Source organism: Sphingobacterium sp. HSC-15S19 (assembly GCF_050433745.1).
Classification (GTDB): domain Bacteria; phylum Bacteroidota; class Bacteroidia; order Sphingobacteriales; family Sphingobacteriaceae; genus Sphingobacterium; species Sphingobacterium siyangense.
On sequence record NZ_JBNPWQ010000040.1, the window covers coordinates 1 to 46,640 of the forward strand.

Below are 46,640 nucleotides of genomic sequence, written 5' to 3' on the forward strand. Positions count from 1 at the left end.
ACAAACTCAACTCTTTTTCTTTATTGCCTACCATACCTAAATTTAATCACCTAAAGATAAGAAAACTAAATTATTTAGCAAAAGGATAGGTCAATATAGTTTTTCGTTTTTGACATACTCGCCCATAATATTGAAATTGACACTATGTTTGAGTACTTTACGTATTGCTGCTTCGTAGTCTGTTTGTTTTTTCCATTCTACGTCAACGAAAAAATCATATTCATTGCGTTTTCCGATTACCGGCATTGACTGAATTTTGCTCAAATTGATATTCTGTTCGGCAAAGCATTGTAAAATAGTCGCCAGGGATCCTACTGTATTTCCTGTTTGGAATGATAATGATGCTTTATTGGCATTCTTATGTTCGACAACTTCATTAGATAATACGAGGAAACGCGTTGCGTTCTTTTTATTGGTTTCGATTCTCTTTTCTAATATTTCAAGACCATAGATTTCAGCAGCCAATGTCCCAGCAATTGCAGCAGTATCCGTTAATTTTCGCTCCGCAATCATTTTCGCAGTTGCAGCGGTATCAGATCCCTCGGTTATACGTACACCTTCAAGTTCAGAAAGAAATTCCTCACATTGGCGAATGGCAATTGGATGCGATTCGATGTGTTTAATATCCTTTAACTTAACGCCTGGCAGTACCATGAGATTCTGTTGAATGTTTAGGTAAACTTCCCCAGTGATATGGAACTTGTAATCTCTCAATAAATTATAATTCGGTAATAGACTTCCCGCAATTGAATTTTCGATCGCCATAACGATATAGTCGACTTTTCTTTGCTTCAGCAATTCACAAGTTTTTTTAAATGAATCACATTCTACAATTTCAACTTCTCTTCCGAAAAATTTAAATGCGGCCTCTTCATGAAATGAAGCCTTTGCTCCCTGTATTGCAATTTTTAAACTCATTGTTTTTTTGTTCGCTATGTTGTCTCCAAAAAAAAGAGTCCCGATCATTTGAACCGGGACTCTTCTTGTTTGTATTTTTTATGATTTATACACAATCTAATCCCGGCTCTTATTTTTAAAATAAAAGAAGTTAAAATAGAAATATGTATACGTTCTGTTCATCCTGTTGTTGTTTGACATTTCAAATGTACGAATGTTTTTGAAATATCAAAGAAAAAAAATAATTTTTTATTATAAATATTGAGTTAATTTAATGATTTTTTTATGTGTTTTTATGTGGTTTTTTTTGATTAATTTTTAGTGATTTATTTGTGATGTTTTTAAAGTGTTTATTTTGCTTTAATGTTGATATTGTATTGTTGTTTAGTTGCTTAAGTTTTTGTTTTGTTGTTTTTTTTTATAGTAAATTATGTTTTAGTGTTATTTTTTATATTGAAAATAATTGTGTTTTTATGTGATTTTTTACTGTTTTTTTTGCATTAAATTTATGTGTTTTTAATATTAATATTTCCGTTTTTTTTGACTGTTTTGTTGAAAAAGTATTTTACTACCTTTGGGCAAACGCTGGATTTTATGCTAAAACGAAGTAATTTTTATGTATGTGGATGTATGATCTGTTTTTTATTGACAGGTTTTACTTTTAAAGGAGAGGAAAAAGAAGCGAGGGTAAAGCGTGTTATCGATGGTGATACCTTTGTCATTGAAAATGGAACCTCAAAAGGGGAGAAAGTTAGGTTGATAGGGGTAGATGCCCCGGAAACGAGACGGACAGCACGCAAGGAAATCGGTTACTATGGTCAAGAAGCAAAGCAGTATTTAACGGCAATGCTGAATGGAAAAAGTGTAAAGTTAGTCTTTGACGTTGGAAAACGGGATCGGTATGGAAGACTTCTTGCCTATGTGTATATTGGAAAGAAATTCGTCAATCGGGATTTGGTTGAACAGGGGTATGCAGTATCCTATACACTAGCACCAAATGTACAATATGCAGATTTATTTGTAAAATTGGAACGTCAGGCTCGTCAGGAGAAACGTGGCCTTTGGAAATAAATGAATTTTGAATCATGATTTTTGTTTTATTAAGTGTCATCTGCAGCGTAACCGTTGCTGTTTTATTAAAATTGGCAAAACAAAATGGAGTCGAAACTAAACAAGTTATTGTTTGGAATTACCCCATGGCGGTTGCGCTGACCTATTTTGTATTGCAACCGGATCTAAAATCGCTCGTATGGGATGCTATGCCGGTTACGTTGTATACGAGTCTGGCGATACTACTTCCAGGGATGTTTGTTTTTATAGCTTTGTCCATTCGCTATAGTGGTTTGGTCAAGACAGAGATTGCACAACGCCTATCGTTGTTTATTCCCCTGCTTGCATCATTTTTCTTCTTTCATGAAAAAATGGAGGGACATAAGATGCTCGGAATAGCCCTTGGTTTATTAGCCATCTTATGTTCTATTGGCTGGCAAAAAAATCAGCACAATAGCTCGATGGCTGATAGTCGTTATAAAGCACTTTATCCATTATTGGTATTTATCGGTATGGGTATAATTGATATCCTCTTCAAACAGGTCGCCTTGCATGTTATTATACCTTATATCAGTTCCATGTTTATTATCTTTGTGATGGCGATGTTTATTGCAATGGTGCTATTGCTGTATTTCCTTTTTGTGGAAAAGCAACGTTTTTCAAGGCAAGCTGTGGGATATGGATTGGTTTTGGGAGTATTTAACTTCTGTAATATCCTATTCTATATGAAAGCGCATCGTGCCCTACCAGACAATCCATCAGTCGTATTTACTGGGATGAATATTGGTGTGATCTCATTGGGCGCTCTAATTGGCGTCTTATTTTTTAAAGAAAGGTTATCATTATTGAATTATTTAGGCATAGCGCTTTCTATTGTTTCAGTTTTAATCATAGCATATCTATGAGTTTATTTGAAGATACTTACCGGACTATTGATGCAAAATACGAGGGAATTTTTAGGGATAAGGGCAGTAAATTTATTGCTTATGCTTTTCCATTTAAATCCGAAGACCAATTAAAAGATCTGATCTTGGAAGTGAAAGCGATTCATCCGAAAGCTAGACACCATTGTTGGGCTTATCGTCTCACGCCAGATCGTGCTGTTTTTCGTGTGAATGATGATGGAGAACCGTCGGGGACAGCAGGACGCCCAATTTTGAACGTTCTCCTGTCGATGGATGTAACCAATGTTATCGTGATTGTCGTTCGCTATTTCGGTGGTACATTATTGGGTGTCCCAGGCTTGATTAATGCCTACAAATCAGCAACCCAAGATGCTTTGACCCAAGCAGAAATTATCAAGCGTACAGTGAATGACCATTATGGTATTACCTTCGATTACCTCCATATGAATGATATTATGCGGATCATAAAGGAAGAGGGCGTCGAAGTTGAAAAGCAGGAATTTGATAATCAGTGTTATTTGGAGTTTGAAGTCCGAAAAATGCAAGTCAATCGAGTTGTTGATCGGTTTTCCAAAATAGAAGGTTGTCAGTTAACTTATTTATATACGATATGATCAACGAATCGGAATTGATTTTAAACGCAGATGGCAGTATATATCATCTGAATTTGTTGCCGGAAGATCTGGCAAGTACAGTAATTACGGTCGGTGATCCAGACCGTGTAGCGAAAGTCTCGAAACACTTTGATCGTATTGAACTCAAAAAAGGGAAGCGTGAGTTTATTACGCATACTGGCTATCTGGGAAATAAACGGTTGACGGTAATCTCAACAGGTATAGGTACTGATAATATAGATATTGTGTTGAATGAACTGGATGCGCTGGCGAATATTGATTTTGCCAATAGAACCGTAAAGACTTCGCTGACTTCATTGGATATTATTCGCATTGGAACTTCTGGAGCGGTACAACAAGATGTTGAGATGGGAACTATTTTGGCCTCTGCATATGGAATAGGTCTTGATGCATTGATGAACTATTATCAGGGATCTTACGATGGCGAGGAGCAGGCGCTTCAGGTTGAGCTAGCCGAATATTTTTCCGCATTAAACTTAAAGCCCTACGTTGCAAAAGCTGGCGCAAGCCTTCTGGATCGAATAGCCTTTGATTTACCGAAGGGAGTAACCTTGACTGCGCCCGGATTTTATGCTCCGCAGGGAAGGACTGTCCGATCAACTAATACGATTCCCAATTTTATAAACTTGATCAGCTCCTTTCAATATAAAGATCAGCGTTTCACCAACCTGGAAATGGAAACAGCTGGTATTTATGCATTGGCTAACATGTTTGGACATCAGGCTTTATCCATCAATGCAATTTTGGCAAGTCGGGTAGATGGCCGGTTTTCTTCCGCACCTGAAGAAGTTGTGGATAAAGCTATACAGCTCGTTTTGGAGCGTATTTAACCGTTTGTCTGTGCAGGCAAGGGAGACTTTTTTTTTCTCAATTGATGCAGTAAAAGAGTTGAGAAAAACTAAATAAGGCTACAAATAGGAAAGGAGTTGTTTTTAGACAACTCCTTTTCTATTTGAATCAAATTTAAGCATGATAAACAGTAAAATGGTGAAACTCCATAAGGATGAACCACCGTAACTGATAAAAGGCAGCGGAATTCCGATAACCGGAACAATACCTATTGTCATACCGATATTGATAAATAAGTGAAAAAAGAGGATGGACGCTACACCGTATGCATATATCCTGGCGAAGGCTGAACGCTGTCGTTCGGCGATATGAATAATGCGTAGCAGTAAGGTGAGATAGATAAGTAATAAGGTAACCGATCCAACAAATCCCCACTCTTCTCCAACGGTACAGAAAATAAAGTCCGTACTCTGCTCAGGCACAAAATTGTATTTCGTTTGGGTTCCCTGTAAGTAACCTTTGCCTAGAAGCTGCCCCGATCCAATTGCAATCTTCGACTGATTCAAATTATATCCTTTACCTTTAGGGTCTTCCATTTTGCCTAGGATAATGTCAATACGGTCGCGTTGATGGGGTTGTAGGACATGTTCATAGACCAAGTCTACACAGAGAACAAATACAGCACAGGCTGCAAAAAGTATACTTAGATTAATAATGTATTTCCTTCTCTTGCGGTAGTTCCACATGACAAGGCCAATGAGTAATGCTAAAATCAAGATAAGTATCCATGGCTTGACCAATAAAGCAAGGACAAAAAGTAAAATGCAAAGACCGCCAAATATAAGTAGCTCATTATTTACGTAGCCCTCACGGTAAAAGACAAAAATCAACGAAAAGAACGCAAGGGCAGATCCCGTATCGGGTTGTAACATCACCAAAAATACAGGGAATAAGACAATACCGGCTCCCATTGCCAGTGTCTGCATAGTCGGAGCTTTATTACTTTGAGAACTTAAAAAGTTAGCCAAGAGCAGACAGGTTGAAAGTTTTGCAAACTCAGAAGGTTGCAAGCGGAAAAAGCCTAAGTCAATCCATGCCTGATTTCCGCCGACATTTCGTCCTACAACGAGCACGATGACAAGCAGGACAGCTGTTATACCATAAAATATCGGTGAGGCGGAACTGAAAAATTTCGCGTCTATGATCAGAATGGATACTCCTAGAATAATTGCAGAAACAAGATATAAAGATTGTTTTCCATAATTGGTTCCTAAGGTAAAGAAATTGGGTAGTTCAGGATTAAATACAGCCGCACGGATATTGAATAAGCCAATTAAGCATAGCGCAAGCCAAAGAGTGATGGTTAGCCAGTCTATCTTTCCAAAGAAACTAGTTTTTTGATTATTCATATCTTCTCTTTATCTCGCTATGGTGAACAATTGTTTCCTTTGGTTTTGTTAAGGCCGCCAGCTGACGTTTCGATTTTAAAGTGTCGGTTTTCGATTTGACTGAGTCCGTTTTCTTTACTTCTTTGGCCTTTGGATCGACAACCTTTTTTGGTGCAGGAAGAAAATTCGCTTTATAAATGCGGTCCTGAATATATTTTGGTGCAGTTATCGTGTCTTTGAGGTATTTCTCAACCATCATACTTGCGATAGGTCCTGCCCAGGTTCCACCGTAACCAGCATTTTCAACAAAGACAGCAATGGCAATTTTAGGGTTTTCTCGAGGCGCAAAAGCAAAGAAAACGGCATGGTTTTCTCCGTGTGGGTTTTGTGCTGTACCCGTTTTTCCGCACATTTCGATGCCTGGGATACGATTGGCCCATGCGGTACCTTCGGGCGTATTGACAGCATCACTCATCCCTTGGATAACAACCGGATAATACCGCTCATCCACGCCGGCACTGACTTTTTCGGTGAATTCCTTCTTGGCAATTTTCTGTGCGCCAATACCTTTAATCAGATGGGGTCTATAATAAAAACCTTTGTTGGCAACGATAGCCATAATATTGGCCATTTGCAAGGGGGTTATACCCATTTCCCCTTGTCCAATAGATAAGGAGATGTTGAAACTTGAACGCCATTTATCGTTTCCATAGCGTTTGGTATAAAAATCTGACGTAGGTAGTAAACCTGGTTTTTCACCCGGCAGATCAATGCCTAGTTTATGGCCAATTCCAAACTGTGTTACTGCATTGCGCCATAGATCGTAAGCCTTAGGTCCCGAAAGCCCACGTCCGTCGATCATCTTAGCATAGGTAAATCCATAGTAGGTGTTACATGATACAGCTACAGATCGCTGTAATGTAGTTGATCCATGATAGTGCGTACAGCCCATCCAGCCGCGTCCACCACCATAGCTATATCCATGCGGGCAGAAAAATACCGTATTGCGATCAATAACACCGGCCTGCTGCGCAGTCAGTGCTGAAACAACCTTAAATACAGAGCCTGGGGGGTAAGAGGCTTGAATAGGACGGTTAAAAAGCGGTTTGGTGTCGTCTTTCAATAATTTCATATAATTATTGCCAGACTGTCTTCCAACCATCATGTTTGGATTGTAACTCGGACTACTTACATACGCTAATATTTCACCTGTTGCAGGTTCAATAGCGACAATGGACCCCAATTTATTTTTCATGAGGTTTTCCCCTAGAATCTGGAGGTCCTTATCCAAAGAGGAAACCAGTCCTTCCCCTGCAACAGCAAGTGTATCGTATTTCCCCTCCATAAATACCCCTTTCGGGCGGTTCAGCGCATCAACCATTAAGTTGTTGACACCACGTTTTCCGCGAATAAGGTCTTCATAAGAACGTTCTACCCCACTGCGACCAATATAGTCACCACTACGATAAAACCCGTTGGAGCGTTCAATATCTTTATCATTTACCTCACTCACATAACCCAAAAATTGAGCAGCTATGCTGTCGGGATAACTTCGGATTGTTCTTTTTTGGACATAGAAACCACGAAATTGATATTGGTATTCCTGATATTGGGCCCATGTTCGTACAGAAAGCTGTTTTTCAAAAATGGATGCACGGTAAGGGGAGTGTACTCTTGCCTTTTCCATCCGTTTAATAAAGCCTTCCTTGTCAATGTCTATCAATTTGCAGAACAAAGCGGTGTCGATTTCTTTCACCTCACGTGGAGTAACCATAAGGTCATATACCGGTTCGTTTTGAACTAATACCTTTCCCTTTCGGTCCAATATAACCCCTCTGGCCGGGTACACAATGACCTTGCGCATGACATTGCTGTTTGCGGAATGTATATAGGAATCGTCTATGATCTGTAAATAGAATAAGCGAGCCACCAAGGTCAATGTGATGGCAATAAAGATTCCCGAAACGACGTACTTACGCGCAAAAAAACTGTTCATAGAAATGAATTTCTATCCATCGATCTACTACAACCGATCTTTCTTTTTGTAGAATAATATGCTAAATAATAGCATGATAATTACTGTAAATATACAACTTAAAACTATACTCAATAAGGTGTATTGGATGTGCTGGAAGGAAAAAGATTCCAAGAGATACAAAAATGTATGATGGATCAATGTTCCGAAAAAGATGTAGGAAAAGAACCAGCGAATATTCATGAAGCCCAACATCGGGGTAAAAAAAGATTCGCGTTCTTCAACTTCGAGCGTAATTTTCATGAAGAAAATACGGAAGGCTGCCAATGCAACACAGGCTGCGGTATTGACACCAAGGGTATCATAAAATGAATCTACGGTAAGTCCCGTAAGAAATGCGATCAAATACACCAGGAAATTAGGTGTTCCTGTCGGAAGTAAAAAAATAAATAAGATATAAGGAAATGCAGCGACCAGATTGTAATAACCGATATTTTGAAATAGGAAAACTTGCATGCCTATCAAAACGATAAATCGAATAATATTAAATATTAAAATCCTAGCCATTGTCCTTTGTCGATTCTTCTAGTGTCTTTAATTCTTTATTTAACAGGTCTTTTACAACGTAGACATGTTGCAAATTGGAGAAATTGGTGCTCAACAATAATCTAAGATCCAAAAAAGCATCTCCTGAAGAAATACCTGTCTGAATGACCGTTCCGACAAAAATTCCTTTTGGAAAATGTCCTGAATATCCGGAGGTATACACTTTATCTCCTTTGTTGACTTTGATGTGGTTTGGAATTTCCTTGACCATTGCCGCGCGGTAATCCATGCTATTGCCCCATACCAACGAGCCAAAGACCTCGGTGTGGCCCAGTGTAACGGATATACGCGTATCTGGATGCAATAGGGATTGAACGGTAGAGAAGTTAGGGGAAACATTCAATACAATACCAACTACCCCGTTGGGAGCGATAACACCCATACCTCGCTCTATACCATCTTTACTGCCTTTATCGAGTGTAATCGTATTTGCCTTTTGGTGAATGCTATTGTTGATGACATTCGCAATAATAAATTCGTAACGCCCAAACTCACTGCTATCGATTGCTGGGACAGGACCAATCTTGATGCTGTCAGTTGATCGATAGGCTTGTAAGTCCTTTCTTAATTGTGCATTTTCCTTTGCAAGTGCATCATTAGTCTCCCCGAGGTGCAGATAGCTTTTCCAGGAATTGACCTTTGCATACAGGCCTCCGATGATACTATTTGAAGAATTTAAAACAGAATTACGTTGGAAAGAATTGTTGGTGATCACCAAAAATAACGAGAATCCAAAAAATAGGATAAACCAGAAGAATGCATTGTATCGTCTCAGGAATAACCAAAGGTTTCTCATTTTTTAATGTGGGTATTTAATAAGCAAGCGATATAATAGTTTTGCATATTATATCGCTCTTTAATAAAATATTGTTATTAATTATCGAACGTTATGATTGCATCAAGAATTTAAATCGTCCAATATTTTTAAGTGCAATACCAGTTCCTCTTACGACAGCACGTAATGGATCTTCGGCAATATGTACTGGAAGTTTAGTTTTCGCTTGTATACGACGGTCCAAACCGCGCAATAATGCACCACCACCGGTAAGATAAATACCTGTTTGATAAATATCCGCTGATAATTCTGGTGGGGTAATTTCAAGTGCTTTTAAGATCGCCTCTTCAATTTTTGAAATGGACTTATCTAGACAATGCGCTATTTCGGTGTAAGAAACAGTAATTTGCTTAGGAACACCTGTCATCAAATCACGGCCTTGAACAGCGAAATCTGCCGGTGGTTCCTGCAATTCAGGTAGAGCAGCACCCACTTCAATTTTGATTTTTTCAGCCGTACGTTCACCGATCATGATGTTATGTTGTCTTCTGATGTATTGAACGATGTCAGAGTCGAAGTTATCACCAGCAACACGAATGGACTGGTCACATACAATACCCGATAAAGCGATGACAGCAATTTCAGTGGTACCACCACCGATATCGATAATCATATTACCCATTGGTTCTTCCACGTCAATTCCGATTCCTACAGCAGCAGCCATGGGTTCGTGAATTAAATAGACTTCTTTGGCACCCGCAATTTCTGCTGAATCACGCACAGCTCGTTTCTCTACTTCCGTAATACCGGAAGGAATACAAACAACCATACGTAGGGAAGGGAAAAACCAGCTCTTACCATTGTTTACCAATTTTACCATACCTCTGATCAGGTGTTCAGCTGCCGTAAAATCAGCGATTACTCCATCACGTAAAGGACGTACTGTCTTTATATTGTCGTGTGTTTTACCCTCCATTTGCATGGCCTGGCGACCAATGGCGATCACTTTGTTTGTGGTGCGGTCAAATGCAACAATAGAAGGTTCATCCACTACTACTTTGTCATTATGAATTATTAGGGTATTTGCAGTACCCAAGTCAATCGCAACTTCTTGCGTAAACCAATTAAATAAGCCCATCTGCTAATCCTTAAGCTATTTTAAAATAATATGCAAACCTACACAAAAAAAATTAATCTTTTTGAGGTTATACATCAAAAAAAACTACATTCTGAAAGTAAATTCTATCTGGAAAAAACTGTCTTTAAATTTAACGAATATAATCTGTAATTCTTACGTCCTAGGTGAAGTTATTTTTAATTGGATGCGGTGTTAAAAAAGAATTAAGCCGGTGTTTTTGAAATCATTGACCGCGAGAAGAAAGAATCCAATCGGGAAAAGGTGGTTTTGACAACTATCTGGAGAGGGCTGTTGTTTCGAAGGGTTCCTACACGCTGTTGTTATATGTTTTTAGCGAATGGATTAAACAGGTAAAATAGAGGTAAAAAACAGCGCCATTATCGTTTGGGATAATGGCGCTGTCGGGGTATTGAAATAGTTTATCTAAACTCCAATTGAAAGTTATTGGGCTGTTTCAGCCTGTTGTTCTTCCGGAGTCGGCTCATCATATTTGTGGAAGATCAAACGCACACCACTGTTTTTGGTGAAAAATTTGATCGACCAGTTTACGAATGTGATCAATTTATTTCTGAATCCATAGATGGACATCAAGTGGACAAACATCCAGGTCATCCAGCCAAAGAATCCATTGAAATGGATTTTTCCCATGTCAACGACAGCTTTATTACGACCTACCGTAGCCATGGACCCTTTGTCGAAATAGTTGAATTTCTCAGTTGGTTGATTGGACATTGTTTGAAGAATGTGTTTGGCAACATAAGCTCCCTGTTGCTGAGCCACCGGTGCAACACCTGGTAGGCCGCGAGGAAGGTCATCTGTGATAAATGCCGAAACATCACCAATGGCATAAACACCTGGCATATCGATAACACGACATTGATCATCTGTCTGTATACGGTTACCACGTTGGATAATCTCCTTTTTGAAACCATTCGGATACTGCCCAGCTACACCTGCTCCCCAGATAACAGTTTTTGTTTCGATACTTCTGCCATCGGCGAAAGTAATTGAATTGCCATCATATCCAGTTACCTGAACATTCAATAATACTTCTACACCCAAATCTTTGAGGTACTTTTCTGAATCTTTAGAAGATTTTTCAGATAAGTTGGCCAATACTTTTGGAAGTCCTTCAACCAGGTAAACCGACATCTCAGATTTTTTCAATTCTGGATAATCTTTCTCAAGAACATTGTTTTTGATCTCTGCGATTGCCCCCGAAAGTTCTACACCTGTTGGACCACCCCCAACAATAACAAAGTTCAAATTAGCTTTACGATCAGCAGGGTTTTCTATTCGTACTGCTTCTTCGAGGTTCTGTAAAACATAGCTTCGAATATTTAATGCTTCTTGTATATTTTTCATCGGCAAAGCATATTTCGTGATTTGCTGATTTCCGAAGAAGTTCGTGGTAGCACCTGTCGCAACAATTAAATAATCGTAGTCAAAATCACCAACATCTGTTCTTACAATCTTAGCCTCATTGTCTACGCTTTTTACGTCAGCAAGTCTAAAATGAAAGTTGTCTTGGCCTTTGAACATTTTGCGAACAGGGAAGGAGATGGAGTCCGCTGAAAGAGTGCCCGTGGCAACTTGGTACATCAATGGTTGAAAAGTATGAAAGTTATTTCTGTCCAGCAACAGAACTTCAACTTCCTTATTTTTAAGCTTTTTAGCAACTTCAATTCCTCCAAATCCAGCACCAATAATGATTACTCTTGGGAATTTTCTATTTGAACTATTGCTTGGCATATTTTTAATAGTTTGTTGTAAAAATTCGGTACAATCGAATTAAGCTGCAAATATCTTAAATTTTGGCTCAAAAAGCTAAAAAATATTTATTTATTATGCTGATATGTTGTGAATTTTATTGTAAAGAGGCTAATTCTTTCAATAATATGTTTTGTAGTTGTTTGATTTTTAGCTCTTTATAGTGTACATTGTACCCTTTGAAAAAAAAAGATGTATAGTGTCATCATTGTGTATTTTATACACAATGATGACACTATTGTAGCGCGCCTTTGATCTTGATTTTCATGCCGTTATTGGTATTCTGTAAATGCAGCTGACAGGCAAGTCGACTTTGATCATCGGCATCCGGAAGTGTGTCCAGCATGTCGAGCTCCTGATCACTCGCTTCGGGAAGTGTATGCAGGCCTTCGACAACTTCGACATGGCAGGTAGCGCACAGCGCCATACCACCACAAGTGGCCAGAATTTCATATTCGGATGCCTTTAAAATCTCCATGAGTGAAAGATTGATATCGGTAGGAACTTCCAGGATATTTTCGGTCCCATCCCGATCAATAACAGTGACTTGAATTAAATTATCGTCCATGGCTAGAAAGTATTTATACCGTTTACAGTGGTGTATTTGAATGTCAATTTTTGATCGGGATAGACAAATTTAAAGGCACTTTGACACATCAGGGCAGCCTCATGGTATCCACAGAGAATGAGTTTCAGTTTGCCTGGATAGGTGTTGATGTCTCCTATAGCATAGATCCGTTCGATATTGGTTGAGTAATCAAGCGTATTGACCTCTATCGCATTTTTATCGATATTTAATCCCCAATCTGCGATTGGACCAAGCTTCGGCGTAAGACCGTATAAAGGAATAAAATAGTCTGCATCTGTTGCTGTGACTTCTTTTTCTTTATTTGTTGTTTCAACATGAGACAAGTAGTCATTGCCATGAATATTGGTCAGATTGTGGGACAATAATAAGTTGATCTTACCTTGTTGGGCCAATTTGAAAACCTTTTCAGCCGAGTCCGGAGCGCCTCTGAAGGAGTCACTTCGGTGGATTAAAGTGACCTGTTGCGCAATATCTGCGAGATGGAAGGTCCAATCGAGCGCGGAATCACCGCCACCGGCAATGACGATTTTTTTATCCCGGTACTTGGTGGGGTCTTTTACCATATAATCTACGCCTTTTCCTTCAAAGAGGTGAAGATTTGGAATTTCGGGCTTGCGTGGTTCAAAGCAACCTAAGCCCCCAGCGATGACAATGACCTGTGTATGAACCACCGTATGATCATTGGTTTCTATAATAAAAGAACCGTCGTCCTGTTTTGTTATATGTTCCACGCGCTCGCCTAAGGTGAATGTGGGGTCAAAGGGTTTAATCTGTTCAAGCTGTTTATCGATCAACTCCTGCGCAGTGATACTTGGATAACCAGGAATGTCGTAGATAGGCTTATGGGGGTAAATCTCCGAAAGTTGACCGCCCACTTGGGGTAACACATCAATCAAATGGCAGCGCATTTTTAAAAGCCCAGCTTCAAAAACTGCGAATAGGCCAACAGGTCCTGCTCCGATGATACAGATATCCGTATTTATCATAGCTATTCTATATTTAAATTGTTATATATTGTATTCAAAATTCTTGTGAAAGCTTCGAAATCTTCGTCCGCTAGATTTTCCCAGGCCTTCATACGAATCTCCGTAACAATTGGCGTAAGCGATGCTACTTTCAATTTTCCTTCTTCTGTCAAATGGAGGTATAGACTCCGACGGTCTGTTTCGTCAGTGATCCGCTCAGCCAGATTCTTTTTAAGAAGGATATCTACGATCCGTGTCAGTGTGGGCTGGTCTTTTCCGCAGCGCTTGGCCAGTTCTTTTTGTGAAAGTTGATCTGTTTCGTATAAAGCCTTTAAAACGGTCCATTGGTCTACAGTAATATCAAATCCTTTCTCGGCAAAAGAAGATTGGGCGAACTGTTTTACTTTCTTGGCTGTTTGGTCCAAGATGAAGGAGTAGCGGTCAAATTTTTCGTTTAGCATACAAATATTTAGTACAACAAATATATTTAAAATATTTAGTGTGACAAGTAATTTGAATGCAATAAAAAAGGGCGTTCATTCGAACGCCCTTTTTTATTTTATCGATATCAGCTATTAAGGTCTTACGACTTCAGCTTTTTTAGCAGTATTACCTTCTGCCAAATGCTTTCCTTTACGTAAGTCATATACTGAAGGTGCAGCTAAGATAATAGATGAATATGTACCTACGATAACACCGATTAAGATCGCGAATGAGAATCCACGGATAACTTCACCACCAAAGATAAACAATACAGCAAGAACAAACACGATTGTCAATGAGGTAATAATTGTTCTACTTAATGTCGAGTTGATCGCATGGTTTACGACATCGCCAAGATCTTCATTATGTGCATTTGGTTTCGATACGAATTCACGTAAACGGTCAAATACAACCACTGTATCATTCACCGAGTAAGCAATTACGGTTAATATTGCTGCTACAAAGTGTTGGTCAATATCAAGTGAGAATGGTACGATACCATCCAAGATAGAGAATAATCCCAATAAAATGATCGCATCGTGAATTGTTGCAATAGCTGCTCCAACTGAATATTCCCATTTATGGAAACGGATCAAGATGTAAGCTGCAACAATGATGATAGAGAAAATTGCTGAGCTGGTTGCTCTAGATTTGATATCGGTAGCGATACTTGGTCCAACTTTTTGAGACGAAAGAATCTCATGTTTATTAGAAGCATCTACTTTCGATAGACCTTGGTTTAATTTGTCCAATACTTCTTTATCAGCAGTGTCCGAAGTTTCTTCAATATGGTAAGTTGTTGTAATACGCAATTGATTGGCTGCACCGAATACTTTTACCTCTGTTGTTTTCTTGAAGATATCGTCCAAGTTTGTACGTACAGCTTCTAAGTCCACAGGTTTATCATAGCGAACAGTATAAGTACGTCCACCTTGGAAATCCACGCCTAAACTGAATCCTTTTGTGAAAATTGATGCAGCAGAAATTAACACAGCAACGATTGAAATCGCGTAAAAGATTTTACGTTTCTGCACGAATTTGAAGTTTGCGTTATGCAAAGTGTTTGCAGACCAAGGGAAAGAGACTTTGATTTTGAAATCTTTCGCTAACATCCATTCAAAGATAACACGTGTAACTAAGATCGCAGTAAACAATGAAGTAATAATACCCACCATTAACGTTGTTGCGAAACCTAAGATCGGACCACTACCAAATAAAAATAGGATAATACCAATTAAGAAGGTTGTGATCTGCGAATCCAGGATGGAAGGTAAAGCATGTTTGTAACCATCGGCAACAGCCTGACGGATCGATTTTCCTAAGCCCAGTTCTTCACGGATACGTTCATAAATCAAAACGTTTGCATCGACAGCAGTACCCATTGTCAATACGATACCGGCAATACCAGGTAGGGTCAGTACAGCATTTAAGGATGCCAATACCCCCATAATGATAAATACGTTTAACAATACCGCGATGTTTGCTACGATACCCGCCGTATTGTAGTAAGCGATCATAAAGATCATTACCACGATAATACCGATAACAGCAGAATTTACACCGGCATCGATGGCAGCCTGACCCAAAGTAGGACCCACAACAGCTTCTTCAACGATTTTAGCCGTTGTAGGAAGACGACCTGCCTTCAATACGTTCGCCAAATCTTTGGTATCTTCTACCGTAAAGGATCCAGAGATTGATGAGCTACCATTTGGAATTTCACCGTTTACAGAAGGAGCAGAATAAACTACATTATCAAGAACGATAGCAATCGCATCTCTGTTTTGAGCTGCTTTTGCTGTAATTTTCTTCCATTGATGAGCACCTTCACTGTTCATTTGCATACCAACCACAGGTTGATTTTTCTCATCAAAGTTTGCTGTTGCGTCAGTGATCACATCACCCGTCAATACAGCACCATTGTCCTGTCCAGACCCTTTAATGGCGTATAATGATAGTTGCTCAGGTGTTTTTTGCTCTGGTTTAACAGACCATAAAAGCTTTAAGTTTCCAGGAAGTATTGATTTCACCTCAGGACGTTGCAAGTAAGCATTTACTTTTGCCGTATCTTTTAATGAAGCAATACCGACCATTGAACCTGGCATAAGTGCCATTTGTTGGTTTTCGCCCATGTAAACAGCTGGACGTAATACTTCAAATAATGGATTTTTCTGACCTAGATTTACAGCAGCACTGTCTTTCTTAGCATCTTTTTTACCACCGGTTAGATTAGACAATAAATCATCTGATTTTTTGCTTGTATCTGCGGCAGTATTTGTTGTAGCAGCTGGAGCAGCTTTTAACGTTGATGCTAAAGTTTTGTCGATATTTTCCAGTATTGGATAAACTTCCTGGTTTGTATATGTTTCGTAGAATTCCAATTTAGCCGAACCTTGTAATAGGTTACGAACACGGCTTTCATCTTTCACACCAGGTAATTCGATCAAAATACGGTTTGTACCTTGTTGAATTTGAATGTTTGGAGATGCAACGCCAAATTTATCGATACGTGTACGAAGTACTTTGTATGAGTTTTGGATGGCATTGTCTGCTTCTTTTTGAAGGAATGATTCAACTTTGGAGTCTGAATCACCAGGTTTAATTAGAGCAGCGTTATCTTTTGTTGAAAAGAATGTCGAAAGTGGAGTTGTAGCACCGATGGATTTGTACTCTTCCATAAATAAAGCAACGACTGTTTTTGCACTCGTTTTGCTTTTTGCTACTGCTTGCTCCAACGCTTTGTTGAATTTCTCATCTTTTGGATTATTCGCCAAATTGCGGATCAATTCGTCCAATGAGATTTCCATGGTCACGTTCATACCACCTTTCAAATCCAATCCCAAAGCGAGTTCATTTGCTTTGGCTTCCCGATAGGTGTATTTTGCAAAACCTAAATTGTACACTACTTCACCGGCCATTGAGTCGAGGTAGCTTTTCTCTTTCGCCAAGTCTCCTTTGGCAAAATTCTCAGCATCTCGTTCCACATTGCGGGTCACCCAAGTAAATGATAGGGAGTATAGACACGCTAATGACACCACTATCACTAAAAGTTTAATCAGCCCTTTACCTTGCATCGTCTGTTATAATTGTATTAATTTTAATGTTAAATACTGTTTATGTAATTGATAATTAGTTCTCGTTTAATCACATTTTACCAAGAATGGCAAAGGTATAAAATTTTTGTAGAATGAAAAGTTTTATTTACGCCAATCAGGTCAACGGCATAAAAATAGGAGAATTGAAGAAAAAAAGAAATATTTATTGATTTTATTTATAAAAAAAGGCCCTGCTCAACATAGAGAAGGACCTTTTATACTGTTTAGTTGTTTTATATTATCTCAATGTGTATTTGATACCAAACGAGAATGTTGACGCATGGAAATCACTTCCATGGTTTAATTGCCAATCTGGCTTCCAGTCAGCGTGAAATCCAATTGGTGCTGAAGGAATTTTAAATTCCAAGCCTAATTGTGGTCTTAAGCTTATCGCTGTATAATTATCTCCAATATCAAAGAAAGTAGCCTGTGCACCAATACCTGCATACCATCCTAATCCAGCTGCTCCACGGAAAGGTCTAGCATGTTGCCAGTCAGCTCCTATTGCTACAACATGGTCGTCAAACATCACCTGTGCTTGACCGTTGTTAGCTCCTCCGATTGATTGTTTATATTGAACACCCCAAAGATCAGCGTGCTTAGTGCCATCAAACACAACACCAATTGCTGCACGTTGAGGAGACTGAGCTTTCGCTTCCTGTGCGCCAAATGCTAATGCTGCGACGGCAGCTAATGAGAGTAATGTCTTTTTCATAATTATCTTATCTTTATATTTTCATTAATTAAAATAACTTTTCGTGTTACCAAAAGCAAATAGCCTGCCAAAAAATGATAAAGGCTGGGACGTACCCTAGATGAATGCTTAATTCATAACGTTTCTAATTTGTCTTCCGATTGTAATTTGTATCTTTTATTTTTTATTATTGCTTATTTTTCTTAAATTTGCCTGGCAAATAGAAAACCCAATACATATTTGCCATGCAATTAGATCCACAAAAATTCGTAGCAGAAGGTCTCACTTACGACGACGTCTTATTAATTCCAGCTTATTCTGAAATTTTACCCCGTGACGTTGATACGAGCACTTCGCTAACAAAAAAAATCAAATTAAATATTCCATTGGTTTCTGCAGCAATGGATACGGTAACCGGTGCTGATTTGGCGATTGCGATTGCTCAAGCTGGCGGTATTGGTATGTTACATAAGAACATGACGATTGCAGAACAAGCTGCTGAAGTACGCAAAGTAAAACGTTCGGAGAGCGGTATGATTCAGGATCCAGTAACGTTATTGGCAACAGCAACTGTGGGTGATGCCTTCAATATTATGAAGGAGCACAAAATCGGTGGAATTCCTGTTGTGAACGAAAAAGGCCAATTGGTTGGTATTGTAACGAATCGTGATCTTCGTTTCCAAAAAGATATGAGTCGTCCAATCAACGAATTGATGACTAAGGAAAATCTTGTTGTTGCTCCCGAAGGAACGGATTTGGTGAAAGCGGAAGAGATTCTTCAAAACGAAAAAATCGAAAAACTTCCTGTCGTTAATGAAGAAGGTATTTTGAAAGGCTTGATTACCTTTAAAGATATCCAAAAATATAAACATTATCCCAATGCTGCCAAAGATAGCCATGGCCGTTTATTGGTTGGTGCGGCAGTAGGTGTTACACCAGATACCCTTGATCGCGTTGAGGCTTTGGTGAAAGCAGGTGTGGATGTGGTTACAATCGATACGGCACACGGGCATTCTAAAGGTGTAATCGATAAGTTGAAATTGGTGAAATCGCAGTTTCCTGAGCTACAGGTAATCGTTGGAAATATTGCGACCGGTGCAGCAGCAACAGCTTTGGCTGAAGCAGGTGCAGATGCCGTAAAAGTAGGTATCGGACCGGGCTCAATTTGTACAACCCGTATTATTGCTGGTGTTGGTGTTCCTCAGCTTTATGCTGTATATGAAGTTGCCAAAGCACTTAAAGGAACTGGCGTGCCTTTGATCGCAGATGGTGGTATCAAACAAACTGGTGATATTGCAAAAGCAATTGCAGCCGGAGCAAGCACAATTATGGCTGGCTCTTTATTCGCCGGTGTGGAAGAAGCTCCAGGTGAAACAATTATCTATGAGGGACGTAAGTTTAAATCTTACCGCGGTATGGGCTCAATCGAAGCCATGGAAAAAGGATCTAAAGATCGTTATTTCCAAGACGTAGAAGATGATATCAAAAAATTGGTTCCTGAAGGTATTGTTGGGCGTGTTCCTTACAAAGGTACATTAGCTGAGGTCGTTTATCAATATATTGGCGGATTACGCGCTTCTATGGGATACTGTGGTGCTGCAACAATTGAAAAATTACAGGAAGCACAATTTGTCCGCATTACAGGAGCAGGGTTGAGAGAGTCCCATCCACATAATATTTCCATTACGAAGGAAGCACCAAATTATAACAGCAGAGGCTAGATGTTGCTTGGATGATATAAAAACCGATAATCTTGATTATCGGTTTTTTTTGTGTAAAAATATTAGCAAGATAGCCCCAGTGATCAATAGGAAATTTGTACTTTTATACCCTATTCTCAGGTTTTAAAATTTAAGGAGTTAATTTGGATTATTTAGCGGGTTTAAACCCTTCACAACGAGGAGCCGTAGAGCAAACAGAAGGTCCTGTGATGATTGTTGCAGGAGCTGGTTCAGGAAAAACACGGGTAATTACCTATCGTGTAGCACACTTGATTCGAAAAGGTGTTGATCCATTCAATATCTTGGTATTAACATTTACCAACAAGGCTGCCAAAGAGATGCGCGCACGTATCGTTTCTGTTGTTGGAAGCGAAGCGAAAAATATTTGGATGGGAACATTCCACTCGGTATTCGCAAAGATACTCCGTGTCGAAGCAGAATTGATCGGTTATCCCAGAAACTTTACCATCTACGATACGGACGATACCAAAAGTTTGTTGCGTGCCATTTTAAAGGAAATGAATCTCGATGATAAGCTGTATAATGTCAATCATGTGTATGGACGTATCTCACAGGCAAAAAACAACTTGATCTCACCGCAGGAATATAATAAGAATGAAGCCATACTGGCCGAAGATATTTCCAATGGTCGTGGTCAATTGGGGCAGATTTATATGACCTATGCACAACGCTGTTACCGTGCTGGAGCAATGGATTTTGATGACCTCTTGTTTAAAACAAATGTCTTGTTAAACAAGCATCCAGAGGTATTGCATAAATATCAGCATCAATTTCGCTATCTGATGGTCGATGAGTACCAGGATACCAACTTCTCCCAATACCTTATTGTCAAACGCCTGGCAGCAGTCAACGAAAATATCTGCGTGGTTGGGGATGATGCACAATCGATCTATGCATTTCGTGGTGCAAATATTCAGAATATCCTGAATTTCCAAAAGGATTATCCTGATGTGAAGATCTTTAAACTGGAGCAGAATTATCGATCGACTAAGATGATCGTAAATGCGGCCAATTCGGTGATTGCGAATAATCAGAATCAATTGGAAAAAAATGTTTTCTCGGATAATGAAGAGGGCGAAAAGATCAAGGTTTCACGTGCTTTCTCTGACAATGAGGAAGGTAAGATCGTTGCTGACCAGATTATCGAAGAGAAATCGTTAAAAGGACTTAATTATAAAGATTTTGCTATTCTGTATCGTACCAACGCCCAATCCAGGGCAATGGAGGAGGCCTTGCGCAAAATTAATATCCCCTATAAAATATACGGTGGTACTTCTTTCTATCAACGGAAAGAAATTAAAGATCTGATCGCGTATTTCAGACTCACCTTCAACCCAAATGATGAGGAAGCACTAAAGCGTGTTATCAATTATCCACGTAGAGGGATAGGGGATACGACGATAGAGAAGATCATGATCGCTGCAGATCAGAATCAATACCGTATATGGGATGTTGTTGCAAATGCAGCCCAGTTTCTAGACGGACGCAGTGCAACTTCTGTCGGTGGTTTTGCACAGATGATACAGAGTTTTCAGGCTCTTGCCAAAAACAATAACGCATTTGATACGGCAATGCATATTGCGCAGCACTGTGGTATTCTGAAAGAATTGTATGAAGACAAATCGGTAGAGGGGCTGGCGCGTTACGAAAATATCCAGGAACTCCTCAATGGTATCAAGGAATTTTCGGAACGGGAAGATATCGAAGAGCGTGGACTTGATGTCTATATGCAGGATATCGCCCTGTTGACAAACGACGATAATGATAAAGATCCAAATGCTGATACTGTATCATTGATGACCATCCACTCTTCCAAAGGATTGGAATTTCCGATTGTTTTCATTGTAGGCTTAGAAGAAAACCTATTTCCTTCCCAGTTGTCGTTGAATTCCAGGTCGGAATTGGAAGAGGAACGAAGACTTTTTTATGTCGCTGTTACGAGAGCTGAAAAAAAATTACTACTTTCGTATGCTACTTCGCGATATCGTTGGGGAACGCTGAATAACTGCGAACCCAGTCGCTTCTTGGATGAATTGAATCCGGCATGTCTTGCATTGGATTTTAAACCACGACAAACTTCTGCCTCAGCCGGAAGTTTTCAAGGCGAACGAATTGCATGGCAACAAAAGGATAGTGATGATACGTTTTCTAAACCTAAGCCTAAGCCGATGGTTAAAACGACATCAATACTACCGAAAGCCCACAAACCTACTGCGGGTTTTGCTCCTTCAGATACATCAAATCTTCAAGTCGGCATGGAAGTTGAACATGAACGTTTTGGATTTGGGAAAGTTGTTAATCTCGAAGGAAACAAAGGAGATATAAAAGCAACTATTTTCTTTAAAGAGTTGGGACAGAAACAATTGTTGCTTAAATTTGCAAAACTTAGAATAATTCAATAATAAAATACCAAAACGGCATCTTGATCGTTTAATTAGGTACTTATATTAGCTATATGAACTTTGACTACAACAGCACTAGACCAAAATTGATCCTTGCAGAATATGGTCGCAATGTGCAAAATATGGTAGATTACATCTGTACTTTACCCACAAAGGAAGAAAGAAATAAACATGCGCAGATTGTAATCGATATGATGGGGGTATTGAACCCACATTTGAGAGACGTGTCTGATTTTAAACATAAACTGTGGGATCACCTACAGATTATCTCTGATTTTAAATTGGATATTGACTCACCTTATCCAATTGCTACAGCGAAAAGTGTGAAACACGAAGTTGAGCATTTGGGCTATCCGCAGCATTCCATTAGATTCAAGCACTATGGTTTTACCGTAGAGAAAATGATTGAAAAGGCTTTATTGGCTAATGACGAGGCTAAAAGAGAGCAGATGGTTATCGGTATCGCCAATTTTATGAAAATGGCTTACCTGACCTGGAATAAGGATTCTGTTTCGGACGAGTTGATCATCCAGGATCTCAAAGAGTTGTCAGGTTATCAATTGACCTTACCAGAAGGTACTGTATTGACCAAACTTGACTTTAAAACTCCGCCTCCGGGAAATCGCGTTAAAGGTCCGGCTAACAGTAACTCAGGCGGAAATAATAACAATAACAATAATAATAATTCCGGTCACCAGTCGAAAGGTGGAGGCAAGCCTCGTATGACAAGTAACAACAACAATAATACGAAGCGCAATAACTACGGAAGCAATAATAACAGCTACAGTAGGGATAATAATAACAACAGCTACGGTAGGGACAACAATAACAACAATAACAGAAACAGAAAGCCGCAGGGTAATTATAATAATAAACGAGGCTAGTTCTTAAAGATTTTGTTTAAAGAAGCAGGCAATTGCGAAGTGATTAACAGATTTCTTTACAATTGCCTTCTTTTTTTAAGAATCGCGCTGTTTTATAAAAAAACAAGGTTCTTTGGTCTCCGATCCCGGTATGTTAGGCGGAAGGCTAAATATCCCAAGGCTAATACAAGAACCGGGATAAGATACTAAGAAGATATCACTTATATATAAATGAACGCATTTGAAATAATCGGTGGAAAACCGTTAAAGGGAGAGATTATTCCTCAAGGAGCAAAAAATGAGGCCTTACAGATTCTTTCTGCAGTTTTACTGACAGAAGAACCTATGACCATCAGTAATATCCCAGATATTAAGGATGTCAATAAGTTGATCGATCTATTGGCTGCTTTAGGTGTTAAAATTGATCGCATAGATAAGGACACATACGTTTTTGAAGCTAAAGATATAAATATAGACTATTTCCAGTCACCTGAATTTAAAGAAAAAGGTGGTGGATTGCGTGGCTCTATCATGATTGTCGGTCCTTTGTTGGCTCGATTCGGAAAAGCCGCTATTCCGAAACCGGGGGGTGATAAAATCGGCCGTAGACGATTAGATACACACTTTTTGGGTTTTGAAAAATTGGGTGCTAAGTTTGTGTACGATGCGACTACCCATTTTTTTAACGTTGATGCAACGGAGTTAAAAGGAAGTTATATCCTTTTGGACGAAGCTTCTGTAACGGGTACGGCGAATATCGTGATGGCTGCTGTATTGGCAAAAGGGACAACAACGATATACAACGCTGCTTGTGAGCCGTATTTACAACAACTATGTAAGATGTTGAATCGCATGGGGGCTAAAATATCCGGTATTGGATCTAATTTGTTGACCATCGAAGGAGTAGAGCGTCTGGGGGGAACTTCACACCGCATGTTGCCTGATATGATTGAAATAGGTTCTTTCATCGGACTTGCAGCAATGACAGGTTCAGAAATCACCATTAAAGATGTCTGTTTCGAAGAACTTGGCGTTATTCCATCTGTATTTTCGCGCTTAGGCATCAAGTTTGAATTACGTGGTGATGATATTTTTATTCCGGCGCAAGAATCGTATGAAATCGATACATTTATCGATGGATCTATCCTGACAATTTCAGATGCACCTTGGCCAGGTTTTACGCCCGATCTATTAAGTATAGTACTTGTTGTGGCGACTCAGGCAAAAGGAAACGTATTGATCCACCAAAAAATGTTCGAGAGCCGTTTGTTCTTCGTCGACAAATTGATCGATATGGGGGCGCAGATTATCTTGTGCGATCCGCACCGCGCAACCGTTATTGGACTGAATAAATCACACCACCTGAGAGGTATTGAGATGACTTCGCCAGATATTCGTGCCGGGGTGTCTTTATTGATTGCAGCGCTATCTGCCAAAGGAAAATCTGTGATCCACAATATCGAACAGATTGAACGTGGCTATCAAGATATCGAAGAACGCTTGCGTAAATTAGGAGCAGATATTAAACGTATCGATGCCGAACCAAAAGGTCATTAATTAATGCGAATAGCCTATGTGCTAGCGTAAGATAAAAGAAGCTCCGGATATAAATTCTGGGGCTTTTTTTGTGATATCTGCATCAAATAAGGTAAATTTGTCTATACTACATTTAAACAACTATAGATATGAAAAAATATCTAAAAAAGTACGCCTTAATTTTCCCATTATTAGGCATAGTACTTCTTTTTCACAATTGTCAATCCTCTACACCCAAAGAGGTTAAACTACATGAAGAATCAAATACAACAACGGATATCCGCTCTTCTAAACGGATCAATGCTGCGGTAATCGTACAAAAAGTTACTTTTCCCAATATGCCTTTTGCTGAACTAATCAGGTTGATGAATCTGACCAAAGATAGTTCACCTGCTGCATTGTGGAAGGCAATATCCACGCTACCCCAGGCGGAACAAATGAAGAAAGATAGCTTTGATATTGAAAATCCCCTGCAGCGTATGGAGCTGATGCTTGCCCCTTTACGTAAGATGGAAATTAAATTTGATCAACAACAAGCGAAATCTGATGCTGCGGGCCTGACGTACCGCCTGGAAAATTATGTGAATTATAGCAAAGGTTCAGGCGAGGCTTTTTTAGCAAATAGTGGCAACGAGACTATCAATGTAGGACTGAACTATCCAGAAGGGAAACTTAATGGATTGGCGAAAGTGCAGATACGAATAAATCCCAAAGAGTATATGATCGATAAGACCGGAAAAACAAAAGTAATTGCCGGAATTACCTGTCAGCAGGCCATTTACAATAAAATTGATGCAATGGATAAAACGCTCCCTAAATTTGTCGTTTGGAAGAGCCCACGGATCCCGAAGGGAATCAATCTGCTGCACCCCTATGTGTTTGATGAAAACGAAGGGATTCTTGAAATTGATGCCTATCTCAATGAAGATGAAAATTCCCTATTGCGCTTTACAACCACAGCTGTCGTCGAAAAGCAATTTGAACCCAAAGAATTTGAGGTTACAAAAGCCCATGCTAAACTTGACGCGGCCAAAGATCAAAACAGCATCGAAAAAAATGTACTTGATGTCGTGTTTCATTAGAAAACACCATAAAAAAGGAGTTGATCACATGATCAACTCCTTTTTTATTTGGGATATATGTAAAAGTTTACATTAAAGGAGCAGGTGCTTCTTCTTCAAATAAAGGGAATTCCTTGATAATGTTATACCATGTGATAACCTTTTTAATATCCGAAGAATAAACACGTGATTCATCATGGCCAGGAGCTACTTCACGGAAGAAATCTCTTAATGTTGCGCCATCAGATTTTGTATCTGGCAGAGCGATGCCTTTCTCTTTGATTGTTTCAAAAATATTCAATAGACGAATTTCTTCTTCTTCACCATAGATGGTGATATCTTCCAAAGTCGCCATTTTTGTAGAAGATAAACTTACTACCGTTTTAATTTTTGCCTGATCAAGGGTTTCTAAAATAAAACCACCTTTATTTTGTCCAACCAATTTGAACAATCCTGGTTTACCAGTTACGGATACTAATGCTCTTAAATTCATTTTAATACTATTTAAATCTCCAAGAATTAATCTTCGATAACTTCAATTGATAAAATACGGTCACCTTGTCTGATATCGTCAACAATGTCTACGTTTTCGATAACTTTTCCAAAACAAGTATGGTTACGATCTAAGTGAGCAGTGTTGTTACGGCTATGACAGATGAAAAATTGAGAACCACCAGTATTACGGCCTGCATGAGCCATAGACAATACACCTCTATCGTGGTATTGGTTTTCGCCTGTTAATTCACAGTCAATTTTATAACCAGGGCCACCCGTTCCAGGGATTCCTGCAGCTCCTTCACGTGAATTTGGACATCCACCTTGGATAACGAAATCAGGGATTACACGGTGAAATGCCAATCCATCATAATATCCTGATTTAGCAAGTTTGATAAAATTGGCTACTGTATTTGGAGCATCAGCTGTGTAGAACTCCACAGTCATGTCGCCTTTTTCTGTTTTAATAATCGCTTTACTCATATTCAAAAATTTTTATGAAATACAAAGATAACGTTTCAGAGTGAAATGTGAAGTAAATCCCGATTGCCAATTTTTTTTAATTGATAGATTGTGTATTTCTCAGGATATTAAGTAACAGTATTTTTGTATATTTATGTACGCTAGCCAATTATAATTAACTGTAGATGTCAAATCCGTACAAACTAGTCATTCGGGAGTGGGCAGAGGCCGATCGTCCGAGAGAGAAACTATTGAGCCAGGGCCGTAGGGCGCTTACCGACGCCGAATTACTGGCTATTTTAATCGGGTCTGGTTCCAAAAATGAAAGTGCTGTTGAATTATGCCGGCGCATATTGGCCGATGTCAATAACAACCTGCAGACGCTTTCGATGATGGAGGTTTCAGAACTGAGCATGTATAAAGGGATAGGCGAGGCAAAAGCTATCGCTATTCTTGCCGCATTGGAGCTCGCACGCCGGAAAAACGACCTGCCCGTAGAACAGCGTAAGCTCGTAAATAGCAGCCGCTTCGTTTACAACTTTATGAAACCCATACTTCAGGATCTGCCCCATGAAGAGTTTTGGACGCTGTATCTCAATACGGGGTATAAAATATTAGACAAACAACTGATCGGACGCGGCGGTAATGATTTTACGCCAGTTGATGTCAGGATTATATTACGATCTGCACTTAGCCTTAAAGCACATGCAATTATATTAGTTCATAACCATCCCTCGGGCACCTTGTATCCAAGCAATGCTGACAAAATTCTGACGCAAAAAATTGTTGAAGCCTCTAAAATTATGGATATTAGAGTTGCCGATCATTTAATCTTTACCGATAACGGATATTATAGTTTTAAAGATGAAGGTATAATCGACTAGTTACAGCAATTCTTATTATGAACAAAAACAGTATTGATAGATTCACGGACAGGGTTGTCGATTACGAGAAATTTAGACCATGTTACCCAAAAGAGATTATTCAGGTGCTTAAAGAACAAATAGGGCTGGATAAAAAATGGTTGGTTGCCGATATCGGTAGTGGTACAGGGCTATCTACGCAACTTTTTCTCGAAAATGGGAATGACGTTTTTGCTGTTGAACCCAATCGGGAAATGCGTGAATCTTTACTGCATCATTTTAAAACCTATCGGAATTTAATCGCGCTGAATGCGACTGCCGAAGATACATCTATTGAGTCTGGATGCGTAGATCTCATTTTTGCAGGGCAATCGTTTCATTGGTTTGACCGGGAAGCATGTAAGAGGGAGTTCGCTCGCATTCTCACAGAAAATGGACGTATTGTACTGGTCTGGAACCAGCGTGATCCCGGCGATGCTTTTCAACAGGAGTACGAAGATTTTCTGCTCAGTCATATACCAAGTTATCAATCTGTCAGTCACAAAAATATCAGTGATGATGATCTCAAACAATTTTTTGGATCACGTTCAATGACCAAGGTAACCTTACCAAATCAACAGATATTGGACCTTCGGTCGTTTTTGGGAAGAGTACGTTCATCATCTTATTTTCCCAAAGAGCAGGCTGAAAACAAAACGCTCTATGACGATCTCCGTACACTTTTCGATAAGTACGCAATCTCTGAGCGTATCGTATTCAAGTATATAACCGAAATTTATATCAGTTAACTAAGAAATGGGAATTTGCAAAGCTTCTTTCGTTGCATTTTTTCTCTTCCAGTCGAAAACTCTTCGTATAGGCGAAGAATGAAAAGGGAAGATTAAGATGAATAACGTTAGGATTACCCCGATAATAAATAGCCCGGAGTAGGCGTCGCGTATGGATAGTAGCGAGGCTTGGACTTGGACCGATTTCATTATATTTCCTCTTTGTAGCACCAAGCTATTTGTTCGATCGATTATACCAGCAAGATTATTGGCATTAAGGATCTGTAGGTGGTAATACCAATTAGTAATGATGTTTGACCAGACTACAGGCACCAAAAATGAACGTGTAAGAATCAAAAATACTAAGCCAGAGAGGTAATATTTGCTGGGAATATTACCGGCCATATATACGCCTATTCCAATGTAGGAAGTGATCACGCCCATTCCTCTTAATGTCAAAGGGAGATAGAACAAAGCCGTGTTTGTTTGTTGGTCGATAATCCTTGCAAAGAAAAAGCAAGATAGGGCATAACACGCTGCGGAGAATGCCAAAATGAACTTGCATTTTTTTGTTATTTTGAAATAAATATAAGCGATTACTGCGCCGATCATATAACCAGGAATTACATAGGTATTTATTTCGGCGACTTCCAAGGGGTTTGTACCAAGCGTAATTCCCAAAAGGGAGGAGTACAGCGAGGTCGAGCTATAAAAAATGCCGAAAATAAAAATTGTTCCAATGGAGATAGGCAGAATCCGTGTTGAAAAGGCTTCAAAATTTAAGAGTGATTTTCGGATTAGTACACTTCTATTTATAAAAAGTATAAAAAAACAGAGCGATGCGATTCCGGTGACCAAAATAAACCTGGAATGAAACCAATTTTGTGTCAGACCATATGTGCTGAAATAGGCAAAATTCAATAATGAAATACAAAGTAAAATACTTCCAAACCAGTCATATTGATAAAGAGGTACCTTTTTAAAATCTGACGATTTCATAAAGATGATGCAGATTAACAACGCTACTGCAAGTAGTATATTTTGAAATAAAAAGACAGTTTCCCAATAGAAACGCGTTGCAAATAGAACAGATACATAACTTGCCAAGGCAGGAATGATCATTGTCATGGGGTAGTAGACTGCATATAATTGATATCGTTCTCCACGTGGCATGAGAAAAGGGATCATTTCCCCAATGATAGCCATCGTGACAATAATCTTGGCACTCCCAATAAAAAATGTGGCCATACAGATGTTGACACCATTATTAGCATGTTCCAAAACCGCATTGGAAGCGAGGATAATGAAGATAGATACAATTAATATCGTCTTTTTGGAAAATAATTTCAACAACCTAAATACCAGTGGTATGGCACATACCATTCCCGCATAATAACAATATGTAGCCATACTCAGATCTGCGGTGATACCGGCGTATCCATTCATGACATACGTGTTAATGGATGTTGGGATTCCATTATTGAACGAAAATAAAATATTGAGTACAAACAGAAAGAACAATTCCCAACCTGAACTCAACCAATCTCTGAATATACGATCTTTCATGATTATTTAATACGTATGATAGCATTCATACCTACGCGAAGCATGGCGAGATCTTTTGGGGTATTGGATGCTGTAAAATTAATTCTAACCGGAATGCGCTGTTGTACCTTAACAAAGTTCCCCGTAGAATTGTCAACCGGAACAGCAGAATACTTAGATCCTGTTGCTTCGGATATGGCGGCTACTTCACCTTCAAATGTCTTCCCGGCCAATGCATCAATTTCAATGTTGACTTTTGCCCCGAGGGCAATATTTTTTAGTTGACTTTCGGTATAATTTGCGGTAATCCATTTCTGCTCATCACGTACAATATTGACCAATGGCGTACCGTTTTGCACCAATTGGCCCTCTTCTATCGTCCGCCGTCCCAATACACCGTCGTACGGTGCAGTGATAACCGTATACGAAAGGTTTAACTTGGCTAGATCAATCGCAGATTCGGCCTTTAGTAAGGAGGCATCATTGATTGACAGCTTCTGTTCAGACTCATGTGTGTTAAGTTTCGATACACGCTCTTGCGCCAAAAGTGCCTTATATTTGGCTAACATGGCCTCATAATCTGCTTTTACCTGATCGAATTGATATTGCGTTACTGCTTCATCTTTCACGAGACTCTGGTAACGCCTATAATTCAATTCCATATTATCTAGCCGGGCTCTCATCTCATCGATATTGGCATTTGCTATCGCAGTACTGTTGCCGGCAATGGCAATTCCAGATTGCGATATTGTTTTACTTGCTTTGGCATCGGCAAGAGTGGCTTGTGCATTTTGTAATAAAATTCTGTACTCAGCATCATCAATAATGACGAGTGTATCGCCTTTGTGAACTTTTTGATGCTCATCAAATCGAATTGTTTTGATATAACCGCTGATACGCGAATTTATAGGGGTAATATGGGCATCTACCTGGGCATCATCTGTATAAACAGATTCGTTGATGTGGAAAAAGACTAAGATACCCCAGATAATTGTAACCACAATGACGACTGCAGATAGGATGTTGATGATCCATATCTTCCGCCTTCGTTTTATTTCTTTCTCACTTAATGTTGAATTGCTCATGACTCAATTACTTATCTTCTTTTTTTCTGAAAATCAAGGCTCCCGATACGATTGCTTATCAATAATTGCGGTCAATTTTTCGAGAGTTTCTGTAATTTCCAATACTTTTTTTTCTGATATCTCCTGCAGGATCACACGGTAGAGGTCTTGCTGGACAGGATCTAATAATGTCCTATATTCGTCTCCCTTTACCGTTAATTCGATTAAATTATTTCGTCTGTCATTGGGATCGCTGACGCGTCTAACCAGATCCCGTTTACAAAGATTATCGATCAGCGGAGTGACACTTGCTTTGTTCTTCTGTATTGCTGTGGCTATATCTTGCTGATTCATTTGCTCCTTCTTCCACAGTGCTGCCAATACTTGTAACATTTCATAGGTGATATCCAATTGCTGTTCCTTTATTTTCTGGATATAGTATTGTTTTAAGCTCGTTCGCAAAGCAATGATACTATCCACTAAGGGTTTTACTGGATTCATGGATTCGTTTTTCATAGCACAAAGTTAAACATAAAACAGTTAAATATCAAACTAATTTATTTTAGTTAAAAATGTGTTAAAGATGAGTGCTTTAGAGAGAGATGGCATTTTATTTGGAAGCACTTAAACGAAAGGAAAAAAAGATATGTTAAGAGTTGAATTAATCTTCTTTAGACGTTGCCTACTGCCATTGCTGATTTTAGGAGGTGGGATAAGTGTTGTAAGGGCACAGCAAATGCATGCTTTTAATAACTTAGAAACCGATTATCATTTTGTATATCGGTGGGTAGATCCATTCTTCCCTTTAAGCCCACAGGTCGATGTGATGACCTTGGACGTTGCGCCGATCGATAAAGAGCCCGAGCAGCAGGAGAAAATAAAAACGTCAACGGGAAAACAGCGTTTTAACGGCAGGGTGAGTGAGCGCGTATATGAAGGTTCGGAAGTAATCGTGAGCCCTGGAGAATCGGTTGGCAATATAACCTACAGCTCCACTAGCTCCGCCACCCGGTATCGTGTTGCCATTGATCGACGCAGTAATGAGCACTACCATGGAAAGCCTGTATTTATAGATGCGAAGGGGGTAAAATATGTAATTGATTCGAAATTTAGAAAACAAGTTGTCGAATAATTCCTTGGCTAGGTTAAAAATTTGTTAAAATTATTTTTTCAGGTAATTAAATCGAAATACGGCATTTGTATTGTACTTTTATTTACAATTATTTAAATAACAATTGAGTTATGAGAGCAATAAATCGTTTCAAAAAAATCACAGCTGCATTAGCTTTGATCGCTGCAGTGGGATTGGGACAATCCTATGCACAAACGGCTCCTAAAAAAATGGAAAAAGAAGCCAAAAAGTCTGAACAAAAAGCAAAAGAAGTAAAGACTAAAGCCAACGAGGCCGAAACGAAAACGAAGGCAGTGCCGGTGAAAGCTACTGCGAAGAAGGAAGCTGCAGTCAAGGAAAAGTCAGCGCAGACGAAAAAGGTGGCTGATACAAAAACAGCGCCAGCAGCACCAGTGGAAGCGAAGGAAAAAGCCGTGAAAAAAGAAAGTGCTAAAGCTGAAAAACAAGCCGCTGCTGTGAAAAAGGATGCCGTAGCTACAGCTGATAAACCAAAAAGTGAAAAATATAATGAACATACAGTTTATCTCGGTCCAAAAGGTGGCAAATATTATATCAACGGAAATGGTAATAAAACGTACATTTCTGACAAAAAGTAAAGAGCAGCTGAAAACGAATTATATCAAAAAAGGGGACATCGATCGATGTCCCCTTTTTTGATTTCAATAGTTTAGCGTAGCAAATTCATTAAATAGCTTTTGTTGAGATAAAAGACATCTAAACTTCCGCCGTCATCCAGAATACTGTTGCTAATCTCCTTTTTATGTTGCTGTAAGGTCTGAATTTTATCTTCGACCGTGTTAGGGCTGATTAATCGGACTGCGGTGACCGTCTTTTGTTGCCCCATGCGATAGATCCTATCGATCGCCTGTTGTTCAACAGCAGGATTCCACCAGGGGTCTACCAGGTACACGACATCGGCTGCGGTAAGATTAAGTCCGGTACCACCGGCTTTTAGACTAACCAGAAAAACGGGGATATCCTTGTCGGATTGAAAATCACTAACCAATTTACCTCGATTTTTGGATTGGCCTGTGAGCATTAACGCGCGAATACCCTGTTTATCCAAAGCCTCTTTAATCAGGTTGAGCATACTGACAAACTGTGAAAACACGATCATTTTGTGCTGGTCTTTTTTATGCTGAATTTGCTCGATAAGCATTTCAATTTTGGCAGAGTCCGCAGCGCTAGTCAGATCCTCATTTTGGAGCAGTTTGCTTGAATTACATATCTGTCGCAATTTTGTTAGACCTTTTAGGACATGCATGGGGCTTTTCTTGATTTCATCGCCATCTTTGGCAGAGATAAAATCTCGAAACTCTTTTTCATAAAGATCATAAATTCGCCGTTGGGCAGTTTTCATCTCACAGTAAAGGACCAGTTCATTTTTTGTAGGAAGATCACGTAATACATCCTGTTTTGTTCTACGGAGAATGAAAGGCTTTATTTTCTCTTTCAGCATTTTTTTTCTCTTGCGGTCATGGAAAGCATCAATAGGAGTCGTATAGACATCTTTGAAATATTTTTTGCTTCCTAGTAGACCCGGCACAATAAAGGAAAGCTGGGCATAAAGATCCATCGTATTATTCTCGATAGGAGTTCCTGTTAAAATAATGCGATTTCTTGATTTTAATAAATTTACCGTTTTGTATCGCTGGGAATCCGGGTTTTTGATTTGCTGCGATTCGTCCAATATGACATAATTGAAGGTTATTTTTTTTAGCGTATTAATATCCGTCAGCAGGTTGTGATAAGAAACTAAAACAAGGTCATATTGTTCAAACTGCATCCCTTTTTCTATTCTATTTGGACCATCTAAAACCAACGTTTGGAAAGATGGAAGGAATTGCTGGATTTCATGCCGCCAATTAAAAATTAAGGTCGTGGGAAGTACAAGTAATGTTGGTGCAGATTGTCCCTTTGCTTTTTGAGTAGCCAGAAAGGCTAATATTTGGATCGTTTTGCCAAGTCCCATGTCATCGGCAAGACAGCCACCAAAATTAAGCCCATCCAAGAAATGCAGCCATTGTAGCCCTTGTTGCTGATAAGGGCGTAAGTTTCCGACAAAAGTTGGTGGTATCTGGACCTCGGATAGCGAAGAAAAATTAGCGAGCTGCTTTCTCAACGTGCTGAGCTCCGCCAACACGATAGGGTCTAGCTCCGCCTGATCAAATAGTTGATCGATTTCATTGAATTTGTATTTTGGAATTTCAATGAAATCATCAGCTATCGATTCTGCTGCATTAAAATAGGCTTCAAATTTATCGAGCCACTGTTGCGGTAAAATGCCCTGGGTGCCGTCATCCAAGGTGATGAATTGCGAGCGGTTCCGTACTGCCTTTTCAAGTTTTTTTAGGGAGACACTTTTGGGGCCAAATTTGACCTGTATATTGGCGTTGAACCAATTTTGTCCACTGAGGACCTCCACATGTATTTTTCCCTTAAAACGGCTTAATTTATTTCCACGTAACGTATTAAATCCGATGATCTGTATACCCTGATGTTGCCACTCCTCAAAAGCATCCAGAAACCAGTTACTGTCCAGAAAGTATTTGCGATGCAAATAAAAATGCTGAAAGCTTCCTTCATCCATTTGCTCCTGAAAATAGGGATGCTGCTTCAGTAACAGGGAAATAACTTTTGTTTCAGCTTCACGTTTCCGATCGACCAAAAATTGTGTACCCTTGCTGTCTGTACCAAATATATTCCGCTTACTTAAAATAGGAATTTCGACCTCACCATAACGCATGACAGGAATAAGGTTGACAAAATCTTCCGATTCTTCGAGAAACAAAAGTGGCTGCATGTCCTGATAATACAGATTTTCCTTCAACTGTGGCTTGCTTGCTTTGGGAATATCTTTAAAATTTAACTCCACGGAATGTGCTATCTGTTCCAAAAACAACCTGTTGAATTCTTCGAACTTACGCTGATGGATCAACAATTGCTCACCTTTGTTGCCAAACAAACGGATCAACTTGAGGTGAAACCTATTTTCAATCAGAAAAAGCTGATTTTTGATGAGAATGAAATGGTCCAAAAGAACGACTAAATCCTGTAAATTGTAGGCTATCGTATGAATATGAATTTCTCCTTGAATGGTATAAAACGCACCTTTTTTTGAAATAAAGAGCTTAATATCACCTTTGTTTAGGTTAAATTGAACAGTCGATAAGGTGGAGGCTGTTATATTGTCGGATTTTTCATAGTCATGCAGATAAAAATCGAGGTGTAATGGGTTTTTTGCAACCGCCTTCAGACTGGAGCTGATTTCGATATCCTGTTGTACAGCTTGAGAAAATTGGTAAACAGCGGTGTAAAATTGCATTTCCTCAATCGAGCTGCTTTGCCAGATACGTGACTGGCTCTCACTGGCGGAAATCGGGTTTTTAGGTAGGCCGGATTTCGTCATTGGAGCTTGGCACAGGAGTATTTGTAGATTTTTGTAATACCGGTTGCGCGTTAACACCACAAAATGCTGCTGCTTTTCGGCTGTCGTCTTGGCCTTTGGGGCAAGAGATTCCTCCACTAGATCAAAGTCATCAATGGAGGTTAGCTGTTTGTCTTTTAATAGAAACTCCAGCTTCCCTGCTTTGATCTGGGCTGAAAAATAGTTTTCTAAAGACGATTCCTTTTCCAGTCCATATTGTGCCGCAACCTTCTTGAGTAGATGCTGATAGCGGTTGTGATCAAAAAATGCCAGCCAATTCTCCTGTGTAAATAGTTTACCTAAAGCCGCCTTTTGATGACGGCAGAATCCTGTTTGTGGACAATTGCAAAAGACGGCTGTTGTGGGCAACGTATGGATGATCATCACTTCAAAATCGGTATAATTCTCCAGTACCTGAAAAGTTGCCTGATTGACCTCCATTTCCATCGCATTGACCTGAAAATGGGCCAGTGTCAGGTCCATCCAAGGAAAATAAGAATAACGGCTCACCTTGGTGAAATCGATATCGGTCAATGTATACTGATGGAAGTCCATAATGCTTGGTTAAAAATTAAAACTCATTCCGCCATAATAATTACGTAAAGGGGCAGGATTAAAATACCGTCCTCCAAAAGCATTGATATCGTTTCCAAGACTATATTTTTCATTGAGTAGATTGTCGGCCCCAACAAAAAATCTAATTTTATGCTGTGAACAGACAGATTTGCTCCAGGATAATTTGCCTTGTAAAAGATGATACCGTTTGGCATAAACAGTGTTTGCGTCATCCAGTGGTATTGCTGCTGTTAAATTGGAAAGAAGATCCAACTGGAATTCATCCGGGAAAAGTATATTCAACGAATTTACCCATACCGTTTTAGGAACCGCAGGAAGTTTATTGTTCTTATAGTTTTTGTCGCCTACCTGATAGGTTTTGAAACTGTAGTCATTGAGGGAAAAATTACTGGTCAGCTGTAGGCTACGGACCGTACCGGTTGTTTGAGGCCTGATCAAATACATGAATAGCGATGCTTCCAATCCCTTTTGGTTTATTTTACCCGCATTTTGAAAATATTCAGCACCATTATCCCGTACCTGTCGGATGATGGCATTGTTCATTTGATAAGTGTAGGCCGCTGCATCTAAAATAATCCGGCGATTCCACAAATGCCAACGAAGCCCAAATTCATGGTTTGTACCTGTTTCTGGTTTCAGCATCGTATTAATTGTATTGTCTGACGAACGGACTTCAGCAACAGTTGGTGCAGAGAAACCTTTAGAAATCGATGCTCTAAGTGCAAGCATTGGAGTGATCAAATAGGATAGTGCTGCTCGTGGCATCCATGTACTCCCGAAATCAATATTTTCTTTGTTTTCTTGTGCGACAGGATAACGTTGCTGGTAGCCAATTTTATTCTCATTTAATCCGAGCGACAGCTCTACCTGGAGACGCTCTAGCCATTCCAGTTGGGTGCGTGCAAAAAATGATTGCTGACTGTTTTCCAATTTGTCCTTGGCCTGAGGATCGGTAGCGACACCTTGGGCGTTGTCATAATTGTCAATAGCATACCAACCCTTTTGCGCTTCCAAGCCCAGTTGGACTTCATATTTTAAATCTTGGCTCAACAAATCCACATAAGATAAATACAGGCGCGTTCCTAAATTCTTTTCATCTCTTTTCTCGTAATTGGTGATGAAGGGATTTTTGATCTGATTGGATGAGCCAAATACACTGGCGAATAAGGTCATCTTAGAACTGAGATGCGTCTGGTTGCTCAGTCCACCAAAGAATGTTTTATCGTAGATTGCTGCTTTTTGTTCAGCAGCACCAGGATTTGGTCCGCCCTTAGGCCGGGCCTGCCTGCGGTCGCTCTCCATTTGTGCTGCGGTGAGCCCTCCCGGAGTTTGGTAACCGAGATCCGAATAGAAACCGGTGAATTTTAATTCGGATGTTTTTGCATATTGCCAATTGTAATTGAGTTGGATATTCTTTTTGTTTAAGGCTGAATTCTGGCGATAACCGTCACTTCTTGTCCAACTTTGATTGATAGCAAGTTGCTGAGTCTGGTTGATGGGTAATATTGCATTGAACTGTTCCTGGAAAAGACCGTAGGAGCCCCCCGTTAATTGGAGGTTGACTTCAGGTTTGTCAGATCGATCAAATCCTTTACTATAAAAGGAGAGTACACCGCCTGAATTGGCCCCATAGATCGATCCATCTGGACCTTTCAATACATTTATCTGCCCTATTGCGGATGGATCTATCAAGTTAAGGTAGGTGTTCCCGCCTGCGTCAGTAAAAGGAAAGTCGTCCAGATATATTTTGACATTGCGAACACCAAAAGGTGAACGGACCATACTCCCACGGAGTGCTAGCCGGTAACTCCCAGGGGAACGTTCTTCCATGCGTAAACCCGGCACCCTGTTCATTGCTGAAACAAAGGAGGGCGACTGCTGGGATTGGATCATTTGGCTGCTTAACACAGCCGCAGAAGATGTCAATCGCAATAGCGGTTGTTTATTGAAGTAGGCTTTAACTTCGACTTGTTCTAGCCGATTAGTCGTAGTATCCACTTCCTGCGCATATAATTTGCTACATAAACCAAGGGTAGCAAGTAGGTAATATCTTTTCATCGTTAAGGTTTGGTCGGCTTAGTCTGCAAATTCCTGACTGAAATAAATTTCAAAAATCTGCTTTTTCTTATTGTATTTTAGGCATTGAAAATTCGCATATACGGAGCTGGTCGGTACACAAAGACTGTTGGCCATGGCTTCTTTTGAGAATTTTTTGTTCAGACATCCCTGCTGCAAATCAAAGTTTTTGTTCGTCGAAATATCGGTCACATCAAAGGAATTGTCGTCAATCAGGTAATTTGAATTGTTTAATCGAATATAATCCTCTTGATCAATCAGTTCGGAAGCAACGAGATAATCGAGCGATCCAAAGCTGGATGAACAATCCAAATTTTGAAGGGTATTGACAACTTTTAACTCTTTATACAGTGTGTTGTATGTATTGCTTTTATGATCGAATAAGGTGATCTCGATGGGATGATTACCTTTGTTGTATACCGTATACCCAAGGTCACCGGGGCCATTTTCGAAGATATTCCCTTTCGCGATCGCTAAAACAGCCAAGTTAGGATGCCCAAGAAAATAATCTTTCTGGTCTGCACTTAGTGTTGTCGTTAACTTCTGGTGCAGTTTATCGAAGAGGCCGGCGTCGTTCATTTTCATTAACTGCTGCGCTTGTTCCTTTATTCTGTCTGCAAAACGCGGGCTATCGTAGCTCGAAGTATCCGATGGGAGTGGTGGTGATGCAGGAGGGACTACCTGTTCTTTCTTTTGTTCGTCATTTTTCGTTGTTTTTGACGTCTTTGTCTGATGACAGGAAACAAGAGCTGATAATAATACAATGTATAGAAAAAAGGTTTTTAAATTCATGATGAAATATCGTCAATGCCAATTCAGTCACTCTTCGTGAATAGAAAGAGCAACAACATCGGCTAATTTAGTTATTTTATGGCAAACAAAGCTGTCGCAATCTGGAATTAGAAAGCTTCATTCAGCCCCAAAAAGAAACCACGGGAACCATATTTTCCAAAGGCATAGTCCAGACATAGATTTGTGCGTGTTGCTTTGTTAAAGAGTACCCGTAATCCGGCACCACCCCCAGGTTGCCACCTTTCAAAAAGTTTGGTGCCCAGTTCGTCGCTGGCAGTCTGTAGGTTAAAAAAAGCAGCTCCGCTCAAAAAGCGATTCTTTAAAATTGGGAAGCGGTATTCTGTTTCGGCATAACCGAAAGAAATTCCTTTGAAATAACCAATGGTGTAACCGCGGCCGCTTCTGACGGCTACGTCTCTTCCCGTTCCGGGGAGATCAAAATAGGGGAGTGTACCACCGAGTTTATAGGAGCCCCAATACCAGAAGGCAAGTACATGAGCCGGGTCGGACTGAGATAAACTAAAGTATTTTCGAAAGTCGGTGGTAAGCTGTACAGCACTTTTGCTACTGCCCAACAGCGTTGTGTTCCATCGCACACCGATATCCGAATAGATACCCTTGTAAGGCCTATTGGGGTTGTCTCTTGTCATGTATTGCATATTGAGCAATAGTCCATTGGAATTATAACTGTCGGGCTCGAAGCCATGTTTTTCGGTGTAGATGGTATTGGGAGTAATGTTGCCATTGGGGCCGCTGCTGGTTATTTTTCGTCGTAAGTCAAACGCCAATCCGGCTCCAACAAATAGTCCGTCGGCGATACGTTTATAGACTTTTTCATTAAATGTAAACGCGTTATATTTTGCTCCGTATTTCTTATGGTCGGGGTTGGCAAGGATCTCTTCATCGGCATTGTTCCATTTTCCATGGGGAGTCATGCCCAAACCCGCATCTAAAGCGACCATTTTGACAAGTGCAAAAGCGCCCTGAAAATTTAGTTTATTGTTGGGGGTAAAGATATTATGGCTAATATAGAAGACCATGATGTTTTTTGTGGTGATTGAGGCGGATGTCGCTGCGATCGACATGGTCGTTGTTTTGGGGTCACCCAATACTTTCCCCGCGACAGCCTTGATTCCGATCTGACCACCAATGGTTGGGTTGTAGGCAATGTTGGGCATTAAGGTGATGGGAGAGCGTTTACTCGCATGTTCCTTTTTTCGTTTGGGATGGATTATTCTTCCGATTAGATCCGATATATCGTATTGACTGGCCAAGGCCGAGTCACGCTGATGTTTGTACTGTGCAAGAGAGTCTGTTTTTGCATCGGTTTGGGCAGCGAGCAGCGTAGGGATTGAAATTAAAAGTATTCCTAAAAAAGCATGTCGGAAGAAATCGTTAAAACGTAAAAGTTGATGCATACATTCGGGTCTATCTTAAAACTAAACGTCAAAAAAAATAAAATGTTTTCTCAAGTACTCGGAGCCTGTCTTTTTTTGATCTCTGAACAAATGCAAATGTGGTATTGTGTTGAAGAAGTTTATTTTTCTTGCGAAGCAGGAGAATTAAACTTGCAAATCACAGCAAATTTATCTTAGTTTGATTATTTAAACTAGGATATGATAGGACGCACTATATTTAATTATGGATTGACTTTGCTTTTATTGACAGGGGTAGCTCATGCGCAAGAACTGTATACCCCGAGAAATATTCAGCAAGCGATCGAGAAGGGAACCCGTACCAAAACGGGTCTACCAGGGAAAAACTATTGGCAGAATTTTGGTAAGTATGATGTGCGGGTGCAATTGGATCCGGCTACAAAGATGGTGAGTGGAACAGAGACTATTCTGTACACAAACAATAGTCCCGATACATTGAAACGCTTGGCTATCCGATTTGTGAACAATGTGCACAAACCTAATGCGGTACGTGCGGCATACGCTTCGGACGATTACCTGACTTCGGGCCTAAAGATTAAATCGTTTAAATTGAATGGTCAAGTTTACGACATAAACAGCAAAGACTGGGGAACGGTGAAGTTAGGTGATTTTGGGCAGAAAATCCTTCCGGGAAGCACTGCAACATTGGACATTAGCTGGGAATATCCGTTATCTGTCGAAAGCGACCGTGAAGGGCTATTGAATGCTTCCACCTTTTATTGTGCTTACTCTTATCCGCGTGTGTCTGTATACGACGATTACAATGGCTGGGATCTTCTGGAACATAATGGCCGACAAGAATTCTACAATGGTTTCAACGATTATCAATTTGAGATATCCGTTCCGAAGAACTTTGTTGTTTGGGCGACAGGTGAATTGACAAATGCGGCTGAGGTACTGCAGAAACCTATTCTGGACCGTTTCGAAAAATCAAAAGTCAGCGATACGCCAATACATATCGCGACAGATGCCGAAATGAAAGCGGGGAAAGTGACAACACAAGAAGCCTGGAATAAGTGGAAATTCAAAGCAACCTATGTGCCTGATTTTTGTTTCAGTGTGAGTGACAATTATATCTGGGATGGCGGAAGTGTAGATTTGGGAAGTAAGCGCGTGAGTGTGCAGTCAAGCTATGTCGCCGGAACAGCAGATTTTGAACAATACATTGGTTGGCAGCAATATTGCATTGACTGGTTTTCTAAAAATTGGCCTGGTGTCACCTATCCGTACCCAACAATGACAGCCGTTCAGGGGTTTGCAGATATGGAATATCCGATGATGATTAACGATTCGAGTGTCCCAGATAATCTTGTGGACGCACGGCAAACAGCGGACCATGAAATTGTACATACCTATTTCCCTTTTTACATGGGTATCAATGAGACGCGATACGGTTATATGGATGAAGGCTGGGCTACTGCATTGGAATTCTGGATTGGAAATGCGGAGATTGGTGCCGAAAAAAATAAAGAACTTTTCAAAGATGCCCGTGTAAAGCGCTATATCTTTGACCCCTCTACCGAAGAAGACCAACCCTTGATTACCATGACCTCTCAGTTGAGTGGTTTAGGGTACGGCAACAATGCCTACATCAAGGCCGCATTGTCTTATATTGCGTTACGGGATTACCTGGGTGATGAACTGTTTAAAAAAGCACTACACCATTACATGGAGCTATGGCATGGAAAACATCCGACGCCTTGGGACTTCTTTTATAGCATCAATGCTGGAGCTGGGCAGAATTTAAACTGGTATTGGAAAAATTGGTATTTCACCAATAATTACATTGACCTTAAGGTGAATGGTTTTAAACAGCTTGCTGGTAAAAATACACTGACGATCACCAATATCGGGGGATTTGCAATTCCGTTTGATGTGTTGATTACCTATACGGATGGATCGGTGGAGACAAAACATCAAACTCCGTCAATTTGGCAACACAATGAAAAACAGGTAATCCTGACTTGGACTTCGACTAAAAAGGTGAAAAATATTACCTTGGACGGTGGCATTTTTATGGATTACACCGCCAAGGACAACAGCTGGGACGTTATTAAATAACCCGATAGATCGTGTCAGCCTTTATGTTTGAAAAGGTTGACACGATTGGTGACTGAATGCTGTTGAAGTCTGCCTACAACTAGGTGTCCATTCCTGTAAGCCTTACCCTGGGGCTGTAAGATTACAGCTGATCGATGCTTCGAAATGTCAGATTAATTCGTGCACTGAACACCTTTTTTGTCGGTGGAAGCCGATGCAACCAATACGTTTGTGTAAGACCTTTCATCACCAATAAACTTCCATGGCCCAAGATGATGTCTATTTTTTCTTTGCTCGTTTTATGTTTAAAGGCAAACTTTCGTTCAGCACCAAAGCTTAAAGAAGCAATTGCTCCATTTTTTTTAAGGTCTTTTTCACCGTCACTGTGCCAGGCCATTCCTTCGTCGCCATTGTGATAAAGATTCAACAGGCAGGAATTATACGTCTCCTGTGTTTGTTGTTCGGCAATCTTTTTCAGTTCAAGAAGTTCCTTTGTCCAGGGAAGCGCCCTTTTAGTGGTGTTGGAATAGCTATATTCGAAAGCCTGGTCGCCATACCAAGCCACTTTTCGTTTGGTGACGATTTCGTTTCCAAAAATAATGGCACGGTCATTTACCCATTCGATCGAGTCCATGAGTCTATCAAAATAGTGGTTTGCTTCCTGTGGAGGTAGTATTTTACCATAATAATTGACAGTCCCATCGTAAGGGAGTAGATTTCTATTGCCATCGAAGAGATTGTCGAAAAGTTCCATGTTATCGTATTGTGTGTGTTTACTAAATAGCCGTATGTAAAGTCTCCCATCCGATCATCGCTGTTTTCCGCATTGGATCCCATCGGTAACCACCAAATATACCGCTGTTTTGTATAACACGATGACAGGGGATAAGGTAAGCTATCGGATTGCTTCCAACAGCTGTGCCGACAGCACGGGAAGCCTTGGGGTTTCCGATTTGAGAAGCGATAGCACCGTAAGTGCTTAAGTTACCCATAGGGATTTTTAATAAAGCTTCCCAGACTTTCAATTGAAAATCAGTGCCTTTTAAATGTAATTTTACCTGACGGATATCTTTATCTTGGGGATTTAATGCGCTGAGTGCATTCTCATGCATGCTGTTCCCCTGTTGTAGGTATGTTGCGTTCGGAAATCGTTGCTGAAGAGCGTCAAAAGCTGTTATGTTATCATCCGCGTAGGCAATATGACAAATACCTTTTGAGGTGGATGCAATTAGCATTGTGCCGAATAAGCTCTGATAATACGCGTAGGAAATCAATAAATTGGAGCCTTCATTTTTATATTCAGCGGGAGTCATCCCCTCAATGTTGATAAATAGTTCATGAAGTCTACTGCTGCTGGAAAGGCCAAGCTGGAATGTTGTTTCAGCAATGTTATTTTCCTTGAGCAATGATTTTGCATAATTTATACTTACGTACTGTAAGAATTTCTTGGGACTTGTACCTGCCCATGCGGTAAACATGCGTTGAAAATGAGCTTCACTCATGTAAACATGAGAAGCGATCTGACCCAATGTAGGTTGAGACTTAAAGTTTTCCTGTAAGAAATGTATGGCCTTGGCGATACGTTGAAAATCTACTTCTTGTTGAATAGTCATGATTGTTCATTTAATTTATACAAAGTTGCTAATAAGAAGAAGTCTTTAAAATCCGATTTATGCTAAATTACATGTTGGATGAAGGAGATTTGTCCGAATGACCTAAGGATTTATCTGGTGCGACCAGATCACGGATCAGTTGTTTGAGTTCTTTTATTTCGGGGAATCGACCGGCTCTTTTTCGATCGAATATCTCCTTATCCGCTACCCGTACTGTATAACGGCCTGCAATTTCGCTGGGGACCAGCATCACTCCATGGATCTCATCCGTGAACGAACTCAGTACCTCCTGCGCCATATAGGCGGCGCGCAGCATCCAATTGCATTTTGGACAATATTCAATTTCAATAACAGGTTTTGTTGCCATGAGTTAAGTTCAAGTACGTTGTTTTGTTTCAAACAAATTTATCAATCCTAGCGCTGCAATCCTAACGCTTTTTGTCATGGAAATTTCGAGATTATTTCCGACTCAGCGGAGTACTGTATACAACAAGCCCATTCCATTGGCCTTTTTCTCGGTTAATGGAATGGGCTGGTATTGTTGGATATTCCTGATAGGTATGCTGGAGGCTTAACCGATTTTCAAAGAGGTCATGGTCAGTGATCCAGCCACTGAATTGTCGTTGAAGAGAAACAACTCATCATTTTTCTCCTGTAAACCCAAGGTATAGATTAAAGGGAGGTAATGTTCAGGAGTTGGAATTGCCAAGTCGAACTCTTTGCCCTGTTTTCTGAAATCTATGAGCGCCTGATGATTACCATTCTGAATAAATTTCTTCATTTTTTCATTGGCTATAGTAGCCCACTCATACGCATAGCCTGCCGTATCGAGTTTGTCCCAGGCGACCATCCGTAAGTTGTGCACCATATTGCCGCTACCGATAATGAGTACCCCCTTTTTTCTTAGCGCGTTTAATTGCTGTGCAATTTCATAATGGTATGCTGCAGATTGTGTGTAATCGATGCTCATTTGAATAATAGGCACGTCTGCATCAGGGTATAGATGTTTGACGACAGACCATGATCCATGGTCCAGCCCCCATTTGTCGTCGAGATGAACCTCTGTTTTGCTGACGATATGCTGTGTTTCTAAAGCGAGCGCCGGGCTGCCTGGAGCTGGGTATTGGACATCAAATAATGCCTGAGGAAAACCGCCAAAGTCATGAATGGTGGCGGGATGCTCCATCGCTGTGACAAATGTTCCACGTGTTTCCCAGTGTGCCGAGACAACAAGAATCGCCTTCGGTTTTTCGAAAGTTTGGCCAATTTTTTTGAATCCCCGGACAAATTCGTTGTCCTCTATGGCGTTCATGGGACTTCCATGTCCTAAAAATAAGACCGGAAATTTGTCCGTTGCCTCCAGTTCCTCGGAAAATTTATATAAAGAGTTTGCTTTATGAGCTACTCCAGCTAATGGTAATGTTGCCATAATTTTAATAAAATCCTTTCTACGCATTTGATATGATGTGGCTGCGTCAATTTTTATTACAAAGGTAGGGGATGGGCTTAGCTAGGCGGTATCATTATCCTGTCAATCTGTTGTACTATTCGGAAATCTGTTATACGCTATTCGGAAATAAGTTTTTGGATTTCATTTCTAAATTCCGAAGGCGTCATGCCTGCTTTCTTTTTGAAGACATTGGTAAAGTAGGCTTTATCTTGGTAACCGAGTTCAAAACCAATTTCCGAGATCGTTTTAGTCGTTGTCAACAGGAGGTTTTTTGCTTCAATAAGTTTCCGTGTTTCGATAATCTCAGAAACGCTTTGTTGTAATATGCTCTGACAAATTAAATTTAGGTTTCGTGTCGACATAAAAAGCTTCTCCGCGTAAAAATTAACGCCTTCAGGACGGCGGTAGTTCTCTTCCAGTATAGATAGAAAGCTTGTGAACGTTGTACTCTGATTTTTCAATTGCTGTTGGCTGTCTGGAAATTGCCTTTTTCGTTCAGATTCAATCATAGTAAAGATGGTGCTCAATAGCTGCTTGATAACCGCATAATCTACGCTAGTTTGTAAGCATTCCTGTTGCATTAGCTCACACAAGACTATCAATCTCCCGAAGCAGTTGGGGCTGGCGAAGGTCAATGTCGCATTTTCATGAAAGTGGGCGTAGAGCTGGAAAGTCGTTTCGGGGATAAATTCACTTTTAAATCGAATGACCCAAAATTCAATGTTATTATTATGCAAAAGAGGTTTGACGCGGTGGGTTTTGCCCTGAGTGACAAAACTTATAAATGGAGCGGTGTAGATTTTTGTTTTAAAATCGATAAAATGTTCGAGTTTTCCTGCCACACCAATAATCAATTCCTCGAAATCATGTTGATGTATTTCGTTTTTGGATTGTTGTATGCGCAGTGCCTCATCGGCGTCAACTTTGTAAATTTTGAAAAGTCCGTTCAAAATAAGGAAGATTTTAATTTGCTATTTACGAATATACGGTTTCAGTTACATATTGTTTGTCAAAGACCATTTGGCTTTTCATATTGCTATTTTCGCTTGTTTCAGCGGCAGTTTTGACAAAAGGGGAGGTCTGTTGTTACCCCGCTTAGGCTCAAATTGTATACTGATTTGTAATTAACAGCATTATAATACCGTTTTAACAGGGGGTTAATAGAGGTTATACCCCCGCTAACCCCCTGTTAACCCCCTGTAATACCCCTGTAATACCCCTATTAATTATTAACAAAAGTTGAACGAAATTAGTAATAGATCCATTGCGAAGCCTGCCTCCATACGCTATATGATGACCTGGGGTTCTCCGAAGGCCCAATCTTGCGGCTGGATCAGCCATTTCAGCCTTCCGATCACCTGTTTTACAAAAAGAATCTTGCACCGTTACAGGCAGTTAAGGATAAAATGAAAATAATAAGAACAAAAGGCTTGGAAGTCTGCCCGAAAACTCCCTATCTTTGCACCACTCCGCAAGGGAGGGACGGTTACTTCGAGAGAAGGAATCCTGAAAAAAGAAGGGTTTAAGAGAAGTCTGGCAGGATT

Annotated in this window: 40 protein-coding genes; 14 read left to right on the forward strand and 26 right to left on the reverse strand. The window is 40.0% G+C overall.

Annotated elements, in window-relative coordinates; translation table 11 throughout:
* Window positions 1–90: 90 nt before the first annotated feature.
* Entirely contained in the window at window positions 91–918 is an 828-nt protein-coding gene (locus L1283_RS24055; protein ID WP_429626510.1) for a prephenate dehydratase, read from the reverse strand.
* A 573-nt stretch (window positions 919–1,491) separates the two neighbouring features.
* On the opposite strand from L1283_RS24055, the gene L1283_RS24060 reads away from it, so the two are divergent.
* Genes L1283_RS24060 through L1283_RS24075 form a run of 4 tightly spaced genes read left to right on the forward strand, consistent with a single transcriptional unit; the run spans window position 1,492 to window position 4,317 of the window.
* Window positions 1,492–1,968, forward strand: a complete 477-nt coding sequence (locus tag L1283_RS24060; protein ID WP_120333375.1) for a thermonuclease family protein — start codon at window positions 1,492–1,494, stop codon at window positions 1,966–1,968.
* Between the two features lie 14 nt (window positions 1,969–1,982).
* On the forward strand, window positions 1,983–2,852 hold the full coding sequence (locus L1283_RS24065; RefSeq protein WP_145328700.1) for an EamA family transporter: 870 nt from the start codon (window positions 1,983–1,985) through the stop codon (window positions 2,850–2,852).
* The gene (locus L1283_RS24070; protein ID WP_145328698.1) at window positions 2,849–3,466 is read left to right on the forward strand and encodes an IMPACT family protein; all 618 of its coding nucleotides are present in this window, start codon (window positions 2,849–2,851) and stop codon (window positions 3,464–3,466) included. The genes L1283_RS24065 and L1283_RS24070 overlap by 4 nt, the downstream gene beginning before the upstream one ends.
* On the forward strand, window positions 3,463–4,317 hold the full coding sequence (locus L1283_RS24075) for a nucleoside phosphorylase (RefSeq protein WP_145328696.1): 855 nt from the start codon (window positions 3,463–3,465) through the stop codon (window positions 4,315–4,317). The genes L1283_RS24070 and L1283_RS24075 overlap by 4 nt, the downstream gene beginning before the upstream one ends.
* Window positions 4,318–4,419: 102 nt before the next feature.
* Here the strand turns inward: L1283_RS24075 and rodA are convergent, their stop codons facing one another.
* The 11 genes from rodA to L1283_RS24130 form a co-directional block, all read right to left on the reverse strand.
* Window positions 4,420–5,685, reverse strand: a complete 1,266-nt coding sequence (gene rodA, locus L1283_RS24080) for a rod shape-determining protein RodA (RefSeq protein ID WP_145328694.1) — start codon at window positions 5,683–5,685, stop codon at window positions 4,420–4,422.
* Complete coding sequence (gene mrdA, locus L1283_RS24085; protein WP_120333379.1) at window positions 5,678–7,660, reverse strand: penicillin-binding protein 2; 1,983 nt, start codon at window positions 7,658–7,660, stop codon at window positions 5,678–5,680. The genes rodA and mrdA overlap by 8 nt, the downstream gene beginning before the upstream one ends.
* A 27-nt stretch (window positions 7,661–7,687) precedes the next feature.
* Window positions 7,688–8,206, reverse strand: coding sequence for a hypothetical protein (locus L1283_RS24090; protein ID WP_046671817.1), 519 nt, complete (start codon window positions 8,204–8,206; stop codon window positions 7,688–7,690).
* Entirely contained in the window at window positions 8,199–9,041 is an 843-nt protein-coding gene (mreC, locus tag L1283_RS24095; protein WP_075993981.1) for a rod shape-determining protein MreC, read from the reverse strand. Before mreC ends, L1283_RS24090 begins: the two co-directional genes overlap by 8 nt.
* A 91-nt stretch (window positions 9,042–9,132) precedes the next feature.
* Window positions 9,133–10,158, reverse strand: coding sequence for a rod shape-determining protein (locus tag L1283_RS24100; protein WP_046671815.1), 1,026 nt, complete (start codon window positions 10,156–10,158; stop codon window positions 9,133–9,135).
* A 441-nt stretch (window positions 10,159–10,599) separates the two neighbouring features.
* Window positions 10,600–11,910: an NAD(P)/FAD-dependent oxidoreductase gene (locus L1283_RS24105; RefSeq protein ID WP_075993980.1), complete on the reverse strand. Its 1,311-nt coding sequence runs from the start codon at window positions 11,908–11,910 to the stop codon at window positions 10,600–10,602.
* Window positions 11,911–12,163: 253 nt separating this feature from the next.
* Window positions 12,164–12,496: a 2Fe-2S iron-sulfur cluster-binding protein gene (locus tag L1283_RS24110; protein WP_075993979.1), complete on the reverse strand. Its 333-nt coding sequence runs from the start codon at window positions 12,494–12,496 to the stop codon at window positions 12,164–12,166.
* A gap of 2 nt (window positions 12,497–12,498) precedes the next feature.
* The gene (locus L1283_RS24115; RefSeq protein WP_145328692.1) at window positions 12,499–13,503 is read right to left on the reverse strand and encodes an NAD(P)/FAD-dependent oxidoreductase; all 1,005 of its coding nucleotides are present in this window, start codon (window positions 13,501–13,503) and stop codon (window positions 12,499–12,501) included.
* Between the two features lie 2 nt (window positions 13,504–13,505).
* Entirely contained in the window at window positions 13,506–13,943 is a 438-nt protein-coding gene (locus tag L1283_RS24120; protein WP_075993977.1) for a MarR family winged helix-turn-helix transcriptional regulator, read from the reverse strand.
* A gap of 114 nt (window positions 13,944–14,057) precedes the next feature.
* Window positions 14,058–17,039 carry a protein translocase subunit SecDF gene (secDF, locus tag L1283_RS24125; protein WP_075993976.1) on the reverse strand — a complete coding sequence of 994 codons (2,982 nt, stop codon included), beginning with the start codon at window positions 17,037–17,039 and terminating at the stop codon, window positions 14,058–14,060.
* Between the two features lie 259 nt (window positions 17,040–17,298).
* Window positions 17,299–17,775: a hypothetical protein gene (locus L1283_RS24130; RefSeq protein ID WP_120333382.1), complete on the reverse strand. Its 477-nt coding sequence runs from the start codon at window positions 17,773–17,775 to the stop codon at window positions 17,299–17,301.
* Window positions 17,776–17,999: 224 nt separating this feature from the next.
* On the opposite strand from L1283_RS24130, the gene guaB reads away from it, so the two are divergent.
* The 5 genes from guaB to L1283_RS24155 all read left to right on the forward strand — a co-directional run bounded on the left by guaB (window position 18,000) and on the right by L1283_RS24155 (window position 25,379).
* Window positions 18,000–19,475, forward strand: a complete 1,476-nt coding sequence (guaB, locus tag L1283_RS24135; RefSeq protein ID WP_075993975.1) for an IMP dehydrogenase — start codon at window positions 18,000–18,002, stop codon at window positions 19,473–19,475.
* A gap of 143 nt (window positions 19,476–19,618) precedes the next feature.
* Window positions 19,619–21,898 (forward strand): ATP-dependent helicase, encoded by a 2,280-nt coding sequence (locus L1283_RS24140; RefSeq protein WP_070565989.1) that lies wholly within the window; start codon window positions 19,619–19,621, stop codon window positions 21,896–21,898.
* Between the two features lie 53 nt (window positions 21,899–21,951).
* Window positions 21,952–22,782, forward strand: coding sequence for a DUF4290 domain-containing protein (locus L1283_RS24145; RefSeq protein WP_070565986.1), 831 nt, complete (start codon window positions 21,952–21,954; stop codon window positions 22,780–22,782).
* A gap of 210 nt (window positions 22,783–22,992) precedes the next feature.
* The gene (murA, locus tag L1283_RS24150) at window positions 22,993–24,318 is read left to right on the forward strand and encodes a UDP-N-acetylglucosamine 1-carboxyvinyltransferase (protein WP_070565984.1); all 1,326 of its coding nucleotides are present in this window, start codon (window positions 22,993–22,995) and stop codon (window positions 24,316–24,318) included.
* Window positions 24,319–24,446: 128 nt separating this feature from the next.
* Entirely contained in the window at window positions 24,447–25,379 is a 933-nt protein-coding gene (locus tag L1283_RS24155; RefSeq protein WP_075993973.1) for a hypothetical protein, read from the forward strand.
* Window positions 25,380–25,446: 67 nt separating this feature from the next.
* Here L1283_RS24155 and L1283_RS24160 read toward each other — a convergent pair whose 3' ends face one another.
* A complete protein-coding gene (locus tag L1283_RS24160; RefSeq protein WP_075993972.1) occupies window positions 25,447–25,851 on the reverse strand; it encodes a DUF5606 family protein in 405 nt (134 codons plus the stop codon).
* Between the two features lie 26 nt (window positions 25,852–25,877).
* On the reverse strand, window positions 25,878–26,336 hold the full coding sequence (locus L1283_RS24165) for a peptidylprolyl isomerase (RefSeq protein ID WP_046671802.1): 459 nt from the start codon (window positions 26,334–26,336) through the stop codon (window positions 25,878–25,880).
* Between the two features lie 164 nt (window positions 26,337–26,500).
* Here L1283_RS24165 and radC point away from each other — a divergent pair, with 164 nt between their 5' ends.
* Window positions 26,501–27,199, forward strand: coding sequence for a RadC family protein (radC, locus tag L1283_RS24170; RefSeq protein ID WP_075993971.1), 699 nt, complete (start codon window positions 26,501–26,503; stop codon window positions 27,197–27,199).
* A gap of 17 nt (window positions 27,200–27,216) precedes the next feature.
* Entirely contained in the window at window positions 27,217–27,966 is a 750-nt protein-coding gene (locus L1283_RS24175) for a class I SAM-dependent methyltransferase (RefSeq protein ID WP_088162758.1), read from the forward strand.
* Here the strand turns inward: L1283_RS24175 and L1283_RS24180 are convergent, their stop codons facing one another.
* From L1283_RS24180 to L1283_RS24190, 3 genes are read right to left on the reverse strand one after another with little or no spacing between them, the layout of a single operon-like run.
* Entirely contained in the window at window positions 27,967–29,511 is a 1,545-nt protein-coding gene (locus tag L1283_RS24180; protein ID WP_286732870.1) for an MFS transporter, read from the reverse strand.
* 2 nt (window positions 29,512–29,513) lie between these two features.
* A complete protein-coding gene (locus L1283_RS24185) occupies window positions 29,514–30,575 on the reverse strand; it encodes an HlyD family secretion protein (protein ID WP_088162756.1) in 1,062 nt (353 codons plus the stop codon).
* A gap of 33 nt (window positions 30,576–30,608) precedes the next feature.
* The gene (locus tag L1283_RS24190; RefSeq protein WP_145328688.1) at window positions 30,609–31,070 is read right to left on the reverse strand and encodes a MarR family winged helix-turn-helix transcriptional regulator; all 462 of its coding nucleotides are present in this window, start codon (window positions 31,068–31,070) and stop codon (window positions 30,609–30,611) included.
* Between the two features lie 130 nt (window positions 31,071–31,200).
* Between L1283_RS24190 and L1283_RS24195 the strand changes: the two genes are divergently transcribed.
* Both L1283_RS24195 and L1283_RS24200 read left to right on the forward strand, forming a co-directional pair.
* Complete coding sequence (locus L1283_RS24195) at window positions 31,201–31,686, forward strand: hypothetical protein (protein WP_145328686.1); 486 nt, start codon at window positions 31,201–31,203, stop codon at window positions 31,684–31,686.
* A 110-nt stretch (window positions 31,687–31,796) separates the two neighbouring features.
* Window positions 31,797–32,282, forward strand: a complete 486-nt coding sequence (locus tag L1283_RS24200) for a hypothetical protein (RefSeq protein WP_145328684.1) — start codon at window positions 31,797–31,799, stop codon at window positions 32,280–32,282.
* A 71-nt stretch (window positions 32,283–32,353) separates the two neighbouring features.
* On the opposite strand, the gene L1283_RS24205 is transcribed toward L1283_RS24200, so the two are convergent.
* From L1283_RS24205 to L1283_RS24220, 4 genes are all read right to left on the reverse strand, one after another.
* Complete coding sequence (locus L1283_RS24205; protein WP_088162752.1) at window positions 32,354–35,668, reverse strand: DEAD/DEAH box helicase; 3,315 nt, start codon at window positions 35,666–35,668, stop codon at window positions 32,354–32,356.
* 9 nt (window positions 35,669–35,677) lie between these two features.
* The gene (locus L1283_RS24210; RefSeq protein WP_088162751.1) at window positions 35,678–37,747 is read right to left on the reverse strand and encodes a TonB-dependent receptor; all 2,070 of its coding nucleotides are present in this window, start codon (window positions 37,745–37,747) and stop codon (window positions 35,678–35,680) included.
* Window positions 37,748–37,765: 18 nt separating this feature from the next.
* The gene (locus tag L1283_RS24215) at window positions 37,766–38,557 is read right to left on the reverse strand and encodes a hypothetical protein (RefSeq protein ID WP_088162750.1); all 792 of its coding nucleotides are present in this window, start codon (window positions 38,555–38,557) and stop codon (window positions 37,766–37,768) included.
* Between the two features lie 107 nt (window positions 38,558–38,664).
* Window positions 38,665–39,975 (reverse strand): BamA/TamA family outer membrane protein, encoded by a 1,311-nt coding sequence (locus tag L1283_RS24220; protein ID WP_088162749.1) that lies wholly within the window; start codon window positions 39,973–39,975, stop codon window positions 38,665–38,667.
* A 198-nt stretch (window positions 39,976–40,173) separates the two neighbouring features.
* Between L1283_RS24220 and L1283_RS24225 the strand changes: the two genes are divergently transcribed.
* Complete coding sequence (locus L1283_RS24225) at window positions 40,174–42,054, forward strand: M1 family metallopeptidase (protein WP_429626512.1); 1,881 nt, start codon at window positions 40,174–40,176, stop codon at window positions 42,052–42,054.
* Between the two features lie 121 nt (window positions 42,055–42,175).
* Here L1283_RS24225 and L1283_RS24230 read toward each other — a convergent pair whose 3' ends face one another.
* From L1283_RS24230 to L1283_RS24250, 5 genes are all read right to left on the reverse strand, one after another.
* Window positions 42,176–42,787: an alpha-ketoglutarate-dependent dioxygenase AlkB family protein gene (locus L1283_RS24230; protein ID WP_286732882.1), complete on the reverse strand. Its 612-nt coding sequence runs from the start codon at window positions 42,785–42,787 to the stop codon at window positions 42,176–42,178.
* Between the two features lie 22 nt (window positions 42,788–42,809).
* Window positions 42,810–43,646 carry a methylated-DNA--[protein]-cysteine S-methyltransferase gene (locus L1283_RS24235; RefSeq protein ID WP_167512264.1) on the reverse strand — a complete coding sequence of 279 codons (837 nt, stop codon included), beginning with the start codon at window positions 43,644–43,646 and terminating at the stop codon, window positions 42,810–42,812.
* A gap of 67 nt (window positions 43,647–43,713) precedes the next feature.
* Window positions 43,714–44,013, reverse strand: coding sequence for a SelT/SelW/SelH family protein (locus L1283_RS24240; protein ID WP_075993960.1), 300 nt, complete (start codon window positions 44,011–44,013; stop codon window positions 43,714–43,716).
* A gap of 204 nt (window positions 44,014–44,217) precedes the next feature.
* Entirely contained in the window at window positions 44,218–45,075 is an 858-nt protein-coding gene (gene ygiD / locus L1283_RS24245) for a 4,5-DOPA dioxygenase extradiol (protein WP_198385980.1), read from the reverse strand.
* 137 nt (window positions 45,076–45,212) lie between these two features.
* Window positions 45,213–46,046 (reverse strand): helix-turn-helix transcriptional regulator, encoded by an 834-nt coding sequence (locus L1283_RS24250; protein ID WP_394678144.1) that lies wholly within the window; start codon window positions 46,044–46,046, stop codon window positions 45,213–45,215.
* Between the last annotated feature and the right edge of the window lie 594 nt (window positions 46,047–46,640).

What these genes read in the sequence shown, in the direction of transcription:
- L1283_RS24055 (WP_429626510.1), bottom strand. Translation starts at nt 918, where the DNA reads ATGAGTTTAAAAATTGCAATACAGGGAGCAAAGGCTTCATTTCATGAA.
- L1283_RS24060 (WP_120333375.1), top strand. Translation starts at nt 1,492, where the DNA reads ATGCTAAAACGAAGTAATTTTTATGTATGTGGATGTATGATCTGTTTT.
- L1283_RS24065 (WP_145328700.1), top strand. Translation starts at nt 1,983, where the DNA reads ATGATTTTTGTTTTATTAAGTGTCATCTGCAGCGTAACCGTTGCTGTT.
- L1283_RS24070 (WP_145328698.1), top strand. Translation starts at nt 2,849, where the DNA reads ATGAGTTTATTTGAAGATACTTACCGGACTATTGATGCAAAATACGAG.
- L1283_RS24075 (WP_145328696.1), top strand. Translation starts at nt 3,463, where the DNA reads ATGATCAACGAATCGGAATTGATTTTAAACGCAGATGGCAGTATATAT.
- rodA (WP_145328694.1), bottom strand. Translation starts at nt 5,685, where the DNA reads ATGAATAATCAAAAAACTAGTTTCTTTGGAAAGATAGACTGGCTAACC.
- mrdA (WP_120333379.1), bottom strand. Translation starts at nt 7,660, where the DNA reads ATGAACAGTTTTTTTGCGCGTAAGTACGTCGTTTCGGGAATCTTTATT.
- L1283_RS24090 (WP_046671817.1), bottom strand. Translation starts at nt 8,206, where the DNA reads ATGGCTAGGATTTTAATATTTAATATTATTCGATTTATCGTTTTGATA.
- mreC (WP_075993981.1), bottom strand. Translation starts at nt 9,041, where the DNA reads ATGAGAAACCTTTGGTTATTCCTGAGACGATACAATGCATTCTTCTGG.
- L1283_RS24100 (WP_046671815.1), bottom strand. Translation starts at nt 10,158, where the DNA reads ATGGGCTTATTTAATTGGTTTACGCAAGAAGTTGCGATTGACTTGGGT.
- L1283_RS24105 (WP_075993980.1), bottom strand. Translation starts at nt 11,910, where the DNA reads ATGCCAAGCAATAGTTCAAATAGAAAATTCCCAAGAGTAATCATTATT.
- L1283_RS24110 (WP_075993979.1), bottom strand. Translation starts at nt 12,496, where the DNA reads ATGGACGATAATTTAATTCAAGTCACTGTTATTGATCGGGATGGGACC.
- L1283_RS24115 (WP_145328692.1), bottom strand. Translation starts at nt 13,503, where the DNA reads ATGATAAATACGGATATCTGTATCATCGGAGCAGGACCTGTTGGCCTA.
- L1283_RS24120 (WP_075993977.1), bottom strand. Translation starts at nt 13,943, where the DNA reads ATGCTAAACGAAAAATTTGACCGCTACTCCTTCATCTTGGACCAAACA.
- secDF (WP_075993976.1), bottom strand. Translation starts at nt 17,039, where the DNA reads ATGCAAGGTAAAGGGCTGATTAAACTTTTAGTGATAGTGGTGTCATTA.
- L1283_RS24130 (WP_120333382.1), bottom strand. Translation starts at nt 17,775, where the DNA reads ATGAAAAAGACATTACTCTCATTAGCTGCCGTCGCAGCATTAGCATTT.
- guaB (WP_075993975.1), top strand. Translation starts at nt 18,000, where the DNA reads ATGCAATTAGATCCACAAAAATTCGTAGCAGAAGGTCTCACTTACGAC.
- L1283_RS24145 (WP_070565986.1), top strand. Translation starts at nt 21,952, where the DNA reads ATGAACTTTGACTACAACAGCACTAGACCAAAATTGATCCTTGCAGAA.
- murA (WP_070565984.1), top strand. Translation starts at nt 22,993, where the DNA reads ATGAACGCATTTGAAATAATCGGTGGAAAACCGTTAAAGGGAGAGATT.
- L1283_RS24155 (WP_075993973.1), top strand. Translation starts at nt 24,447, where the DNA reads ATGAAAAAATATCTAAAAAAGTACGCCTTAATTTTCCCATTATTAGGC.
- L1283_RS24160 (WP_075993972.1), bottom strand. Translation starts at nt 25,851, where the DNA reads ATGAATTTAAGAGCATTAGTATCCGTAACTGGTAAACCAGGATTGTTC.
- L1283_RS24165 (WP_046671802.1), bottom strand. Translation starts at nt 26,336, where the DNA reads ATGAGTAAAGCGATTATTAAAACAGAAAAAGGCGACATGACTGTGGAG.
- radC (WP_075993971.1), top strand. Translation starts at nt 26,501, where the DNA reads ATGTCAAATCCGTACAAACTAGTCATTCGGGAGTGGGCAGAGGCCGAT.
- L1283_RS24175 (WP_088162758.1), top strand. Translation starts at nt 27,217, where the DNA reads ATGAACAAAAACAGTATTGATAGATTCACGGACAGGGTTGTCGATTAC.
- L1283_RS24180 (WP_286732870.1), bottom strand. Translation starts at nt 29,511, where the DNA reads ATGAAAGATCGTATATTCAGAGATTGGTTGAGTTCAGGTTGGGAATTG.
- L1283_RS24185 (WP_088162756.1), bottom strand. Translation starts at nt 30,575, where the DNA reads ATGAGCAATTCAACATTAAGTGAGAAAGAAATAAAACGAAGGCGGAAG.
- L1283_RS24190 (WP_145328688.1), bottom strand. Translation starts at nt 31,070, where the DNA reads ATGAAAAACGAATCCATGAATCCAGTAAAACCCTTAGTGGATAGTATC.
- L1283_RS24195 (WP_145328686.1), top strand. Translation starts at nt 31,201, where the DNA reads ATGTTAAGAGTTGAATTAATCTTCTTTAGACGTTGCCTACTGCCATTG.
- L1283_RS24200 (WP_145328684.1), top strand. Translation starts at nt 31,797, where the DNA reads ATGAGAGCAATAAATCGTTTCAAAAAAATCACAGCTGCATTAGCTTTG.
- L1283_RS24205 (WP_088162752.1), bottom strand. Translation starts at nt 35,668, where the DNA reads ATGGACTTCCATCAGTATACATTGACCGATATCGATTTCACCAAGGTG.
- L1283_RS24210 (WP_088162751.1), bottom strand. Translation starts at nt 37,747, where the DNA reads ATGAAAAGATATTACCTACTTGCTACCCTTGGTTTATGTAGCAAATTA.
- L1283_RS24215 (WP_088162750.1), bottom strand. Translation starts at nt 38,557, where the DNA reads ATGAATTTAAAAACCTTTTTTCTATACATTGTATTATTATCAGCTCTT.
- L1283_RS24220 (WP_088162749.1), bottom strand. Translation starts at nt 39,975, where the DNA reads ATGCATCAACTTTTACGTTTTAACGATTTCTTCCGACATGCTTTTTTA.
- L1283_RS24225 (WP_429626512.1), top strand. Translation starts at nt 40,174, where the DNA reads ATGATAGGACGCACTATATTTAATTATGGATTGACTTTGCTTTTATTG.
- L1283_RS24230 (WP_286732882.1), bottom strand. Translation starts at nt 42,787, where the DNA reads ATGGAACTTTTCGACAATCTCTTCGATGGCAATAGAAATCTACTCCCT.
- L1283_RS24235 (WP_167512264.1), bottom strand. Translation starts at nt 43,646, where the DNA reads ATGACTATTCAACAAGAAGTAGATTTTCAACGTATCGCCAAGGCCATA.
- L1283_RS24240 (WP_075993960.1), bottom strand. Translation starts at nt 44,013, where the DNA reads ATGGCAACAAAACCTGTTATTGAAATTGAATATTGTCCAAAATGCAAT.
- ygiD (WP_198385980.1), bottom strand. Translation starts at nt 45,075, where the DNA reads ATGGCAACATTACCATTAGCTGGAGTAGCTCATAAAGCAAACTCTTTA.